Source organism: Gordonia oleivorans, from assembly GCF_040044975.1.
Lineage (GTDB): Bacteria > Actinomycetota > Actinomycetes > Mycobacteriales > Mycobacteriaceae > Gordonia > Gordonia oleivorans.
In genome coordinates this window covers 115344-173014 of the sequence record NZ_JBDZDI010000001.1, presented here as the reverse complement: position 1 = coordinate 173014, position 57671 = coordinate 115344, and the positions used below count along the sequence as shown (strand labels likewise).

Sequence of the window (57671 nt, the reverse complement as noted above, 5' to 3'; positions counted from 1 at the left end):
CGGCGACGTCGACGACTGCCTGCGGATGCTGGTGATCTCGGCGATCGATGCCGCCGATGTCAATGCCGATACCGTTGTCCGGGAGGCACTTTCGCAGTGGCGGGAGCAGGGTCGGGTGTCGCCGGCGACGCGGTCTCGGTTGACCGCGGCGCTGACCCGTCGTGAGATCGACGCGGCCGTGGCGCACCGGTCCGGTGACATCGCCACGCAGCGAGCGGCATTCGTGCGGGCCCGGGCGGTACACGCGCTGAGCATCGCCGTCGATCCCGACGTCGATGCCGCCGAGCGGCTCGCCGAAGCGGCCTACGAGGCGGCGATCGCGATGGGTGGGACCGCGGGCGTCGTCGCGGTCCTCGTCGAATTCGTGGTGTGACCGGCGGGCACTCGATCGCGCCCGATCGGCCCCGACCGACCGGTCAGGCCAACCCGAAACTGTGCTCCACGGCCCGATTCCATTCCCGGTACAGGCGGTCGCGCTCGTCGGTGTCCATCGCCGGTGTCCACCGGGTGTGTTCGGCCCAGTTCTGCCGGATCTCGTCCTCGTCGTCCCAGTAGCCGACGGCCAGTCCGGCCGCGTATGCCGCGCCGAGGGCGGTGGTCTCGTTGACCACCGGCCGCACCACCGGCACATCGAGGATGTCGGCCTGGAACTGCATCAGGAGGTTGTTGACCACCATGCCGCCGTCGACCTTGAGGGTCGACAGGGTGACACCGGAGTCGGCCTGCATCGCCTCGATCACCTCGCGGGTCTGAAAAGCGCTGGCCTCCAACGCTGCCCGGGCGATGTGTCCCTTGTTGGCGAAGCGGGTCAGGCCGGCGATGACGCCGCGGGCGTCGGGTCGCCACCGCGGTGCGAACAACCCGGAGAACGCAGGGACGAAGTACACGCCGCCGTTGTCGTCGACGCCGGCCGCGAGTTGCTCGACCTCACCGGCGGAGGAGAAGAGGCCGAGGTTGTCGCGCAGCCACTGCACCAGCGAACCGGTGACGGCGATCGAGCCCTCGAGGGCATAGTGCGGCGGTGCCTCACCGATGCGGTAACACACGGTGGTCAGCAGTCCGTGGTCGGAGAACACCGCGTCTGTTCCGGTGTTGAGCAACAAGAAGTTCCCGGTGCCGTACGTGTTCTTCGCCTCGCCGGGTGACAGGCACGCCTGGCCGAACGTCGCCGCCTGCTGATCGCCGAGGATGCCGGACAGGGGCACCCCGTGCAGGGTTCCCTGTTCGCGTAGCGTCCCGTACACCTGCGAGCTGCTGCGGATCTCGGGGAGTGCGTCGACGGGAATCCCCATCTCCGTGCAGATCTCCTCATCCCAGGACAGCGTCCGAAGATCCATCAGCATGGTGCGCGACGCGTTGGTGACGTCGGTGATGTGCAGGCCGCCGGACGCACCGCCGGTGATGTTCCAGGCGATCCAGGAATCCATTGTGCCGAAACAGAGTTCGCCGGCCTCGGCACGGTCGGCGACGGCCTCCACATTGTCGAGCAGCCAGCGCATCTTGGGCCCGGCGAAATAGGTCGACAGAGGTAGCCCGGTGCGGTCGCGGTAGCGGTCGGCACCGGCATCGCCGGCGAGTTGCTCGCACAGTTCGCCGGTGCGGGTGTCCTGCCAGACGATCGCGTTGTGCAGCGGTTCGCCGGTGGTGCGGTCCCAGGCCAGGGTCGTCTCCCGCTGATTGGTCAGCCCACACGCCACGATGTCGTCGGAGGTCAGATCGGCCGACGCGAGTGCGGATGCCACGACGCGGCGGGTGTTGCGCCAGATCTCGGCGGCATCGTGTTCGACCCATCCGGCCCGGGGGAAGATCTGTCGGTGTTCGAGTTGTTCGGCGGCGATGACCTGTCCGCGGCGGTCGAAGACCATGGCCCGCGTCGACGTCGTTCCCTGATCGATGGCCGCGACGTATCCGGAAGCGCTATCCACGGGGGTCAGTGTCGCACGGTGCGGGTCGCAGACGGTGGGTTCCGCCGAGATCAATTACGCTGGCCGGCATGGACACCGAGCCGAATGAGACCGGATTCAACCCGGACCGACCAGCGGATATGGGTCCGCTGTATCGGGCCGAGGCGTGGAAACGACTCTCGAGTGAGCAATTCGACATCGTCGTCGTCGGCGGCGGTGTGGTCGGGGTGGGGGCCGCCCTCGACGCCGCGACCCGCGGCCTGCGGGTGGCGCTGGTGGAGGCCCGCGACATCGCCTCGGGTACCTCGAGCCGATCGTCGAAGATGTTCCACGGTGGGCTGCGTTATCTCGAGCAACTCGAGTTCGGTCTGGTCCGCGAGGCCCTGCGCGAACGTGAACTGTCGCTGCGACTGCTGGCCCCGCACCTGGTCAAACCCCTCCCGTTTCTCTACCCGCTGACCCAACGCATCTGGGAACGTCCGTATGTGGCCGCCGGAATCTTCCTCTACGACCGCATGGGTGGCGCGAAATCGGTTCCCGGACAACAGCATGTGACCCGTTCCGGGGCGCTGCGGGTGGCCCCGGCGCTGAAGCGGGACTCGTTGATCGGCGGCATCCGCTACTACGACACCGTCGTCGACGACGCCCGCCACAGCCTGACGGTGGCGCGTACCGCCGCCAATTACGGTGCGGTGATCCGCACCTCGACGCAGGTGGTCGGATTCCTCCGGGAGGCCGACCGGGTGATGGGCGTCAAGGTCCGCGACACCGAGAACGGTGAGACCGCCGAGGTCCCGGCGCACTGCGTGATCAACGCCGCCGGGGTGTGGACCGACGAGGTGCAGGCGCTGTCGCATCAGCGTGGCCACTTCCGGGTACGGGCGTCCAAGGGTGTGCACATCGTGGTGCCCCGTGACCGCATCGTTAGCGAGACCGCGATCATCCTGCGCACCGAGAAGTCGGTGCTCTTCGTGATCCCGTGGGAGACGCACTGGATCATCGGCACCACCGACACCGACTGGAACCTCGACCTGGCCCATCCAGCCGCGACCAGGGCCGACATCGATTACATCCTCGAGCATGTGAACACGGTGCTGGTCACCAAGCTCACCCACGACGACATCGAGGGGGTGTACGCCGGTCTCCGGCCGCTGCTGGCCGGGGAGGACGAGGCGACCTCGAAGCTCTCCCGGGAGCATGCGGTCGCGCGGGTGGCCCCCGGACTGGTCTCGATCGCCGGCGGCAAGTACACCACCTACCGGGTGATGGCCGCCGACGCCGTCGACGCCTGCGACGACTTCATCCCGACCCGGGTGGCCCCGTCGATCACCGAGCGGGTGCCGCTGATCGGCGCCGACGGGTACTTCGCGCTGATCAATCAGTGCGAGCATCTCGGCAAGCGGTTCGGCTTGCATCCCTACCGGGTTCGACGACTGCTCAACCGCTACGGCTCGCTCATCGACGACGTGCTGTACTACGCCGACGCCGATCCGTCGTTGCTGCGCCCGCTGGCCGCCGCCCCGCAGTATCTGCGGGTGGAGATCGTCTACGCGGCGATCGACGAGGCGGCGCTGCATCTCGAGGACGTCCTGGCCCGGCGGACCCGGATCTCCATCGAGTACTCCCACCGGGGTGTCGGGTGTGCGCAGGAGGTCGCCGAGCTGCTGGCGCCGGTGCTCGGCTGGGACGACGAGCGGATCGCCTTGGAGGTGGAGACCTACAACGCCCGGGTGGCCGCCGAGGTGGCGTCGCAGCAGCAACCCGACGACTCGTCGGCCGACGCATTGCGCGCCGCCGCGCCCGAGTCGCGCGCCGAGATCCTCGAACCGGTGCCGGTCCCGGAGACATGAGGTGACATGCCGTGGACGATGCGGACACGGCTTGGAGGTTTCGGCAGGACCTTTGGCTCTGGGACCGGTAACGTCAGGGGTGCGACGATGAGGTATGGGAAAAGGACAGGTCATGGTGGACAACCCGATTCAGGAACTTCCCGCTGACGAGGCCTGGAAGTTGCTCGGCTCGAAGCAACTCGGTCGCCTCGCGGTGAGCGTTGGTGGACAACCGGACATCTTCCCGGTGAATTATTACTCCGACGAGGGCCGTATCGTCTTCCGCTCCGCGGAGGGCACCAAGCTGTCCGAACTCGTCGTCAACGAGCATGTGGCCTTCGAGGTCGACGAGTACACCGACGACGGCGGGTGGAGCGTGGTGGCCAAGGGCACCGCACGGGTGCTCTCGCGCGGCGACGAGATCGCCGAGGCCGACACCCTGCCGCTCACACCGTGGGTTCCCACCATCAAGTACAACTACGTCGAGATCAGTGTCGGCGACATCACCGCCCGCCGTTTCGAATTCGGACCGGAGCCGGAGCGCTACCCGGTGTAGGGCGTGTCCCTCACTTCTGGCACCGTGGGCACCAGTAGATGACCCGTTCCTCGGTGTCGGTCGCGAGAAATCCCCGCTCGATGGGGGTGGCGCACCGGCGGCACAGTCGTCCGCGTCGACCGTAGACCCACACACGCGCATCACCCCGGGTGTCACCGGTGGTGGTGCGCGCCGTTCTGAGCCGATTGGCCCACAGCATCCGATGCGCCAGATCGACCATCGGCGCAACGTCGACATCTCTGACCGGAGTGCCCGGTAGCACCCCACGCAGGAAGCACAATTCGCTGCGGTACTCGTTGCCGACGCCGGCCATCAACCGCTGATCGAGCAGGGCGTCGCCGATCGGACGGTCCGGCTCGCTCTCGATCCGGCGCACCGCCTCGGCGGCATCCCAGTCCTCGCCCAGCAGATCGGGCCCCAGATAGTCCAGTGCGGTGTCGGGGTCGTCGAGCAACTCCAGGATTCCCAGGGCGAATCCGACCGCCTCGTGCGCTGCGGTGCGCAGGATGATGCGCGCCTGATGCGCCGGGCGGCGCCAGCGGGTGCCGAGCGGTGCGACAATCCAGATCCCCTCCATCTTCAGGTGCGAGTGGATGCTCACCTGGTGGCCGCCCTCGGGGTCGGTGACATCGATCAGCAGGTGTTTGCCACGTGAGCGCACCGCTGTGACGGTGTAGCCGCTCAGATCGACGGTGGCCAGCGAGGGAACTCGGAAATCGCTGTGGGTCAACATTTTTCCGGCCAGTCCACGCCGCAGCCGGTCGGCGGCGCGGAAGACGGTGTCACCCTCGGGCATGGGTGTGCCGCATCCGAAGTCCGCGGGGAGTGGTGGAGAACCCGGCGTCGACGAAGACGGCGGAGAGATCCGACCGCAGGGCCTCGACACCGTCGATCTGATCGATGGACAGCCGCGCGACCCGCCCGGTGCCGACCGCGTCGGCCAGTGCGCCGGCGGCGACACGCACGGTCTGGTCGGAATCATCGAAGGTGAGCACGGTCTTGCCGCCCCGTTCGACGAAGGCCGCGAGTCGGCCGTCCACCAGCACCACCAGCGCACCCGGCTTGCGGCCCGGGCGATGGCCGGATCGATTGTCGCCGTCGGGCCGGGATGGCCACTCCAGTGCTGCGCCAAACGGATTGGCGGGATCGGTGGCGGCGATCACCACGGCGTTGCCGCGGTTACGGCGCGAGTCGTCACCGGGTTCGAGGGCATGGCGGCGGAGATCGTCGACGACGGCGGGGGCGGCGAACTGGGCACCGCCGAGTCCGTCGACGTAGTAGCCACGCCGGACCTGTCCGCTGTCCTCGAAGACGGTGAGGGCCTTGTAGATCCGGGCGAACCCGCCGATGATGCCCTCGGCGACGACCGGTCCGCGTGTCACCACGCCGTAGCGGGTAAGCAGTTGGTCGCAGGTCACCTGGGTGCGTAGCGTCGAATCCGAGATGAGGGCGGAGCGGGAGAACCACCGTCCGGCGAGCTGTGGTGGGGTGGCCGGCGTACCCACCGTGGAGATCAGGTGGCGTGTGGTCAGCCGCGACGGCCGCAGGCGGGGCGCGCGGGCCCGCGTGCGGTGGGCCGGGGTCGCGGCGGAGCGGGAACCCGACGCCCGGCGCGGCATGAGCAGTGCCCGAATCGGTGCGAAGGAATCGTTGGACACCCGACCCGACCAGACGAGGTCCCAGAGCGCGGCCTCCACCTCGGCGCCGCCGACCCCGGGACGCTCCGACCCGGCGTCGGGTGCTGCGTCGAGGATCTGTGCGTAGCGCAGGCCACCGCCGCCGGCCAGCCGGTCGATCACCAGGCGGTGTGCGTCGGTCACATCGATCTCGTCGGGTTCACCGAGGATGACCTCGGCGAGATCGGTGGGACACAGGCGAATCCAGCCGTCGGAGCCGCCGATGCGTCCGGCACCCGACCAGGTGACCTCACCGGAGGACAGCAGTTCGTCGAGCATCGCGGGGGAGTAGTCGGTGACGCGGGCCGGCAGGATCAACGATTCCCACGCGGAGGCGGGCAGTGGATAACCGGCCAACTGATCGATCACCACGGCGACGCCGTCGATGCCGGACAGTCGGTCGTCGGTGGGGGTGACGTGTTGCCAGGACAACAGGAAACGGGTGAGGGTGGCCGGATCGACCGGCGCGACCTCGGCGCGGCCGGCGGCCAGGGATCCGCGCCGGATCTGACCGAGGACCTCGCTGTGACACCACTGGGTCCCCGTTTGATCGGGAAGGAAATCGCCCTCGATGATCTTGCGGTCGCCGGCCAGGCGGATCAGGGTGTCGCGGACGACGGCCGCTCCCAGTCCCAGGGAGTCGGCGGCCTGTTCGACGGTGAAGGGACCGTGGGTGCGGGCGTAGCGGTGGACGACATCGCCCAGGGGGTCGGCGACCGCCTCCAGAAAGGCCGCGGGCACGCCCATCGGAGCAGGGACGCCCAGCGCATCACGTAGTCGAGCGGTGTCCTCGATCGCCGCCCACAGCGGTCGACCGCGGTGACTGATCGAGATGATCGCACCGTCGCGGTGGAGTGCGGCGAGAACCGTTGCTGCGGAAGTGTTCTGGTCCTCCGGATCGCCCCGGTATCGGGTGGCCACCTCGTCGGTGGTCAGTGGTCCGAGCCAGCGCAACAGGTCCACGACATCCTCGGCGTCGCGGGCGGCGCGCGCCGGCGCGGTGCGTTGCAGGCGTGCGGTGACCTCGGCGATGACCGCAGGATCGAGGAGTTCACGCAGGTCGACCCGGCCGAGGAGTTGCGCGAGCAGTGCGGTGTCGAGGGACAGGGCCGCCGCCCGGCGTTCGGCCAGCGGGGCGTCGTCGTTGTACATGAACGCCCCGACGTAGCCGAAGAGCAACGACGCCGCGAACGGTGACGGGGCCTCGGTCTCGGTCTCGACGATCCGGATGCGACGAGTGCTGATGCCGCGCAACAACTCCGTCAGCGCGGGCAGGTCGTAGACGTCCTGCAGGCATTCCCGGACCGCCTCCAGAACGATCGGGAAGTCGGGGAATTGCGAAGCGACGGCGAGCAATTGGGCACTCCGTTGGCGTTGTTGCCACAGCGGTGCGCGGCGGCCCGGATCGCGCCGGGGTAGCAGTAGGGCGCGGGCCGCACATTCGCGGAAACGGGAGGCGAACATCGACGAGTCGGCCAGTGCATCGGTGACGAGTTGCTCGATGTCATCGGGGGAGATGGTGAACACCGCGGCACCAGGTGGGGTGTCGTCGGTGTCGGGCAGGCGCACGATGATGCCGTCGTCGGAGGCGGTCACGGCGCCGTCGAGTCCGAGGGAGGTCTTGAGCTGTGCCGAGATCGCCGACGCCCACGGGGCGTGTACCCGTAACCCGTAGGGGGAGTGCAGAATCACTCGCCAATCACCGAGTTCGTCGCGGAATCTTTCGACCACCAGGGTGCGATCGCTGGGCAGGTATCCGGTGGCGTCGCGCTGTTCGGCGATGAGTGCGGCGAGGTTGTCGCGGGCAAAGGTGGTCAGGCCGAGTTCGGTTGCGCGACGATCGAGTTCGGCGTCATCGGCGATCTCGGCGGTGAACCTGCCGATGGCCGCGCCGAGTTCGGCGGGGCGGCCGACGGAGTCACCGATCCAGAACGGCAGACGTCCGGGCTGACCGAAGGCGGGGGTGACCAGCACGCGGTCGTGGGTGATGTCCTCGATGCGCCAGCTGGTGGCGCCGAGGGCGAAGACGTCGCCGACGCGCGATTCGTAGACCATCTCCTCGTCGAGCTCGCCGACGCGCGCAGCTTTCTCTGTGCCTGATGGGCCCGCTCGCTCCGCTCCCGGCGCCCCGACCATGAACACGCCGAACAGGCCGCGATCGGGGATGGTGCCGCCGGAGGTGACGGCCAGGCGCTGTGCCCCCCGCCGGCCGGTGAGCAGGTTGCGGTCCCGATCCCAGGTGACCCGAGGGCGGAGTTCGGCGAATTCGTCGGACGGGAACCGGCCGGAGATCAGGTCGAGTGTCGCCTCGTACACCGAGCGGGCGAGCTCGCGATACGGCGCGGCGCGGCGCACCACGTCGAACCAGGCATCCACGTCGAGGTCGTCGACGGCCGCGGCGGCGATGGTCTGTTGGGCGAGCACGTCGAGCGGGTTGGTGGGGATGCGCAGTTCCTCGATCTCCCCGGCGCGCATCCGGGACACCGCGACGGTGCAGTGGATGAGGTCGGTGCGGTGTTTGGGGAACAGCACACCTTGGCTGATCTCGCCGACCTGATGTCCGGCGCGCCCGATGCGTTGCAGGCCACTGGCCACCGATGGTGGGGCCTCGACCTGCACGACGAGATCGACCGATCCCATGTCGATGCCGAGTTCCAGCGAACTGGTGGCCACGACGCACCGCAGCCGGCCGGTCTTGAGGTCGTCCTCGATCTCGGCGCGCTGCTCCTTGCTGACGGAGCCGTGGTGGGCGCGTGCGAGCACCGAGGGTGCCCCGGTGGTGGCGCCGCTGCCCAGCACGAGGGCCGGCGCGCCGCCGCCGACCCGGGTGTTGCGGGGTGGTTCGCGCACCGGGCCGTCGCCGCAGGCACGGGTCTCGGCGATCTCGTTGAGCCGCGCGGTCAACCGTTCGGCGAGGCGGCGCGAGTTCGCGAAGACGATGGTGGTGCGGTTGGCCTCGATGAGGTCGACGATCGCGGACTCGACGTATGGCCACAGCGAGCCCGCGGTCGGGGAGAAGGCGTCGTCGAGGTCGGCGTCCCCGGCGTCCGGCGGCGGCGGGATGTTGGACATGTCCTCGACCGGCACGTCGACCCGCAGATCGAAGGTCTTGGCGGCGGGCGGCCGCACGATGGTGGCGCCGGCCGATCCGGTGAGGAAGTTGGCGACCACCTCCGGTGGCCGGACCGTCGCCGACAATCCGATGCGCTGGGCGGGGCGCTCGAGCAGTTCGTCGAGGCGTTCCAGCGACAGTGCGAGATGAGTGCCGCGTTTGGTTCCGGCGACGGCGTGGACCTCGTCGACGATGACGGCCTCGACGCCGGTCAGTGTCTCCCGCGCCGACGACGTCAGCATCAGATACAGCGACTCGGGGGTGGTGATGAGGATGTCCGGCGGCGTGCGGACCAGCAGGCGGCGGGTGGCCGCCGGGGTATCACCGGAACGCAGGCCGACGGTGATCGCCGGTTCGGGTTCGCCGAGTTCCTGTGCGGCGCGGGTGATGCCGGTCAGCGGCGCCCGCAGATTGCGTTCCACGTCGACGGCGAGGGCCTTCAGCGGGGAGATGTAGAGCACCCGGGTGGTGCCGCGGGACCGCTCCGGCCGGGCGGCGAGGCGATCGAGGGCCCACAGGAAGGCCGAGAGCGTCTTACCCGACCCGGTGGGCGCGATGACCAGGGTGTTGTCACCGTCGGCGATGGCCGACCACGCGCCGACCTGCGCCGGCGTGGGCTCGGCGAACGCGCCGCCGAACCACCGTCGGGTGGGAGCGGTGAAGCGGTGCAGAACCTCGGCCGGGGTGGGCATGAATCCATCATCCACGAGGGCACCGACAGTCGGCGGTGCCGACATCGCCGCAGGTGTGCTCGCAACATCAGGTCGTGACCCCGGGGCGATCCGGTATATGGTCATTTCAGACTTTGGACGGGAAACCCGGTGAAAGCCCGGGACGGTCGCGCCACTGTGAGCCGTATGCCGGGGACGCCTCCCCGGGATGGGGCGAGTCAGAACACCGCACAATGTCGAGCCCGACACCCCGTAGGGACGCGTCATCCCACGAAAGGACATCAGTTCGATGGTCGCAACAACTCATCACGGCAAGGGTCTGTCCCTTGCGGTTCCCAATCTTTCGGCTGCGTCGGCCGCACTGTGGCTGACCGCCACCGTCATCCTCGCCGCCATGGCGTACTACTTCATCGGCTACGACCAGGGCGCGTGGTCGGTGTTCGGCAGCGACACCCACATCCATGAGTTCGTCCACGACTCCCGGCACTTCCTCGGATTCCCCTGCCACTGATCCGAGATAAGGGAGACAACCGAACATGGAGAGAAAGTTCATCGGCGCGGGCGTGCTGTCAGGCCTGGTCGCCGGCATCGTCGCATATGTTTTCGCCCGGCTGTTCATTGAGCCGCAGGTCGCCAAGGCCATCGACTATGAGGACGGTCGGTCGCAGGCGCAGGAGGCACTCGAGGCCGCGCATGGTCACGCCAGCCACGAGCACGGTGCCGAGCTCTTCACCCGGTCCGTGCAGGAGAACATCGGCGCAGGCGTCGGCACCGTGATCTTCGCGGTGGCGATGGGCGCCTTTTTCGCGGTCGCGTTCACCATCCTGTGGACCTATCTGGGGCATCACTTCCCGGACACCGATCCCCGGTGGGCGTCGGCGGCCGTCGGCGTGCTGGGTTTCATCGCGTTCTTCGGAGTCCCGTTCTTCGCCTACCCGGCCAATCCGCCGGCAGTGGGTGACGACGACACCATCGGGGCACGATCGAGTGCCTACCTCACCATCACGATCGTCGCAGTGGTGGCGATGATTGCGGCCGTCGTCCTCGCATTGTGGCTGCGGCCCCGGTGGGGTGGCCTCGGCTCGGCCGTGGTTGCGGCGATCGGATTCCTGGTGGTGGTCACGATCGCGATCGCGTTGCTGCCGGAGTTCCACGAGGTTCCCGAACCGTTGATGAACGGTGATCGGATCGTGTTCCCCGGTTTCCCGAGCGCAGTCATCGGAGATTTCCGGGTGTACGCAATCGCCAATCAGGTGATCCTGTGGACCGTCCTGACCACGGCGTTCGCCGGCTTGCTGACGTGGATGAGTCGATCGTCGGCCAACCGATCGTCGGCCATGGCCGACGCGAACAGCTGATACGAAGACCGAACACAGACGACGCCGCCCGGCACCAGCGATGGTGCCGGGCGGCGTCGTTGTACCGGGGACTCGCCGGTCAGGTCAGCACGCAATCGCCGCAGACGGATCGGCGGTCACCGCTGACCTGATAGATCAGGCAACAACTGCGTCGGCGAAATGTCGGACCGGAGCGCAACGCACCGCCCTCGACCCGGCCGTCGGCGAGGAGTCGGTCGGCGGCATCCCGAGCGGCTTCCTGCAGGTCGGGCCGGGCCGCGGCGATGAGCTGCGCGGCGCTGTTCGCCGCGGAGGCGACATTGCCCCACAGGGTTCGGGCACTGACCCCGAAGGTGTCACCGACGAGGTGGGTCAGCGCCTCGACGACCGAGTCGCCGCTGTCGGTGCCCGGTTCCGCCGCGGTCACCGAGAGCGGGTAGGGACCACCCAGTTCGTCCTGCCACCAGATGTCGTCCGGGCGCAACGAGATCGGTGGATCACCCAGGGCCTCGACGGCGATGGCGGGGGCGATGATGCGCGCGACGAGACCCAGATGTGTCACCGATGCGGCGACCCTTTCCTCGACCGGGCCGCCGGCAGCGAGCGCGCCGCGGACGCGCGCGACGCGATCGGTGAGGATGCCGGGGTCGGCGAGCAGGTCCGACATCGGCGTCCACGGAGTGATGGCATGGTCGGACGCGGCGTGCCGCGCAACGCCGAAGAAGGGGCCGAGTTCGTCCAGGTGGGTCACCGTGTGACGAGCGTATCGCGCCGGTCCTCACTCGGCCGCGCGTCATCCGACGGCATCATCCGGTTCATCAACGCGCCGAACACCATTCCGATCACCAGCCAGATCAACGCCTGATTGAGCAGTGAGTACCAGCGGAACTTCCACAACACGTCCGCGTCGAAGCCGGGGTAGGCGATCTGGCCGGGTGCGTAGGTCTTCCCGTCGATGGTGAGGGGCTTGTCGAGGATGTTGGTGATCGGCTGCGGCGTTTCCGTGGACGCCCGCGCGAAGCCGAATTCGCCGGCGTGGTCGACGTTCGCCTGCAGGTCGCCGAGCGAGGGCATCGCGGCCAGTGCGATACCGAACAGGACCAGGAAGCCGGCGCCCGCGACCAACACGGCTCGGTAGGTGCCGATCCGGGAGTGCAACATGTGCGCGACGTACACCGCGAGTCCGAGGAGGATCAACGAGATCGTCACCATCGCCAGGTACAGCTGTCCGCGGGTCGCGATGGTGAAGTCGTGTCCGATGGCCGGCGGGTTGGCCGGGTACTTGACGAACGGGAGCAGGTAGATGCCGAGGAATCCGAAGCCGGCGATCAGCCAGGAAAGGTACTGCGCGCGGAGACCCGTTCGTCCCATCAGGACCAGGTAGGCGACCGCGATCAGGGCGCCCATCGCGACGGAGAAGCCGATGATCCCGGTGGCGATGCCCACCGTCGACTGGATGGATCGACTGAAGATCTCCGAGCCCTCGGCCTCGGTGGCCCGGCCCGCCGCCTGGTTGAGGGCATCGAGGACCTCGTCTCGCCCCGACTCGTAGTCGATCGCCGTGTTGATGACGGGTTCGGCAAAGATGCGGGCGAAGACGAAGCCCAGAATGCCGGCGATCAGACCGGCCAGGGCTCCGCGCCCGATGACGCGGAGTTCCAACATCGTTCAGCCGGCTCAGTGGCAGGGGAAGCCGAGGAAGTGGCGGGCGTCGTGCACCCACTCGTGGACGACCATCGTCTTGCCGAACACGGAGGTCATCCCCTCGTCGATGCCGATGAAGTAGTAGGCCAGCAAGGCCAGCAGGACGGTGATGCCGAGGATCAGGGCGACACGCCCGGCGGACAGCGCCTCGGGTGAGACCTGGACGCCGGCGCTCGGCTGTGCGACGTGTGAAGTCATCGGAACCTCCTGGGGTGATGCGCCCCGTCGATGGTGTGCAACTCGGTGACGGCGACGTGTCTGACTTGCCGGTGACGTATCGCGTGGGCGATACGTCGGGCTCACAGTGGCGCCACCGTCCCGGATTCTCACCGGGTTCCGTGCGCCGTCGCAGATGAGCACATCACCCGGAAGAGTGCAGGTCAAGACGGGTGTCCGGGATGTCTCGATAGTCCCGTGCGGAGGTGGCCGCATTGTCCGGATCGGCGCATCCCTCAGCAAAGAGATGAAATCTCCGATCTGTTCCTTGACGGTGACAGTGGCGGCTGACACAGTTGGGAGCTGAAACGTGTTCCACTGGTGCTCCCTACTTGTGAGGTGTGTCGATGTTCGAATGGTCAGAGGAAGATCTGATGGTGCGCGACGCCTTGCGCGCGTTCATCGACAAGGAGATCCGTCCGCACATCGACGAGCTCGAGACGGGGGTGCTGCCGCCCTATGACATCACTCGAAAGTTGTTGTCCACCTTCGGTGTCGACGCGATGGCCAAGGATGCGCTGGAAAAGGAGCTGGCCGCCGAGGCCGCCGGGGAGAAGCCGTCCGGCGGTGGCGGCGGAGGTGCCATGGCCGGCTCGATGTTCATGATCGTCAACATCGAACTGGCCGGTGTCTGCCTCGGGCTCGTCGGTTCCATGGGCGTCAGCATGGGGCTGACGGCCTCGACCATCCGCGGCAAGGGCACCCTCGCACAGAAGAAGCGCTGGCTGCCCGAATTGGTGACGATGGAGAAGGTGGGTGCGTGGGCGATCACCGAACCCGACTCGGGCTCGGATGCCCTCGGCGGCATGAAGACCACGGTGCGTCGCGACGGGGACGAGTACGTGCTCAACGGGCAGAAGACCTTCATCACCAACGGTCCCTACGCCGACACGATCGTCGTCTTCGCCAAACTCGACGACGGCTCGGACACCCCGATGCGGGAGCGCAAGGTGCTCTCCTTCGTCCTCGACAAGGGTATGGAGGGGCTGACCCAGGGCAAACCGTTCAAGAAGATGGGCATGGTGAGCTCGCCGACCGGTGAGTTGTTCTTCGACAATGTGCGCCTCGGTCGTGACCGGCTGCTCGGCGAGACCGAGGACACCGGCTCGGATTCGCGTGGCGCAGAAGGGGCAAAGGCCGGTTTCACCGCCGAGCGCATCGGCATCGCGGCGTTGGCGATGGGCATCATCAACGAATGTCTACGCCTGAGCATCGATTACGCGAAGACCCGCACGCTGTGGGGTCAGGAGATCGGGAGATTCCAGCTCATCCAGCTCAAGCTCGCCGAGATGGAGGTGGCCCGGATCAACGTGCAGAACATGCTCTTCAGTGCGATCGAGCGCACCAAGGCGGGCAAGCCGCCGAGCCTGGCCGAGGCGTCGGCGATGAAGCTGTATTCGTCCAAGGCCGCCACCGATGTGGCGATGGAGGCCGTGCAGCTGTTCGGCGGCAACGGCTACATGGCCGAGTATCGCGTGGAACAGCTTGCGCGCGACGCCAAGTCGCTGATGATCTACGCGGGCAGCAACGAGATCCAGGTGACCCACGTGGCCAAGGGGTTGCTGGCCTAGACGCGCCGCCGATACCGGCCTCGACGCCGGGCGTCGTCGAGGCCGGTATCTGTTGGTCTCAACCCCGAACACCCGGTCGCGCAACCACTGCGGCAAGCACCAGATTCAGTGGTCGCGGTGGCCAATGGTCGCGGGGGCCGTGCCGCCGGCGGTGGCCCCATTCCGGTCAGGTCCCGGTCAACACCAGCACGATGAGGGCGATGTTGAGGACGACGATCATCACCGACGACAGGGCCGCGACGATGCGCAGTGGCCACCCGTCGGCGAACTCGCCCATCAGTGACCGGTCGGCGGTGAGTCGTCCGAGCGGGATGATCGCGAAGGGGATGCCGAAACTCAGGACCACCTGGCTCATCACCAGTGCCCAGGTGGGATCGACGCCGAGGGCGAGCACCGCCAGGGCGGGAACCAGGGTGGCCAGCCGCCGGATCACCAGCGGGATACGTCTGTGCAACAGGCCGGCCATGATGGCCGCACCCGCCGACGATCCGACCGAGGTGGCGGCCAGTCCGCTGGCCAGCAGCCCGATCGCGAAGATGGTCGCCATGTGCGGTCCCATCGAATCGGCCACCGCGTGGTAGGCGCCCTCGATGGTGTCGGTGCCCTCCTTGCCGCGCAGATTCTGGGCCGCGAGCAGCAGCAGGGAGATGTTCACCGCGCCGGCGATGATCAGGGCGGTCACCACATCCCATCGGGTGGCACGCACCAGCAGCCGCCGTCGGGCCGGGGTCTTGGCGACGCCGTGCCGGTCGATCACCAGTGACGAGTGCACGTAGATGGCGTGCGGCATCACCGTCGCGCCGAGCATCGAGGCGGCCAGCAGCACGGTTTCGGGACCCTGCAGGCGGGGAACGAGACCGCCGACGACGTCGGACACCGGCGGCGGGTTCACCACGAGACCAGCCAGGAAGCCGACCACGATGATGGCCAGCATCGACAGGATGACGGTCTCGAAGACCCGTTGCTGGCGCGGGTTCTGCAGCAACAACACCACCGTGGAGACGACGCCGACGATGATGCCGCCGACCAGGAGGGGCAGATCGAAGAGCAACTGCAGGGCGATCGCGCCGCCGAGGACCTCGGCGAGGTCGGTGGCGATGGCGACGATCTCCGCCTGGGCCCAGTAGGCGAGGCGCCGGCGTTTGCCGAGCCGTTCGCCAAGTAGTCCGGGGAGGCTCCTGCCGGTGACGATGCCGAGCTTGGCCGACTGGTACTGGATGAGCATGGCGATGACGTTGGCGATCACCAGCACCCAGACCAGCAGGAATCCGTAGCGGGCGCCCGCGGTGATGTTGGCGGCGACGTTACCGGGGTCGACGTAGGCGACGGCGGCGACGAAGGCCGGGCCGAACAGTGCGATTTGACGGAACGACCGGAATCGACGCAGCCGGATTCGTCGTCGGGTCGCCGCGGTATCCGGTGCCTCGGAGGTGCGCGTGTCCACCTGATTCACCCGCTCAATCTGTCACAGCCGTGGCCGATCATCAAGTGAGGCGAAACCAAAAGTTCGGTACGCCGAAAAATCGTGGCGGATGGGTGAGCCGGTTTCGTCACTGCAGAAGTCGCCAGACCCGATCCCGCGACATCGGTGTCTCGTGTGGTCGCACTCCGATGGCCCGGCGGATCGCATTGGCCAGAGCCGGCGCCACCGGGTTGTACGGCGATTCGCTCATCGACTTGGCGCCGAAGGGGCCGAGGTCGTCGGAGGTGTCGGCGAAGAACACCTCGGTATCGGGGATGTCGACCATCTGCGGTACGCGGTAGGTGCGGAACACCGGCGTCAACACCGCGCCCTTGCCGTCGAGCATGATCTCCTCGTACAGGCTCGAGCCGATCGCCTGCGCGACGCCACCCTCCACCTGTCCGAGGCACTGCTCGGGGTTCATCACGGTGCCCGCGTCGGCGGCGTGGACGGACTGCAGGATGACCACCGAGCCGGAGTCGGTGTCGACGGCCACACGGAATGCCTGCACGTTGAAGGCGATGGATCGCAGTTCGCCGTGTTCGGCGCCGGTTGCCACGGCACGAGGCCCGCCGGGAAGTTCGATGCGATGATCGGCGTCGACGGCGCCGATGAGCTCGGCGAAGGTGATCATCCGCTCCCCGACGAGCGTGCCGTCGGCGGTCAGGCGGACCTCGTCGGGGGTGGCCGAGGACAACGCGGCTGCGGTGCGCAGCAACACCTCTCGCAGTTCCAGCGCGGCGCCGTACACTGCCTTGCCCGCGACGGTGGTACCCGCGGAGGCGAAGGCCCCGGTGTCGTAGCCGGCGGCGTCGGTGTCGCCGTTGCGGAGGACGACGCGATCCACCGACGTCGACATCGTTGTCGCGGTGATCTGGGCGTGCACAGTGGTGGTGCCGTTGCCGAACTCGGCCGTGCCGACCCCGACGTGATACGTCCCGCCGGCGTCGACGGCGACGCTGACATCGGAGTGATGTCCGCGTGGGGCCATGGTCGCGATCGCCGCGAGGGCCATACCCTCGCCGATCCGCCACGACTCTCCGGCCGGTGCGGTGACGCCGTTGCCCTTCGTCAATGCCGCCTGCGCCAGGTCGAGGCACTGGTCGAGTCCGTAGCTGCCGTAGACCAGGTCCTCCTCGGGTTCCGGGTGTGCGATCAACAGCGGATCACCTTGTGCCACAGCGTTGATCCGGCGCAGCTCGAACGGGTCGACACCGAGCCGCAGCGCGAGTTCGTCCATCGCACTCTCGATCGCGAAGATGACCTGGCCGAGGCCGTATCCGCGGAAGGCCCCCGACGGAGGGTTGTTGGTATAGACGACCTCCGCATCCACCCGTTTGACCGGGCAGTTGTACACCGAGACCGATTCGGCGCAGGCGTGGAACATCACCCCGATGGCGTGGTTGCCGTAGGCGCCGGTGTCGGAGAGCACGTCGACCTTCATCGCCCTCAGCCGCCCGGCGTCATCGGCGCCGAGATCCACCGACACCTCGAAGGGATGACGGTAGGTGGTACGGGTCATCTCGTCGGTGCGGGTCATCTCGTAGCCGACCGGACGGCCGGTCCGCAGTACCGCGATCGCAACGAGATCCTCGGTGAGCAACTCCTGTTTGCCGCCGAATCCGCCGCCGACGCGGGCGGCGGCGACGCGGATCCGTTCCGGCGGCAGGTCGAGGAGCAAGGCGAGTTCGTCACGCACCAGGAACGGGACCTGGGTGCTGGTCCGCAGGACGAGCCGGCCGTCGTCGTCGAGCCAACCGATGCTGCCGTGCGTTTCGAGTTGGGCGTGGCTGACCCGCGACGTCCGCCAGGTCCCGCCGACGGTGACCGGCGAATTGTGCAGTGCCACATCCACATCACCGCCGAAACCGTCATGGAATGCGGCGATCACGTTGCGGTCGGCGTGCGCCACGCGATCCGCCGGGGTGCGGTCCGGGTGGATGAGCGGGGCACCCGGCCGGCGGGCGTCGGACGGATCGAACACCGCGGGCAGTGGTTCGTAGGTCACGGTGATCCGGCGGCAGGCCTCCTCGGCGGCCGTCGCGGTGTCGGCGACGACGGCGGCGACCCGCTGGCCGACGAAGCGCACCACCGGATCGAAGACCAGGGTGTCGTCCGGATCGTCCTCGCGAAGGTCGTGCCGGGCGGTGGAAAACCGTCGGGTGGAGACGTTCTCGTGGGTCAGGATCAGGGTCACGCCCTCGACCGTGGCCGCCTCGGTGGTGTCGATCGAGGTGATCCGGGCATGCGGGTGCGGTGAGGTGAGCACCCGCAGGAACTGCATCCCCGGCACCTCGACGTCAAAGGTATACGGTTCGGTGCCGGTGACGACGCGTTCGGCGGCAAGGGGATTCACCGAGCAGCCCACACCGGTGCCGTCCGGGCGGGCGGCCACCGAGCTGGGGGTGTGCTCCCCGGTCACACCCTCGCGGATCGCCGAACGGATCGCCCGATATCCGGTGCAGCGGCACAGGTTTCCCTTCATCTTCCGTGGGAGGTCGTCGAGATCATCGGCTTTCAGCGTCGAGGCGGTGACGATCATTCCGGCGGTGCAGAATCCGCACTGGAAGCCGAAGTTGTCGACGAACGCCTCCTGCATCGGATGCAGGTCGCCGGGGGTGCCGAGGCCGGACACTGTCGTCACCGACGCGCCGTCGATCCGCTGGGCCGGATAGATACACGAATGCACCGGCGTCCCGTCGACCAGCACCGAGCAGGCCCCGCAGTCACCGGCGTCGCATCCCTTCTTCACCTCGAAGTGGGTCGCGTCGCGCAGGAACGTCCGAAGGCATTGGCCGGGCCGTGGTGTGGCGTCGGCAGATTCACCGTTGATCTCGAAGTGCATGGGATCTCACCGTCCGCCGGTCGTGGGTTGCGTGTGGTCGCTCAGTTCGACCCGGATCTGCTCGGCGAGCGTCCCGCTCACCCCGCGGCGCCAATCCGCCGAGCCGAGGGGATCGGTGTAATAGCCGTCGGCGGACTCGATGTCGGCGCGCAGAGTGGCCGCATCGGGAAATGCGGGATAGCGCAGCACCGTCGGCCACCCCGTCGCGGCGGTGATACCGAACACCGCGGAACCGTCGGCGTCGAGGCGTCCGGTGACAACGGCCGCGGAGCGACCCAGCTCGGCCAGGGCGATCTTGCGGAATCCGGTGAACCCGCGTAGCGCGTGGCCGGGAATGTCGATGGCACGCAATACTTCTCCCGGTTCGAGAGTGTTGGTGCCGTTGCCGGTGACGAGGGTGGCGACCGGCACGGTGCGCTCGGTGCCGTCTGGTCGCCAGATCAGTGACACACCGTCGAGTGCGACGCCGAGCGAGACCATCGACGCGGCGGCGAACGACCGGCAGATGTTGCCGCCGACGGTGGCAACGTTCCAGATCTTGAATGACGCGAGCAAGGCGTTCGCACACTGGGAGAAGAGCGGATGTGCATGCCACCCGGGCCGTGGCTCCAGGTGGGCGAGCGTGGCGATGGGGCAGGTCGCCGCGATCCGCAGACCGCCGTCGGGAAGGTCTTCGACGTCGGGCCAGCCGATGCGGCTGATGTCGACGACACCGGAGGCGTCGATCTGCGGTTCGGAGAAGAACCAGGTGCCCCCGGCGATGATGCGTTCGCCCGGGGCGAGGACGAGATCGCCGCGGTTGCGTGCGTAGCGGTAAGTGCTGATGGTGTTGAGATCCATGCGTGTGCGACCTATCCGGCCTTGTCCAGGAGTCGACGATGTTCGGTGGCGCAGTCCTTGGCGATGGTGGCCGTGTCGGCGGTGGTGAGTTCGCCGTCGGTGACGATGCGTCGGCCCTGGATCCAGGTGCCCACGATCGGCGGGATCGCACCGAGGACCAGGGCGGCGACCGGGTCGTCGATGTCGGCGTGGCCGAGTCCGGACAGATCCCAGAGCACCAGATCGGCGAGCTTGCCGACCTCGATCGACCCGATCTCGCTGTCACGCCCCAGGACTCGTGCGCCGCCGATGGTGGCCAGGTCGATGGCGGTGCGGGTGGTCAGCGCCGTGGGACCGCCTTTGGCGCGGGCCATCAGGACCGCCTGGTGGGCTTCTTCGAGGAGGCGCGCCGATTCGTTGGAGGCGGCGCCGTCGACGCCGAGGCCCACGGGCACGCCGGCGTCGACGAGGTCGCGAGTGCGGCAGATCCGGTTGCCCAGACGCGCGTTCGAGGTGGGGCAGTGCGCCACCCCGGTCGACGTGGCGGCGAGGCGACCGATCTCCGCATCGTCGAATTCGATGCCGTGGGCGAACCACACGTCGTCGCCCACCCAGCCGACGGATTCCATGTACTGCAGGGGTGTCGAGCCGAAGTGCTCGTCGCAGTAGGTGTTCTCGTCGAGGGATTCGGCGAGGTGGGTGTGCATCCGAACGCCGAGTTCGCGTGCCAGGGAGGCCGATTCGCGCAGCAGATCGGTGGTCACCGAGAAGGGGGAGCACGGGGCGAGCGCGATCCGCAGCATCGAGTCGGGGGACGGGTCGTGCCAGCGGCTCACGGCATCGGTGCTGGCGGTGAGGATTTCGTCGATGGTCTGCACCACGGTGTCCGGAGGCAGGCCGCCGTCCTTCTCCGACAGGTCCATCGAGCCGCGCGTCGGATGGAAGCGGATGCCGAGGGTCTGGGCGGCGGCGATCTCCGCGCCGAGCAGATCGCCACCCTCGCGTGGGAAGACGTAGTGATGGTCGGTGGTGGTGGTGCATCCCGACAAGGCGAGTTGGGCCAGCCCGCCGAGTGCCGCGACGTTCACGGCCTTCTCGTCGATTCCCGCCCAGATGGGATAGAGCGTGGTGAGCCACTGGAACAACGTGTGATCGGCGGCCAGCCCCCGCGTGATCCACTGATAGAGGTGATGGTGGGTGTTGACCAGACCCGGTGTGAGCACGCAGCCGCGGCCGTCGATGCGGACGACATCGTCGTCGACGTCGGTGATCGGCGCGGTGGACACGGCCTCGATGGTCGCACCGTCGATCAGGACCGACGCGTGGGACAACTCGCGCCGCTCGGTGTCGACGGTGATCACATGCGCGTTCTCGATGAGGGTCTGCGGGGACACGGGCTCACGCTACGACCATCGCGTTACGGTCAGATTGCGCCACGCGTGAGCGTGCCCGCTGAGCTCGCCGAGGCGTGGGCTACACGGTCTCCTCGTCGAGGCGGCGTCCCTGCGGGATGGCCAGGGCCAGTCCCGCGGCGACCGCGCAGGCGCACAGCGAGATGATCGACGCCGTCAGGTAGCCGGAGGTGTCGGGGACCGACGTGACCGTCCCGTCGGGCCCGTCGACGGTGACGATCGACCAGGTGAGGATCATCCCGACCACGGCCGCCGACGTGGAGGTGCCGACGACACGCATCAGTGCGTTGACGCCGTTGGCCTCGCCGGTCTGGGTGATCGGCACCGCCCGCATGATCAGGGCGGGCATCGCGGCGTAGGCGATCCCGAGGCCGGCGCCGATGAGGCAGGCGATCATCAGCATCAGCCACCAGGTGATGTCCCGGCCGGAGGCCAGGACGACGATGAACACGACATAGCCCACCCCGATGACCGTCGCGCCCAGCGACAGCGAGATCCGCGGGCCGACGTGTGCGGTCAGCCAGGCGCTGACATGGGAGAAGATGAACATGAGGATGCCGCTGGGCGCGAGGATCAACGACGCGGTGACCATCTGGTAGCCGAGTCCGACGGGTCCGGCGGTCGGTGCCATGAGCACCTGGATGGGCATCAGCTGCATCGAATAGAACGCGAAGCCGGTGGCCACCGACGCGATGTTGGTGAGCATCACCGGGCGTTCGACGGCGATCCGCGTGTCGATGAGGGCATTGGGCAGGCGTCGCTCCCACAGCCACCACATCGAGCCGATCACCACGAATGCCACGAAGGCGCCGATCGTCAGCGGTGAACCCCAACCCCACGACGCGCCCTTGGACAGCGGTAGCAGCAGACACGTCAGCAGCACGGCGAGGCCCAGCGCTCCCAGGATGTCGAACCGTCCGCCGCTGTGGCCACGGTCGGCGGGGATGGTCGCGATCATGCCGAGGGCGCTGAGTCCGGCGGCAACGGCACACATCCAGAACAGGGCATGCCATCCCACATGCTGGGCGAGCAACGCGGCGACCGGGAGACCGAGGGCACCGCCGATTCCGAGCGAGGCGCTCATCGTGCCCACCGATGAGCCGAGCCGCAGGGGCGGGACGATGTCGCGCATGACGCTGATGCCGAGCGCGATCGTGCCGAAGCCGAGGCCCTGCAACCCACGTCCGATGAGGAAGGGCAGCAGCGACGGCGACAGTGCGCACACGACCGAACCCGCGGCCACACAGGCCATCGACGCCAGCAGCATGCGCCGTTTGCCGTACATGTCACCGAGGCGACCGCCGATGGGCGTGATGACCGCGCCGGCGAGCAATGTGATTGTGAGGGCCCATGTCGTGTCGCCGGGTTCGGCGTGCAGGAGAGTGGGCAGCGCCGGGATCAGCGGCACGATGATCGTCTGCATCAGTGCGACGACGATGCCGGCGGTGCAGAGAACGGTGACGGCCGCGCGCGGATGAATCTGCGGGACGTGGTTGTCGTGACGGCCACCGGTGGGATTTCCCGCACCGGGAGAACTCCCCGCACCGCTCGTACTCACAGTGCGATCTGTCGCTGACACCGGCATCAACCTCCGTGGGACACGCTATCTCACCTCGTCGAACGAACGATCGGTCAGGGCGAAAGTGGGGAGGAATGCCGAAGTGTCGGGGGATGAATCGGTCGGTGGGGGAGGAATTCTCGGGCGCCCACTCATCCCCTATCCCAGGCGAGGGCGCCTCACGCCGGACGATACGGAATCGAGTCGCTGCGAGTCGGATCGATGTGGATGCCCCGGCCGAGCTGGGGGAACGCGCGTTGGGTGCATGCCGGACGCTCGCACACCTTGCATCCGGCTCCGATCGGTACGACGGTGCGCTCGTCGGCGAGGTCGACCCCGGTCGAATAGACGAGCCGGTCGGCGTGGGCGAGATCGCATCCGAGGCCCACGGCGAAACTGGTGTGCGGTGCCAGGTGGCCGCGCTGTTCGGTGGTGGTGCGGGCCAGCCAGAAATAGGACCGGCCATCGGGCATCTGGGACACCTGGGTGACGATCCGCCCGGGCGTGGCGAACGCATCGTGCACTCCCCACAGCGGGCAGCTACCGCCCACGCGTGAGAAGTGGAAGGCGGTGGCCGACTGTCGCTTCGAGATGTTTCCCGCCTTGTCGGTGCGCACGAAGATGAACGGCACACCTCGACTTCCGGGACGCTGCAAGGTCGACAACCGATGGCACACGGTCTCGAATCCGACCTCGAACGTCAGGCTCAGCAACTCGATGTCGTAGCGCGTCTTCTCCGCCGCGGCACGGAACCGCTCATACGGAAGCAGCAGAGCGCCCGCGAAGTAATTCGCCAATCCGATGCGTGCGACGGGAAGTGTTGCAGCGCTGAGATTCTGGGCCTGCGCAACCAGCGCATCGATGGTGGCTTCCTGTTCCAGCAGTACCAGCTGGGTGGCGAGCTGAAACGCGCGCTGTCCCGCGCTCAGACGACCGGCCAGGCCGATCACGCCGTTGGCCGGATCGAACGTCCGTTTTGGAACTGCCACGGCCGCAACGGGATCGGGTTCGTGGGTGATGGTCACGCGGATGTCGTGGCGACGATGCAGGAGGTCGGCCAATTGCAGATCGAGCCCGCCGATGGAGAGTTTCTCGTCGGCAAAGAGTTGCTCCGCCGCCCGGTCGAGGACGTCGATGTGATTCTTGCGGTCGTAGAAGAAGTCGCGCACCTCCTCGAAGGGGGTCGATCCCGCCGCCGCGGTCGGATCGGCGAGTTGCGCCCGGTAGGTTTCCAATTCGGCGGTCGCCGACGTGAGTTGTCGGTGCAGGGCGACGAGAGTCCGTCCCATGGCGGGCATGCGTCCGACGAGTTCGGCGATCTCGGCGCGGCTGCACTCCCCGGACTCCGCATGGGCGGTCATGACGTCGGCGAGGTCGCCGATGAGTCGCGCATCGTTGTCACCGGCGAAGTAGTCGGCGTCGAGATCGAACTCCCGGGTCAGCGCGAGCAGGACCGGGACGGTGATCGGGCGCTGATCGTTCTCGAGCTGGTTGAGATAGCTCGTCGACTTCTCGATCCGACGTGCGAGCGCGGCCTGCGACAGACCCTGCTCATCGCGCAGCCGTCGGAGTCTCGGGCCCACGAACATCCGGCCCGCCGAACTCGACGACGTCTTCACCATGGAGCCCAGCTTAGACCGCACGGCGTCCACAAAGTTTGCAAGATTGCCCGAAAACTTCCACAGAAATACGCATCTGCCAGGTCTTTTCACTGGTCGATGATGCTGCGTACGGTGCGAATATGATCATTCACGACGTACGGACACACCGCAGTTCCGATGACTTCCCGCAGTCCGAGCACCTCGCCACCAAGATCGCGAAGGTGGCCATCGACCCCGTCGAGGTGCCCGCCGACACCGCGGAGATGATCATCAACCGCGTCATCGACAACGCCGCGGTCAGCGCGGCGTCGGTGATCCGTCGTCCGGTCACCTCGGCCCGGGCTCAGGCGCTGGCACACCCGCCGGCAGCAGGTAAGCCCGGCGCCGCGGTCTTCGGTGTCGAGGGCCGCTACTCGCCCGAGTGGGCCGCGTGGGCCAACGGGGTCGCCGTGCGCGAGCTCGATTTTCACGACACCTTCCTGGCCGCCGAGTACTCCCACCCCGGTGACAACATCCCCGCACTCGTCGCCGTGGCGCAGCAGGTCGGCGCCTCGGGTGCCGACCTGATCCGCGGTCTCGCCACCGCCTACGAGATCCAGATCGACCTGGTGCGCGGAATGTGCTTGCACGAGCACAAGATCGACCACGTCGCCCACCTGGGGCCGTCGGTTGCCGCCGGGCTCGGCACGATGCTCAAGCTCGACGAGGAGACCATCTACCAGGCCATCGGGCAGGCCCTGCACCTGACCACGGCCACCCGCCAGTCGCGTAAGGGTCTGATCTCGAGCTGGAAGGCCTACGCCCCGGCCCACGCCGGCAAGATCGCCATCGAGGCCGTCGACCGTGCCATGCGCGGCGAGGGTGCGCCCGCCCCGATCTGGGAGGGTGAGGACGGCGTCATCGCCTGGATGCTGGGTGGGCCGGAGAAGACCTACCAGATCCCGCTCCCCGCACCGGGTGAGGCCAAGCGCGCCATCCTCGACAGCTACACCAAGGAACATTCCGCGGAGTACCAGAGCCAGGCGCCGATCGACCTCGCCCGCCGCATGCGGGCCCGCATCGGCAATCTCGACGACATCGAATCGATCGTGCTGCACACCAGCCACCACACCCACGTCGTCATCGGCACCGGTTCCAGCGATCCGCAGAAGTTCGATCCCAACGCCAGTCGCGAGACCCTCGATCACTCCGTGCCCTACATCTTCGCGGTCGCACTCCAGGACGGCGTCTGGCATCACGAGGCCTCCTACGCACCCGAACGCGCGAACCGGCCCGACACGATCGCGCTGTGGAACAAGATCTCCACCGTCGAAGATCCGGAGTGGACCCGTCGGTACCACTCAAGCGATCCGGCCGAGAAGGCATTCGGTGCCAAGGCCGTGATCACCCTGACGGGCGGTGAGGTGATCACCGATGAACTCGCGGTCGCCGACGCCCATCCGCTCGGCGCTCGGCCGTTCGCGCGACCTCAGTACGAGGCGAAGTTCGCGGCGATGGCCGAGGGGGTAGTCGATGCGGACGAGCAGCAGCGATTCCTGGTGGCTGCTGCCGGGCTCGGCGATCTCGGGCCGGGCGAGCTCGGCGCGCTCAATGTGTCCGTGGCGCCGTTGGTGTTGGACAAGGCGCCGACGATCGGGACGGGAATCTTCTGATGGGCTCAGCATCAGGAGTCTCCGGACTCTTTTCGTCGGCCGTCTCCGACACCGACAAGCGCCGCGCACTGCGCGCCGGGCTCGCCTCAGGTGACCTGCTGCGCTGGCCGGGAGCCTTCTCCCCGCTGGTGGCAAAGCTGATCGCGGACGTCGGATTCGAGGGTGTGTACGTCTCGGGTGCGGTGCTGTCGGCGGACCTCGGACTGCCCGACATCGGACTGACCACGTTGAGTGAGGTCACCGCCCGCGGTTCGGCGATCGCGCACGCCACCGACTTGCCGACCCTCATCGACGCCGACACCGGATTCGGGGAGCCGATGAGCGCGGCACGCACGATCGCCTCCCTCGAGGACGCCGGTCTGGCCGGATGTCACCTCGAGGATCAGGTCAATCCGAAGCGGTGCGGGCACCTCGACGGCAAGGACGTGGTCCCGACGGCCGAGATGCTCAAGCGTCTGCGCGCCGCGGTGTCGGCTCGTCGTGATGAGAACTTCGTCATCTGCGCGCGCACCGACGCGGCCGGCATCGAGGGCATCGAGTCGGCCATCGAACGGGCCAAGGCCTACGCCGACGCCGGCGCCGACCTCATCTTCACCGAAGCCCTGCGCGACATCGGTGAGTTCGAGAAGTTCCGCGCAGCCGTCGACGTCCCGCTGCTGGCGAACATGACCGAGTTCGGCAAGTCCGAGCTCGTGACCGCCGACCAGCTGCGCGACGTCGGCTACAACGCCGTCATCTACCCGGTGACGACGCTGCGCATCGCGATGGGTGCCGTCGAACGCGGACTGCGGGAAATCCATTCCACCGGAACGCAATCGGGGCTTCTCGACGGGATGCAGCACCGCAGCCGACTCTACGAACTGTTGCGGTACGCCGATTACAACGATTTCGATTCCGACCTGTTCAACTTCACCATCGGCGCCGGGAGCGGAGCGAGCGGGCCGCTTCCCACCGCGGGTGGCACCGGGTCGACCACCAATCCGAAAGGTGTACAGCAATGACCACCGCGACACCCGAGAAGAAGACGGCAGAATCGCAGGCCCCGAAGATCTACAAGGGCCTGGCCGGCGTCGTCGTCGACACCACCGCGATCTCCAAGGTGGTACCGGAGACCAACTCCCTGACCTACCGTGGCTACGCCGTGCAGGACCTCGCGGCCCACTGCTCGTTCGAGCAGGTGGCCTACCTGCTGTGGCACGGGGAGCTGCCGAACGATCGTGAACTGGCGGCGTTCACCCTCCTCGAGCGGGCCAGTCGTCGTCTGGACCGTTCGACGCAGGCGGTCCTGGCGCGGATTCCGGAGAACTGCCACCCGATGGACGTGGTGCGCACCGCGATCAGCTTCCTCGGCACCGAGGACCCGGACGAGGACAATCCGAGTGCGTCGTCGAACTACGACAAGGCACTGCGGATGTTCGCCGTCCTGCCGACGATCGTCGCCGCCGACATGCGTCGGCGACGCGGGCTGGAACCGATCGCCCCGCATCACGGGCTCGGATATTCGGAGAACTTCCTGAATATGTGTTTCGGCGAGGTGCCCGACCCGGTGATCGTCCGGGCATTCGAGAAGTCGATGGTCCTCTACGCCGAACACAGCTTCAATGCATCGACGTTCGCCGCACGCGTCGTGACCTCGACGCAGTCCGACATCTACAGCGCGGTCACCGCGGCGATCGGAGCGTTGAAGGGATCGTTGCACGGTGGGGCGAACGAGGCGGTCATGTACGACATGATCGAGATCGATCGGCCCGAGCGAGCGCGGGAATGGATGGAGGCCAAGCTGTCTCGAAAAGAGAAAGTCATGGGCTTCGGGCATCGCGTGTACAAGAATGGTGACTCGCGGGTGCCGACCATGAAGGAGGCACTCGTCGACATCTCCAACCACAAGAACGACACCCGATGGTTGGAGATCTACGGCGAACTGGAGGCGGTGATGACCGAGCGGACCCGCATCAAGCCGAACCTCGACTTCCCGACCGGGCCCGCATACCACCTGATGGGATTCGACATCGGTTCGTTCACACCGATTTTCGTGATGAGCCGGATCACCGGATGGACGGCGCACATCATCGAACAGACGGCGGCCAATGCGCTCATCCGGCCGTTGAGTTCGTATGACGGGCCGGCGCAGCGGGTCCTGACCGCCTGATGTCCGGTCATTCGACAATTCGGGGATTCCGCGTCGGAATAAGCGGTGTTCCCACCAGTCATCCCACGTCCTGAGACAGCCGGTCCGATGTCCGATGCTCCCGGGTTACGCTCACCTGGGAGCATCTGACATTTCGGGGCCTGCAGAAACGGAAAGGCAACATGTTCGACAAGGTGTTGGTGGCCAACCGCGGCGAGATCGCGATCCGTGCGTTTCGCGCCGCCTACGAACTCGGCGCCCGCACGGTCGCGATCTTTCCGTATGAGGATCGCAACTCGCTGCATCGATTGAAGGCCGACGAGTCCTATCAGATCGGGGTGCCCGGGCATCCGGTGCGCGCGTATCTGTCCGTGGAGGAGGTCGTCGCGGCGGCCCAACGATGCGGTGCCGACGCGGTCTATCCGGGCTACGGGTTCCTCTCGGAGAATCCCGGTTTGGCGCGTGCGTGCGCTGCGGCGGGGATCACCTTCGTGGGCCCGAGCGCCGACGTGCTCGATCTGACCGGCAACAAGGCGCAGGCCGTCGCCGCCGCCAAGGCTGCCGGACTGCCGGTGCTGGCGTCGTCGGAGCCGTCCGCGGATGTCGACGAGTTGGTCGCGGCATCGCAGGAGATGCAGTTCCCGGTGTTCGTCAAGGCCGTCGCCGGTGGCGGTGGCCGCGGGATGAGGCGCGTCGACGACCCGGCACAGCTGCGGGAATCGATCGAGGCCGCCTCCCGTGAGGCCGACGCCGCCTTCGGCGATGCGACGGTGTTTCTCGAGCAGGCGGTGATCAATCCGCGCCACATCGAGGTGCAGATCCTCGCCGATACCCACGGCAACGTCATCCACCTCTATGAGCGCGACTGCAGCCTGCAACGACGCCACCAGAAGGTGGTGGAGTTGGCGCCGGCACCGAATCTCGATCCGGCACTTCGGGATCGGATCTGCGCCGACGCGGTCGCCTTCGCCCGCCAGATCGGCTACTCCTGTGCCGGCACGGTCGAGTTCCTGGTCGATGAACAGGGCAGGCATGTCTTCATCGAGATGAACCCGCGAATTCAGGTGGAGCACACGGTGACCGAGGAGATCACCGATGTGGATCTCGTGGGTGCGCAGCTGCGGGTGGCCTCGGGGGAGTCGCTGGTCGACCTCGGCCTGACCCAGGAGGCGATCGCCGTCCACGGCGCGGCCATGCAGTGCCGCATCACCACCGAGGACCCGGCGGCCGGATTCCGCCCCGACGTGGGCCGGATCACCGCGTATCGCACCCCCGGTGGCGCGGGCATCCGCCTGGACGGAGGCGCCAACCTCGGCGGTGAGGTGAGTGGTCATTTCGACTCGATGCTGGTCAAACTGACTTGTCGCGGACGGGATTTCGCGACCGCGGCGCGTCGAGCCCGGCGCGCGTTGGCGGAGTTCCGGATTCGTGGCGTCGCGACCAACATTCCGTTCCTGCAGGCGGTTCTGGACGACCCGGACTTCCGGGCGGGCCGGGTGACCACCTCGTTCATCGACGAGCGGCCGTGGCTGCTGACCACCGGCGGATCCGCCGACCGCGGCACCCGCATCCTGGAGTATCTGGCGGATGTGACGGTCAACAAGCCGCACGGTGAACGACCCTCGACGGTGTATCCGCGCGACAAGCTGCCCACCGTCGACAAGGCCGTGCTGGCCCATCCGCAGGCGGGATCCAAGCAGCGGCTGGTTGAACTCGGCCCGGAGGGCTTCGCGCGGGCATTGCGTGAGCAGCCGGGAGTTGCGGTGACCGACACCACCTTCCGCGACGCGCATCAGTCGTTGTTGGCGACCCGGCTGCGTACCTCGGGACTGTTGGCGGTCGCCCCGTATGTGGCGGCGTTGACGCCGCAGTTGCTGTCGGTGGAGTGCTGGGGTGGAGCGACCTACGACGTGGCGTTGCGGTTCCTCAAGGAGGATCCGTGGGACCGCCTCGCCCAGCTGCGCGAGACGATGCCCAACATCTGTCTGCAGATGTTGCTGCGCGGCGCGAACACCGTCGGTTACACCCCGTATCCGACGAAGGTGACCACCGCCTTCGTGTCGGAGGCCACCGAGGTCGGTGTCGACATCTTCCGGATCTTCGACGCGCTCAACAACATCGAGCAGATGCGACCGGCAATCGAGGCGGTCCGCGAGACCGGTACGGCGGTCGCCGAGGTGGCGATGAGCTACACCGGCGACCTGGCGAATCCGGCTGAGGATCTCTACACCCTCGACTACTACCTGCGTCTGGCGGAGCAGATCGTCTCCGCCGGTGCCCATGTGCTGGCCATCAAGGACATGGCCGGTCTGTTGCGTGCACCGGCTGCGACGAAACTGATCACGGCCCTGCGTTCGGAATTCGATCTGCCGATCCACGTGCACACCCACGACACCCCGGGCGGTCAACTCGCGACCTACCTGGCGGCGGTGCAGGCCGGTGCGGATGCGGTCGACGGTGCGTCGGCGGCGTTGGCCGGTACGACGAGTCAGCCGCCGCTGTCGGCGATCGTGGCGGCGTTCGCGCACACCGAACGCGACACCGGCCTGGATCTGGCTGCCGTGTGCGACCTCGAACCGTACTGGGAAGCGATCCGAAAGGTGTACGCGCCGTTCGAATCCGGCATCCCCGGACCGACCGGCCGTGTGTACGCCCACGAGATCCCGGGCGGCCAACTGTCGAACCTGCGCCAGCAAGCCATCGCCCTCGGCCTGGGCAATCGGTTCGAGGCCGTCGAAGACGCGTACGCCTGTGCCGATGCGATGCTCGGTCGGCTGGTCAAGGTCACGCCGTCGTCGAAGGTCGTCGGTGACCTCGCGTTGTCGATGGTGGGCCAGGGCATCGATCCGCAGGACTTCGCCGACGATCCCGCGGGCCACGACATCCCGGATTCGGTGATCGGGTTCCTGCGTGGCGAGCTCGGCGATCCGCCCGGCGGCTGGCCGGAACCGTTGCGCAGCAGGGCGCTCGAAGGCCGGCCTCCGGCACCCGAGGTGGTCGAGCTGTCGACGGAGGATTCGGCCGCACTCGACGAGCCGGGACGTGGCCGCCAGGTCACGTTGAATCGCTTGCTGTTCCCCGGTCCGACCCGCGAGTTCACCGAGCACACCGAGGCCTACGGCGACACCTCGCGCCTGTCGGCGAATCAGTTCTTCTACGGTCTGCGCTACGGCGAAGAACATCGCGTCGAACTCGAACCGGGTGTGGAACTGCTGATCGGTCTCGAGGCGATCAGTGATCCCGACGAGCGGGGTATGCGCACCGTGATGTGCGTCCTCAACGGGCAATTGCGCCCTGTCGCAGTTCGGGACCGCGCGGTGGATTCCGCCGTCGAGGCCGCCGAGAAGGCCGATCGGTCCAATCCCGGATCGGTGGGCGCACCGTTTGCCGGAGTGGTGTCGGTGTCGGTCTCGGTGGGCGACGAGGTGAAACCCGGTGCGGCGATCGGCACCATCGAGGCGATGAAGATGGAGGCCACCATCACCGCGCCCGTCGGCGGCAAGGTCACCCGCGTCGCCATCGGACCGGTCACCAGCGTCGCACCCGGAGATCTGCTGATCGAGATCGGGTAGAACGTCCTTGTGCCGTATCCAGGTGTCAACAGTTGGCACCTGGATACGGCACTGTCGGAATCGGCAGAGGTGTTACTTCGCCGCCAGACGCTCTGCCCGTCGTCGGGCCTGTTCGGGCGGATCGGGTACCGGGACGGCGGCGATGAGACGCGCGGTGTAGTCCTCGCTGGGATGTGTGAGAACGTCTGCGGGCGTACCGGTTTCGACGAGTCGGCCGGACCGCAGAACCGCGATCCGATCGGCGAGCTCCTCGACCACGGCGAGGTCGTGGCTGATGAACAGGCAGGCGAAGCCGTGCTCGGTCTGCAACTCCCGCATCAGTTCGAGGACCCGTGCCTGGACCGACACGTCGAGAGCCGAGGTGGGTTCGTCGGCGATGAGCAGAGCGGGTTCGAGGGCGAGTGCGCGGGCGATCCCGACCCGCTGGCGCTGGCCCCCGGAGAGCTGATGCGGATAGCGGTTACGCAGCGCACGTGGCAACTGCACCTGATCCAGCAGTTCGTCGACCTTGCTCGAGCGTTGTGTCCGCGACAGATCGGTGTGCAGCACCAGAGGTTCGGCGATGGACTCGCCGATCGGCCAGCGCGGGTTCAACGACGATCCGGGGTCCTGGAACACGACACCGATACGTTTGCGGTAGGGCGCGAGACGGCGCTGGGAGAGGGTCGTGATGTCGGTGCCGCCGAGGGACACCGTGCCCGAGGTGAGCCGGACCAGACCGATCGCCGCCTTGCCGAGAGTGGACTTGCCCGAACCGGATTCGCCGACGAGCCCGAGCACCTCGCCGGGTGCGACATCGAAACTGACATCGTCCACGGCGCGGAAGACGTTGCGGCGCGGACCGAACTCGATGCTGGCGTTGCGGAACGACAGCGTCGGGGCCGGGGTCTCCGGTGCGGGCGCAGCGGCCCCGGCGCCCTGTGCCGCCTCATCACCGACGTCGATCGCGCCGGCACCCAGATGCGGCACCGACGCCAGCAGCGAACGGGTGTACGGATGTTCCGGGTGGGCGAACAATTGTGTGGCCGAACCGGATTCGACGACCCGCCCGTCCTTCATCACCATCACCCGGTCGGCGAGATCGGCGACGACGCCCATGTCATGGGTGATCAGCAGGATCGCGGCGTCGACGCGGTGCCGCAGATCGCGGATGAGATCGAGGATCTCGGCCTGCACTGTCACATCGAGTGCGGTGGTCGGTTCGTCGGCGATGAGCAGCGCCGGATCACACGCCAGCGCCTGGGCGATCATCGCCCGCTGACGCTGACCACCGGAGAGCTGATGCGGGTAGTAACGCACCCGCTTGGCCGGCTCCGGCATGTCGACGAGCTCGAGGAGTTCGGTGGCCCGCGCCATCGCCTGCTTCTTGCCGACGTCGCGATGCGCCCGGATGGCCTCGGCGATCTGCCAGCCCACGGTGTACACCGGATTCAGGGCGGTCATCGGCTCCTGGAAGATGACCCCGACCTTCTCGCCCCGGACCGCGCGCATGGCCTTCTCGTCGGCCCCGGCGAGTTCGGTCCCGCCGAGCGTGATGCTTCCCGAGACCACGGCGTTGTCGTCGAGGAGACCCGGAATCGCCATCGCCGTCGTCGACTTCCCGGAACCCGATTCGCCGACCAGGGCGAGGGCCTCACCGGCGTCGAGGGTCAGATCGACGCCGTCGACGGCACGGACGAGTCGCTTGTCGACGCGGAAGTCCACCGCCAGATCACGAACCCGCAGCAGCGGAGTGCTCGTGGTGTTCTCAGTGCTCGTGGTGTTTTCAGTGCTCGTGGTGTTCTCAGTGCTCGTCGTGTTCTCATCGGTCATCGCCGATCACCGTCGCTTCGGGTCGAGGGCGTCGCGCAACGCATCACCCATCAGGATGAAGGCGAGCACGGTGATGGACAGGAACACCGCCGGGAAGAACAGCAGATACGGTGAGCTGCCGATCAGCGACTGCGCCTGGTTGATCTGCAGACCCCACGAGATGTCCGGCGCCTGCAGCCCGATTCCCAGATACGTCAGGGCGGCCTCGGCGGCGATGAACGTGCCGACCGAGATGGTCGCGTAGATGATCACCGGGGCAACGGCATTGGGCAGGACGTGCCGGATCAGCACCCGCAGCGGCGAGGCGCCGAGTGCCTGCGCGGCCTGAACGTACTCGCTGCCACGGATCGAAACGACCGATGAGCGCACCAGTCGCATCGCGGTCATCCAGCCGAACACGATGAGCGCCAACGACACCGTAGCGACCGAGCGTTGCGCGGACACGGTGAGCAGGATCAGCGCGCCCAGCATCAGCGGGATACCGAAGAAGATGTCGGTGACGCGGGCCAGGACGGTGTCGGCGATCCCGCCGAAATAACCTGCGAGGGAACCGATCACCACCCCGATGATCAGGACCCCGAGCATCGTGAGCAGGCCGATGGTCACCGACGAGCGAGCGCCGTACACCACGTTGGCGTAGTAGTCACAGCCCTGGATATCGGTGCCGAACCAGTGTGCGGCACTCGGGGATTGACGCGACAGCGACAGATCGCAGTCGTAGGGGTCGATACCCCAGGTGAAGAGCCGGGGGAACGCGGCCATCACCACCATGATGACCGTCAGTGCCGCACCGAGCAGGAACAACGGATTGGTGCGCAGGTACCGCCAGGCGTTGCCCCACAGGCTTTCCTGGCCGATGACGGGCGCGGCCTCGGCGGCGCCGGCCGCGTCGAGTTCGTGGCCCTCGACGGCTTCCTCGAGGCGGTCATTCGGGTCACTCATAGCGGATCCTCGGATCGATGACGGCGTAGAGCAGGTCCACGATCAGGTTGAAGAAGATGTAGAAGAACACCATCAAGGTGACGATGCCCACCACGACGGGACCTTCCTGGGCCCGCACCGAATCGAAGATGGCGCGTCCGAGACCGGGTAGGTTGAACACCGATTCGGTGACGATCGCGCCGCCGAGCAGCGCTCCGATGTCGGCGCCGATGAAGGTGACCACCGGGATCAGGCTGGTACGCAACGCATGCCGGATGACGATTCGGCGCCGACCGATGCCCTTGGCCTTGGCGGTACGGATGTAGTCGGCGGCGAACGCGTCGAGCATCGCACTGCGCGTCAGCCGCGCGACGTAGGCCATCGACAGTGCGGCGAGGACCAGGCCGGGCAGGATGTAGCTCCACCAGCCGTCGGTGACGCCGGCGATCGGGAACCATCCGAGCTTGAACCCGAAGATGTACTGCGCGACGAAACCGAGGACGAAGACGGGAATGGACACCAGGACGGTCGTGGACACCAGGATCAGGTAGTCGAGGAACGATCCGCGTCGCAGGGCGGCGAGGACGCCCGCGATGATGCCGAAGACGGTCTCGAAGATCGCCGCGACCAGCGTGAGCTTCAGGGTCACCGGGAGGCGCAGGGAGATGGTGTCGAGGACCGGACGGCCGGCGAAGTCACTGCCCAGGTCGCCGTGCAGCAGCGCCCAGACGTACTTTCCGTACTGCACCAGGAACGGGTCGTCGAGGTGGAACTGGTCGCGGATCTGGGCCTGGACCGCCGGGGAGAGCGGGCGGTCCCCGGCGAGTGCCCGGATCGGGTCACCGGGCAGCAGGTAGACCATCGCGAAGATCAGGAACGATGCCCCGATGAGCACCGGGATGGTCAGGAGCAGGCGGCGGATGACGTAGTGGGTCATGGGATCACACCGCCTGTCCGTTGACGATGACATCGGCGAGGACGATGTCGCCGAGGATGTCGTAGTGCACGTTCGACACCTTCTTGGTCCATACCGTCTGGTCGAGGCCGTAGAACAACGGCGCTTCCGGCAGCGACTCGAGCAGGATGTCCTCGGCACGTTGATATTGCGTGTTCGCCGCGTCGATCGTCGCCGACCGGTTGCCCGCCGCGAGCGCGGCGTCGAAGGCGGGATTGCTGTAGAAGGTGGTGTTCGATCCGACGGGGGCGAGCGCGGCGGTGGAGTACAGCGGTGCGAGGAAGTTGTAGATCGACGGGTAGTCCATGATCCAGCCGTCCCGGAAGGGCCCGGTCATTCCCTTCTCATCGCGCAACGGTAGGTACTCGCTGAACTGCAGATTGCCGCGCAGCCGGTAGGACAGCCCGATCTTGCGGAACATGTTGCCGATGGCCGTCATCCACACGTCGTGCCCGGCGCCGGCGTTGAACCAGAGGTCGACCGGCTGGGAGAAGTCGAAGTCCGCCTCGCGCAGCAGGCGCTTGGCCTCATCGGGATCGTAGGTGCATGACGCACCGCACGCGCCCTTGCGATACCCGACGACCACCGGTGAGGCGTACGAATCGGCCGGTATGCGTGTGTCGAAGAAGATCGCCCTGGTGATCGCCGCGCGATCGATGGCCATCGACAAGCCCTTGCGCACACGGGGATCGGCGTAGCGGGGATCGTAGGTCGGGAACGCCAGCGAGGTGATGTCGGGGCGTGCCTGCTCGAGGTACCGACCGTCGAAGATGTCCTTGGCGCTCGCGTAGGCATCGGGTGGCAGATCCTTCTCGATGTCCAGATTGCCGGCGAGAACGTCGGTGTAGGCGGTGGTGATCTCGGTGTAGACACGGAACACCACACCCTGCGACTTCGCCTTCGCGCCTGCGTAGTTCGCGTATCTCTTCACCGTCATCCCGCGGCCGGGCACCCAAGCGGTGTCGGCCATGAAGGGGCCGTTGCCGATGGGCTTGGCGCCGAATGCCTTCGGATCGCGGTAGAACGCATCGGGTAGGGGATCGAAGGCCGAATAGCCCAGGGTCAGCGGGAAGATCGCGAACGGTTCGGTCAGGGTGACATCGATGGTGGTGGGATCGGCGGCACGCAGTCCCCGCATCTCCTGTGCCGCGGGGGTTCCGCCCTCGTCGGGCGCCTGCAGATCGTCGTAGCCGTCGATGTTGGAGAAGAAGTACGACGCGCCTTGGGCATTGGTGCTCAGGGCGGTGTAATTCCATGCCCGGACATAGGTTTGGGCCGTCACCGGCGTTCCGTCGTGAAAGGTCCAGCCCGGTTTGAGCTTGATGGTCCAGTGCACGTTGTCCGGCGACGTCACCGACTCGGCGACGCCGTCGTAGGTGACCGCCTTTGTCCGGTCGTCGAAGGTGACCAGCGGTGTCCAGAGCGCCGTGATGACCTTGTTGCCTTCGGATTCGGTGGTGTTGCCGGGGACCAGGGGATTCTCCGGTTCGGTGAGATACATGCTGAACATCCCGGGTGGCGTCGACGGCGCGGGCGAACAGGCACTCACCATTCCGGCCAGCAGTGTGATCGCCACAACCGCGGTCATGAGTGTCACCGACCGCGATCGTCGCCGGGTTCTGCCCTGCGGCACAGCATCTCCTCCCCGACACGCGCACCGGGGTGGACGGATGCGCGCACATTCCTACCGTGAAATTCGCGAGAAGACCGTGGGTCTCGCGATGTGTACCTCGTGGGGTACTGCCTCATGGGGTACCGGCACCAACGTAGGCGTTCTCGGAGATGCCCGCAGGCCGAACCGACCGATCATCGGGCGGTGCCGAAGAAGAGCACTGCCGATCACCTGCGCGAACGCTGGGAAGATTCTGTGTGATGATCTGCCGGCCGAATCCATTTGGAAACAGTCATATCGGGCATCCGGGGGATCGCACCTGTGCCGGTTTCAGTTGCCCCCGAGCTCATCGTCGCACCGTGCTCGGGTGGCTCGGATCAGCGTGGCGTTCGGGTCGTCGACGGAGCCGATCCAGGCGCGCGCCTCGGCGTCGGTCTTGCCGGCGGCGAGGTGGCGGCGCAGTAGCCGTTCGTGGCGGACGTCGTCGGGGGCGTCGACGAACCATAGACGATCGAAATGGGTCCGCACCGAAGCCCATTCGCCGTCGAGGGCGAGATAGTTGCCCTCCACCACCACGATTCGTGCGGCCGCATCGATGATCAGTGACGCGGCAATGGGTTCGGCGGTGGTGTGGTCGAAATCCGGTGCGTAGACATCATGCTCGGCGTGGCGGATACGGTCGAGTATCGAGAGGAAGCCGTCGACGTCGAAGGTGTCGGGGGCGCCTCGCCGGCCGGCTCGGCCCAGGGCGCTCAGCACGGGTGTCGCGAGGTGGAAGCCGTCCATCGGCAGATAGCCCACCGCGTCGTCGCCGAGGGTGGTGGCGATCTCGGTGACGACGCGACGGGCGATGGTGGTCTTGCCGGCTCCCGGTGGCCCGGTGAAGCCGACCACGACACGTCGTGACCCGGCGGCCGCCGCGATGATCTCCGCAGTGAGGGGCATACGCCGGACTCTACGGATCTGCGACGACCGCCGGGGGATTGCGGGCGGGTCGACCGGGTGAGTCAGTTGCCGAAGAAGCTGACGTCGTCGTTGCCGATGAGGTCCGGGACGGTCCAGCCGTCCAGATCGTATTCGGACAGGCAGGCCTCGGCGAGCCCCTTCATCTGGTCGACGCCACCGCGGTTCTGGGCGGCGAAGAGCAGTTCGGCGTGCACGTTCTCGTGATTGCCGGAGTAGTTGCGCTCGTAGAGTTCGTGGCGGCCACCGAATTCGGAGCCGATCGAATCCCACAGGGCCTTCATGACTTTCACCCGATCGACGGCGGTGATGCCGTTGGAACCGCGGACGTACTTGTCGAGGTAGGGGCGCACGGTGGCGCTCTTGAAGTCCGCGGCGCTCGAGGGCAGGTAGATCAGGCCCGACGCCACGTCCTGCTCGATGATCTCCTTGATGCGGGGGTAGCCGCGCATCATGAACATGCGGTAGATCAGCCCGTATTCCAGGCGCGGGATGACGGTGTCACCGATCCACGGTTCCGGATTGTGGGCCATCGCGTCGGTGATGGTCCAAAACAGATTGCGCCAGCCGATGACCTCACCGACGCGGGTCTGCACGCCGCGGAATCCGCCGGAACCGGTGCAGTCGAGGGCCTTCATCAGCAGACCGGCGATGAAGTCGAGCTTCACCGCGAGGCGGGTGCAGCCCTGGAAGGTGAAGCGCGGCAGGAAGCCCGATTGTGGGAAGAACGCGTTGATGCGTTCGACGTCGCCGTACATGAAGACGTTCTCCCACGGGACGAGGACCTTGTCGAAGACGAAGATGGTGTCGTTCTCGTCCATCCGGCTCGACAACGGGTAGTCGAACGGGCTGCCCATCACCGCGGCCTGCTGGGTGTAGGAACTGCGGCAGATCAGCTTGATGCCGGGAGCGTCCATCGGCACCGTGCAGATGAGGGCGAACTCCTTCTTCTTGATCGGCAGGCCGTAGTGGGCGATGAAGTTGTAATTGGTGATCGCCGAACCGGTGGCCACCACCTTGGCACCGGAGACGACGAGGCCGGCGTCGGTCTCCTTCTCCACCTTCATGAACACGTCGCCGACCTCGTCGGGCGGCAGTTGGCGATCGACCGGTGGGTTGATGATGGCGTGATTCCAGTAGAGGACCTTCTCCTGCGATTCGCGGTACCAGCGTTCGGCGTTGGCCTCGAACGGTGCGTAGAGATCCTTGTTGGCGTGCAGGGTGCCCAGGAAGCTGGCCTTGTAGTCGGGGGAGCGGCCCATCCAGCCGTAGGTCATCCGGGCCCACTCCGCGATGGCGTCGCGTTCCTTGATGAGATCCTCGCTGCTCGTCGGCGCCTTGAAGAAGGGCATGGTGACACCACCGTTGCCGGTGTCGGTGGGCGTGGTGACCTTGTCCCGGGTCTGCGGGTCGTGCATCGAGTCGTAGAGGCGGGCGGTCATCCGGATCGGATTGCGGAAGGCCGGGTGGGTGGTCACGTCCTCGACGCGTTCACCGTGCAGCCAGATCTCACGACCGTCCCGGAGTGATTCGATGTATTCATCGCCGGTCATCGGCCGGGATGCGAAGTTCTTCTTCTGATTGTCGGGCGAATCGGCGGCCGGATTGACGGTGGGGGCTCCGGTGTCGGCAGGATTGCCGGTGGAAGTGCTATTGGGGCGTTCGATGGTCGTCATGATTCATACCTTTTTCTGATGAATGGAACGAATGTCGTTATGGATCAGGCTGATACGGGAGTCGTGCTGGACGTCGGGGTTTCTGCGTTCCCTCCTCGGGTGAGATGGAAGGGGGTGAATGTGGTGGTGGCGTCGAACCATCCGGAATGCGGATCGTCGGCGCACAGCGTCCACAGCGAGTTGACGCTGGGCTCGCCCAGATCGTGGAAGGTGCTGCGGTAGTAGAGGAGTGGGGGATTCCCCGAGGCCTCGGCGTCGACGATCTCGCCGATGAAGATCAGGTGATCGCCGCCGTCGTAGGACCGCCACGGCGTGCAACTGAGAACCGCCGCGCTGCCCTTCAATACCGGTGCGGTGGGTCCGTCGACCCAGGTCGGGCCGGGTTCGCTCGGCCGGCCGGCGAAGTGCATCGCGGTGTCGAGTTGATCGGCCGCGAGGATGTTGACCGCGAAGGGAGCATCGGTCAAGTAATTGCACGCCTTGGACTTTCGCGTGAGGGTGACCTGACACAACCGCGGTTCAAGGGAGACCGCGGTGAACGCGGTGACCGTCGCGCCGTGCGGCTCGCCGTCGGCGTTGGCGCAGGTGATGACGGTGACGCCGCTCGCGAACTGGCCGAAAACGTTCTGCAGGGCTTTCTTCTCCATGTGCCTCGCCTTTCCTCTCGGGCCGAATGTGATGTAGAACATAAGGCGACCGAGAAGACGTTGGCGATCCGATCTGCGCGGTGTCCATCCGAAAAGCGCGTCGGGTTCTATCAGCCCGCGAAACCGCGTCCCTCGGTCCGAGGAGGTGTCAGAGCATGGGTTCGGTGGACCATATCCGGGTGCCGGGTACACCCGAGTGGGATGCGGCCCGCAAGGCCGTGTCGGATGCGTACTTCCCGCACGAGCTGAAGCCTCTCGACGCGGGGAGTGCGGCCACCGAGGCCGACGTGAACGTGACGGTGGTCGGTCCGTTGCGGATCGCGCGGATCGGTTGGGGAGCCGAGGTGGCCATCCACAGTGACCATCCCGGGGCGTACGGGATCAATGTGCCGCTCGGTGGGGTGCTCGAGACGGCGGTGCACGGCCGGACGGTGGTGTCGACGAGCGGCCATGCGACCGTGAACCCGCCGGATACGCCGGTCGACATCACCCGCTGGTCGGGGGACTGCACGATCGTGGGAGTCAAGATCGATCGGGACTTCGCGCACCGCGAGGCGATCCGCGTGGCCGGTGACACCGACGTGGTGATCCCGGATCAGCTGGATCTGGGTGTGCCCGAGATGGCGAGCTGGTTCCGCCTGGTGCGGTCGGTGGCCGGTCAGCCCGGCGACGACCCGTTGCTGTCCAATCCGCTGATCGCCGAGCAGCTGGCCACGTCGCTCACCGACGCGTTTCTCGTTGCGGCACTTCCCGAATCGCCGTCGGACCGGCAGGCAGTGCGGCCCCGGATCGTCACCCGGGTACTGGATGCGATCCGTGCCGATCCGGCGCGGGCGTGGTCGGCGGCCGACATGGCCGAGGTCGCCGGGGTGAGCGTACGACGACTGCAGGAGGGCTTCAAGGAGTACATCGGCAAGACACCCCGAGAGTGCTTGACCGACATCCGGTTACGTGGCGTTCACGACGAATTGGCCGGTGAAACAGCCGATTCCGTCACCGAGGTCGCACTGCGGTGGGGATTCACGCATTCGGGCCGGTTTGCGGCAGCGTTCCGCAACCGCTACGGAGTGTGCCCCTCGGATGTGGTGGGCGGCAGAGGGATATAGGCATCGGTGAGAAGAAGGTCCGACGCCGATCCACCCCCGCGACGGGCGGGTGATGGATCGGCGTCGGAGCTGTGCGGGTCGACTCAGGCGTCGGCGCCCGCCCGGACGGCGGCGGCCGCCGCGACCAGGTTGGTCAGCGACGCGATGACCTCCTCATTGCCGCGGGTCTTGAGCCCGCAGTCGGGGTTGACCCAGAGGCGTTCCGGGCCAACGGCCTTGAGGGCCGCACGCAGCGACGTCTCGATCTCGCCGGTGTCCGGGACACGCGGGGAGTGGATGTCGTAGACGCCCGGACCGACACCATTGGAGAAGCCGACGGAGTTGAGATCGTCGAGCACCTCCATGCTCGACCGGGCCGCCTCGATGGAGGTGACGTCGGCGTCGAGGTCGGCGATCGCACCGATCACCTCACCGAACTCCGAGTAGCACAGATGGGTGTGCACCTGCGTGGTGTCGGCGACGCCCGACGTCGACAGACGGAACGCACGGACAGCCCAATCCAGATACGCCTGCTTGTCGGCGTTGCGCAACGGGAGCAGTTCGCGCAGGGCCGGCTCGTCGACCTGGATGATGCCCACGCCGGCGCGTTCGAGATCAACGGTCTCGTCGCGGATCGCCAGGGCGATCTGATCGGCGGAGACCGACAGCGGCTGATCGTTGCGCACGAACGACCACGCCAGGATGGTGACCGGGCCGGTGAGCATGCCCTTCACCGGCTTACCGGTCAGCGACTGGGCGTAGGTGATCCAGTCGACGGTCATCGGCGTGGGACGCGACACGTCGCCGAAAAGGATCGGCGGGCGCACGCACCGGGTGCCGTAGGACTGGACCCACCCATTGGCGGTGGCGAAGAATCCGTCGAGTTGCTCGGCGAAGTACTGCACCATGTCGTTGCGCTCCGGCTCGCCGTGGACGAGCACGTCGAGCCCGATCTTTTCCTGCAGTGCGATCGCGTCGGCGATCTCGGCGCGCATCTGTCGCTCGTACTCGGCGTTGTCGATCTCGCCGGCGGTGCCACGGGCGGCGGCGAAGTAGCGGTCCAGCGCATCGTCGATCGCGGCGAAACACTCGGGCAGTGCGCCGAGCATGATCGCGGTGTCGAGAACCTGGTCGTAGTACGAGAACGAGTTGACGGGAATCGAGTCGAGGCCCGCCGAGGCGAGTTGCGCCCAGGTGTCGCGGCGTAGTTCGGCGCCGACGGCGGCCAGTTCGTCTGCGTCGACGCGCCCGGCCCAGTAACCCTCGATGGCGCGCTTGAGTTCGCGGCGCGGGCCGATGCGAGGCGTACCGAGGACGGTGGCGGTGAAGGGTGCAGCTTTCGGAGTAGAACTGCTGGTGGTACTCACGGACATGAGTGTGACGCTCCTGCAATGGTTTCCGACGGTCCGTCGCCCTTGCAGAGTGGGTCGATCAAGCCCCGTGGCGAACTACCGCAAGAAGTCGGTTCGCCTGTTGCTGCCTGTCCGACCAACGCCCATTCCACGAGGCGACGATCCACCGATCGCGGCGCGACCGGTACAGCAGGCAGGTCTTCGGACTCGTCGGCGGGCAGATCATCGCTGACCCGGTTCCTACTGGCCGTCGCTTCCCGGGCGTGTGTGCCCAGTGCATGTGACGGCGGTCGTTCCGACATACCGCTGCGGGACAGTTCCGGATTCACACCGGATTCCCTCTTTCGACGCCTGGCCCGGGTGTAGGGGCTCCATGACTTCCCGGGTGGCGAACCAACTGCGCAGGCCAGGATACACACACTCCGCCGCCGCCCCGGTCGGCGGTCCATGCGATGACCGTTATCGATCCGTCGTTACGGCAGGTCGGGGCGCTGTCAGTGGGGTGGCGGGCGCTGACAGTGGGGTGGCGGGCGCCGTCAGTGGTGTGCGATGTGAGCGGTTGAGCTCGCTCAGCTACCGCGGTACGTCGAGTACGCGAAGGGGCTCAGCAGCACCGGAACGTGGTAGTGGCGGTCCGGGTCGTCGACGGTGAAACAGATGTCGATCTCGGGATAGAAGCCGTCGATGTTGTTGTCGGCGAACCAGTTTCCGGTGTCGAAGACGAGATGATAGATGCCCGGGATCAGCGGCTCGGTGTTCACCTGGCCGATCCGGCCGTCGGAATCGGTGACGCCCGCGGCCACCTCGCCGCCGGCGGCGTCCTGCAGGGACACCGCCACACCGACGGCCGGCGATCCCGAGACCGCGTCGAGGACGTGGGTGGACAGACCGGTCATCGGTGTTCGCTCCCTTGCGATGTCGGACCGCCGGATGCGGTGCGGTGATCAGTCGTCAACATACTCGATGGCCGGGGTGAGCATGCGCTGCAGCCGGGCGCGATTGATCTTCGCCAGCTCCATGCGCATCACCCGTCGTTCGGTCGCGGCGTCGTTGCGGATGCGCTCCTTGAGGATGGCCAGCAGTTCCGCGGCCGGGCGGCCGTTGGCGAACACCAGGTAGACGTGCCCGAACTTTTCGTCGTAGGCCCTGTTGAGGTCCTTGAGTTCGGCCAGGACGGCCGGGTCCGCACCGGCGACCCCCGACTGCTCCCGCTGCGAGGAGGCGTTGTCGGGGCGGTCACCGATGCGCGGATGGCCGGCCAGGGCCTCGTCGAGATCGGCCTCGGTGAGTTCGGCGAGGATCAGGTCGGCGTACTCGAGCAAGGCCTCATCGTCGACGAAGGGTCGGGCCCTGGCCACCCGCAGCGCCCAGATCGATGAGCTGCAGCAGTCGTAAAGGGTGCCGATGGCCTGTCTCTCGGACAGTTCATTGAAGCTGGCCAGTCCACGCCAATCCACTCGTCGCACTGCCCCAGCCTAGGAGAGCTCGGGCTGGCGGCCGAATCGCACCGACGTCAACGGATTGGCGTCGGCCACGAGATCGTCGAACCGGTAGTTGACGATCTTGGCGATCTCGATGAGCGCGAAGGACTTCTCGGAGGTTTCGGAGTTGTCCATGCGGGCCCAGCCGTTGCGCAGCACCCGGTCGTACCGTTCGGTTTCACGGGCGCAGATCACCAGCGGGAACCCGAAGTGCTCGCGATAGGCGCTCGCGAGATTGACGACGTTCTCGTGCTCGGTCTCCTCCAGATGTGAGAGCCCCTTGTGATCGACCGCGGTCAGTTCGCCGTACTCGTTCTCGGCACCGAGGTCGGGGAACGCCTGGATCAGGTCCATCTGCTGGGTGTCGCTGCCGGTGAGCATCGCCTCCTGGAACGCGATACGCAGATCGTGCACGTCCTCGAACGGACGCTGCTCCCAGGCGCGGTCGAGCACCCAGTCGACGCCCTGGACGACCTCGCCGAAGGTCTCCCGGAACTCCTCACGCGACATGGTGTTGACCTCGTCGAGGGTGATCGAGCCCTTGCCGGCGACCGCGGGTCCCTTGCCGCCGACGTGGAAGAACAAGAGATTCAACAGGATTGCGCAGATCGCGCCCATCGTGATGCCGGTGGAGAACGGGATCTGCAACACCATGTTGGGCATCGCCTGATCGACACCGGGCAGTTCCGGGACGTCGGTGATGCTGCCGCTCTTCTCGATCACCTGGGAGGGGACCGACGACTGCGAGAACTGCACGTACAGGGCCACGGCAAGGGACGTGGCGGCGATGATGAGGTTGCGGTGGTCGGTGAAGTCCACCGACGTCAGGGTCTGGATTCCGACGATCGCCACGGTTGCGAACATGATCAGGGCGGCGCCGCCGAGCACCGGGGCCGGAATCGACTCGACGACCTTGGCCAGCTTGGGCAGCAGACCGAGGATGATCATGATGACACCGGCGCAGGCCACCACCCACCGGCTCTTCACCCCGGTCAGGCGCACCAGACCGACGTTCTCCGAGAAGGCGGTGTACGGAAACGAGTTGAACGACCCGCCGATGACGGTGGCGACACCGTCGGCGCGGACCGCCGCGGCGACGTCGTCGGCCTTGATGCGTTTGCCGACGATCTCGCCGGTGGCAAAGATCGAGCCGGTCGACTCCACCGCGACCACCAGCAACACCACGATCATCGAGACGATGGCGACGATATCCCAACGCGGCCAACCGAATGCGAAGGGCGGGGTGAAGCCCAGCCAGTTGGCCTCGCCCACCGAGGAGAAGCTCGCGTCACCGCACAGCCAGGCGATGAAGGTGCCGATCACCAGGCCCAGGAGGACGGCGATGGTGGCCATGAAACCGCGGAAGAACCGTTGCATCAACACGATCAGCAAGATGGTGCCCAGGGCGTAACAGACCCACCGCCAGTTGGCGGCGTCCTTCAGATGCTCGTTCGGGTTGGTGACCGCGTCACCGGCGCCCACCGGGATCAGGCAGATGCCGATGATCGTGATCAGGGTGCCGGTCACGACGGGCGGGAGGAAACGGATGAGTTTGGCGAAGAACGGTGCGATGAGGAAGGTGAAGACACCCGCCGCGATCACCGCCCCGTACACCGTCTGCAGGCCGACACGTCCGCCGCCGTTCTGGTTGGCGATCTGGATCACCGGGGCCAGCGTGGCAAACGTGATGCCCTGCAGCAGGGGCAGTCGGACACCGATCTTCCAGATACCCACCGACTGCAGCAACGACGCGATACCGCAGGTGAACAGGTCGGCGGTGATCAGCATGGTCAGCGCCTCGGAGTCGAGGCCGATCGCGCGGGCGATCAGCAGCGGTACCAATACCGCCCCGGCATAGAACGCAACAACGTGCTGGGCGCCCAGTGCGACGAGTTTGCCGGGTGGTGGCACCTCGTCGACGGGGTGGACGCGCTTCTTCTTTTTCGGTGCCGCGGCCGGGGCCGAATCGGTGGACATCGCCTGACTCCCTGCGAATATGAACTTCTGACGTCGGTGGACCGGGGATGTCCGGTGCACAGCAGGTCAATAGTGGACCCACGCAACCCTTTTCGCGACCGTCGGATCGTATATTGCGATCAGGTAAAAGGGATATACCGGGCGTGGAGCCGGATCGCCCGGCGGGCAGTTCGCGGGCGCTCGGGCGGGCCCGGGCGCACAATGGGAACCATGCCGGAGGTGGTGGTCGGAGCCGTGCTCGCCGCGGGTGCGGGACGCCGCTACGGGATGCCCAAAATTCTTGCGCAGCAAGGTGAATGGCTTCAGTCGGCGGTTCGTGCACTCGGTGATGGGGGCTGTGACGAGGTGGTCGTCGCGATGGGTGCGGCCACGGTCGAACCCCCGTTGGGGGCTCGAGGGCTGATGGTTCCGCGGTGGTCTGACGGGCTGTCGGAAACGGTGAGGGCGGTGCTCGCCGACGTGGCTGCGAGACCGGAGGTCGCGGCGGTGGTTTTACATGTTGTTGACGTGGCCGACGTCGACGGTCAGGTGGTGGCCCGGATTCTCGACGTGGCCGACGGCCGCCGGGACCGGTTGGTGCGGGCGAGGTTCCGGGGGGTGCCCGGTCATCCGGTCTTCATCGGTGCCGCACACCATGCGGGCGTGCGAGACGCCGTTCGGGGAGACGTCGGCGCTGCGGTCTATCTGCGCGCCCACGCCGATCGCGTGATCGAGGTGGAGTGCGGTGACCTGGCCCGCGGAACAGACCAGGATCACCGCCGGGGCTGATGTGCTCAGTCGGGTTGCGGATAGGAGTAGAAGCCCTGACCGCTGGCCACACCCAACTTGCCCTTGTCGATGTAGTTCGCCTTGAGCCAGGCGCCGAGGTGACGGTTGCCCTGATCGCCGTTCATCAGGATGTTGTACGGGGTGTTGAGTCCGATGATGTCGAAGATCTGCAGCGGTCCCATGGGGGCGCCGGTGGCGATTCGCCAGGTGCGGTCGACATCGCGCGGGTCGGCGTAGCCGCCGGCGACGAGTTCCAGCCCGGCATTGAGGAACGGGATCAACAGCGAGTTCAGGACGTAGCCCGGCTTCTCCTTGTGGATGCGGATGGGCACCATACCGATCTGCTCGGCGAACTCGGCCACCGCCTCGTACACCTTCGGGTCGGTCTGGGCGGTGCCCATGACCTCGGCGGTATTGAACTGCCAGACACGGTTGGCGAAGTGCAGGGCCAGGAATCGGTCCGGGCGTCCCGTGGCGGCGGCGAGGTCGCTGGGCAGCAGGGACGATGAATTGGTCGCGAAGATGGTCTTCTCCGGAGCCAGGCTCGCCAGTTCCCGGTAGATCTTCTCCTTCAACTCCAGGACCTCGGGCACGGCTTCGATGACGAGGTCGGCATCGGTCACCGCCTGCGCCAGGTCGGTGGTCAGTGTGATGCGGGCGCGTCCCGCCTTCGCCGCCCCGTCGCCGGCTCCGGCCACCTCGGCCTCGTAGGTGGACACGAGCGAATCGAGACGGGTGGCCGCCGCGGCCAGGGCATCGTCGGAGACGTCATAGGACGTCACCTCGAAGCCTCGGAACGCTGTCTGGAACGCGATCTGTGAACCGAGGACCCCGGCCCCGAGCACCGTGATCTTGTGGAATTTCGTCATCGTTGACCTCCGTCGGTGTCATGTGTGTGCGGGGTGTCGAACACCGACACCCTCATCATCTACAACATGCCCGCGACGCCGGATCATGGCGTACGGACCGATCCGGTCGGTCACACCGGCCTGTCGGTGTCTGCCACGAGACACCGCGGCTCGTCAAGGCCGGCGCGGGCGGTCGACGCTCGTGTGGGTCGTCGACGACCTGCCCGAGCCGAGTGGACCTGCGCGAGCCGAGTCAACCCGCCTGAGCCGGGTGGGAAACGGACGAGCAGGTCAGCGGTGTGACGGGAGCCGCGGCGAGATCGACGTCGAGGGGCGTAGGTCCAGCGCGCCGTCGGCGAAGCGGGAGACCGGTGCCACGGCGGCGGACAGCGCCTCGTCATGGCCGGTACGGGCCCGGCCCCACACGGTGCCGGCGTCACCGTCGGCGGTGACACCGATCAGCGCGATGAGCTCACCGGTGGTGGGAATGCAGACGGCCCAGGCGAATTCGGTTTCGTCGGCCCACCGGGCGTCGGATGCGGCGACGAATCCGACGGGGTCGTCGACCCCGAGATCGGACAACGCCGGGACGTCGGTGATCCGGTCGTCGGCGCGAAGCCCACGCAGATACCACGTCCCGGCGTTGATCTCGACGGGTTGCAGCGGAATGTCCTACTTCAGTTCGAGCAGGGCGGTGCCCTGGGTGACCGCGGCGCCGGGTTCCACGGCCAGGCCGGTGACCACACCGTCCTTGTGGGCGGTCACCGGGTTCTCCATCTTCATGGCCTCGAGCACGACGACGAGGTCGCCGGCGGCGACGGTCTGTCCCTCCTCGACGGCCACCTTGACCACGGTGCCCTGCATCGGTGCGGTGACGGCGTCACCGGAGGCGGCGGCACCGCCACCCTTCTTGCGGGTACGGGCCTTGGGCTTCTTGCGGATCACGCCGTTCGCGGCGCCACCGCCGCCGCCGAGGGCGAGATCGCCGGGCAGGGTGACCTCGACGCGGCGGCCGCCGACCTCGACGACCACCTTCTGGCGCGGGGCCTCGTCGTCGTCCTCGATGGCCTCGCCACCGGTGTACGGCTCGATCGGGTTGTCCCAGTCGGTCTCGATCCACTTGGTGTAGACGTCGAAGGTCTCCACGCCGTCGGAGTCCTTGTGGCCGATGAACGCCGGGTTGCTCACGATGTGGCGGTGGAACGGCAGCACCGTCGCCAGGCCCTCGATGTGGTACTCGTCGAGGGCGCGTCGCGCACGCTCGAGCGCCTGCTCGCGGTTCTCGCCGGTGACGATCAGCTTGGCCAGCATCGAATCGAACTGACCGCCGATCACGTCGCCCTCCACGACACCGGAGTCGACGCGCACACCGGGGCCGGCCGGCTCGCGGTAGACGGTGATGGGGCCAGGGGCCGGGAGGAAGCCGCGGCCGGCGTCCTCACCGTTGATCCGGAACTCGAAGGAGTGTCCACGCGGGGTCGGGTCCTCGGAGATCTCGAGCTTCTCACCCTGGGCGATGCGGAACTGCTGGCGCACCAGGTCCAGACCCGAGGTCTCCTCGGTGACCGGATGCTCGACCTGCAGTCGGGTGTTGACCTCGAGGAAGGAGATCAGGCCGTCGTCGCTGACCATGAACTCCACGGTGCCGGCGCCGTAGTAGCCCGCCTCGCGGCAGATGGCCTTGGCCGACTCATGGATGCGGGTGCGCTGCTCGTCGGTCAGGAACGGTGCCGGCGCCTCCTCGACGAGCTTCTGGAAACGACGCTGCAGCGAGCAGTCACGGGTGCCGGCGACCACGACGTTGCCGTGCTGGTCGGCGATCACCTGCGCCTCGACGTGGCGGGCCTTGTCGAGGTAGCGCTCCACGAAGCACTCACCACGCCCGAAGGCGGAGATGGCCTCACGGTTGGCCGATTCGTAGAGTTCGGGGATCTCGGCGATGGTGTGGGCGACCTTCATGCCGCGCCCACCGCCGCCGAAGGCGGCCTTGATGGCGACCGGGACGCCGTACTCCTCGGCGAAGGCGACGACCTCGGCCGCGCCGGAGACCGGGTCCTTGGTGCCCGGGGCCATCGGGGCATCGGCCTTGAGGGCGATGTGGCGGGCGGTGACCTTGTCACCGAGGTCGCGGATCGACTGCGGGGACGGACCGATCCAGATCAGTCCGGCGTCGATGACGGCCTGGGCGAAGTCGGCGTTCTCCGACAGGAAGCCGTAGCCGGGGTGGATGGCGTCGGCACCGGACTTCGCGGCCGCGTCGAGAATCTTGTCGAACACCAGGTACGACTCGGCGGAGGTCTGACCACCCAGGGCGAAGGCCTCGTCGGCGAGCTTCACGAAGAGCGCGTTGGCGTCCGGCTCGGCATACACGGCGACGCTGGCGATCCCGGCGTCCCGCGCGGCACGGATGACGCGAACGGCGATCTCGCCGCGATTGGCGATGAGGACCTTGCTGATAGTGGGCACTTGTTGTTCTCCTGGGCCGGACATCGGGATCAGGTGTGACGGGGGTACATCACACACGTGGTCGTCCGGCGCCCGGATGGGGCGCCGGGGGGCTCGTACCGCTCACGAACGCGTCGTACGCGGCGTCGCGCACCGCCGGGATGACCCATGGCGGATCTCTCGGCAGTGCGCGCTCCGGGCTTCACCCTAACGCACCGAGCAATCGTTCGGTGGAGGCGTGGGTCACTTGCGGGAGTTGAATGTGCTGTCATCGCCCAGCGTGCGCACGAGATCGGCGAAACCGCCCAGCAGACGTGCGAGTGGGCTGTCCTCGGGCGCGGCGGACCCGCCGGATCCCGACGTGTCGGCGACGACAGGTGAGCGCGCCGAGAACCGCAGGCCCGACGGTGTCCGATTGATCCAGATGAGGACCTCGTCGGGGGAGTAGGAATGACTGCGCAGTACGGTGGCGCGACCGGCGTCGGCCTCCGCGGCGCCCGGGGCGTAGCGGGTGTCGATGAACGAGATCACGAAGCGCGGCGACCCCTGATACCCGATCAGGTCGGCCACGCGCAGGAACGGCAGCGCCGCACCCTGCCGTGAGCGTTTGAGCTCGGCGGTCGACCGGGCGACCGCCTGGTCGAACGTCGGTGAGTCCGACATGTCGAGGCAGAACGGTGCCAGCGCGACGAACCAGCCGAGGGCGGTGAGCCAGCGCGCGTCGTCACGGGTGTGACGCGGCAGGACGCACCGGAACTCCGGGTCGCCGGTGAGGTCGTGGTGGACCATCGCGAACGCCGCCAGGACGCCCGCCGTCAGCGATCCGCCGGCCTCCGAGCACACCGCGGTGAACCGATTCGCGGTCGCGTCGTCGGCGATCATCCCGGACAACGATGGTTGCGCCACCGCGTTCTCGGTGTCGGTGTTGTGGCCGGGTGGGGGTGTCCCGGCCGGTGGGGTACGAAACATCGGCGGCATGTCGCCGTCGCCGGAACGCAGGAATCCCAGCCAGGTGGACACCGCCGGGTGATCGGCACCGGACTGATCGGCCTCCCGCCGTTCGGCGGCACTGAAGTCCACATAACTGCCCACCGGCGGCAGTTCGGGCTCGTGATGGTCGCGCGCGGCGCGGTACAGCGCGGTCAACTCGAACTGCGACATGATCAGCGAGTAGCCGTCCACCAGCGAGTGATCGGCGGCGAACAACAACGTGAACGACGACTCGCGCCCGACGGTGGCGAACATGTACGCGGGCCACTGCAGCGGGGCGGTGGTGCGGTCGAACGCCCCGGCGATCTGCTCGACGAGCGGTCCCGATTCGTTGTACCAACCGATCCGGCCCATCTTCAGCTGCACCGTACCCGGATCGGTGCTCAGCCGGGCCAGCCCGTCGTGGCGGATGATGACGTGACTGCGCAGCACCTCGTGACGGTCGATCCAGCGCCGCAGCGCGGCGCGCAACGCCGGGATGGACAACGGCTCGTCGAACTCGATTGCCACCCCGAGCCACGATTCCCGCCCACCCTCGCGACGGGTGCGCAGACGGTACTCGAACGCCCCGCGCAGATGCTGCTCGTGGTTGTGCGACGTCAGTCGCGGGTCGCGGTGCCAGGCGCCCAGACCGCCGGGCACGAATGGTGTCCACTCGACGAGTCCGCCGGGTTCGATGGGCTCCTCGAGGATCTGGATGAACTTCATCCCGGCTGGGCGGAGCCTGTTTGGGTCCGCACCGCCGCCTTGATCCGGCCGAGCATCCCGGCCATACCGCGCAACCGCAACGGACTCACCGCCGACGCGAGACCGAGATCGTGATAGAAGTCGCCGGGCACCTCCAGGATGGCCGCGGCGGACGCACCGTCGAGACCCTGGCTCAAGATGGAGGCGAACCCGCGGGTCGTCGGGGCCTCGGGCGGCGCGCTGAAATAGAGGCGCACCGCGGCGGCATCTGCGGCATCGACGGACAAGAACACCGGTGACTGACACTCCGGTACCGGCTCCATCGCCTCGACCGCCAACGAGGCAGGCAGTTCCGGCAGCTCGCCGGCGAACTCCAGGAGCAGGGTGACCTTGTCCGAATCGCCCAGTGCCGCAAAGTCATCGACGATCTCGGCGAGGGCTGGGGGAAGACTCATGACGCTTCTGGCCTCAGGAATCGGTGGGCGGATCGCCGGGCTCGTCGCCGACGGAGATCGGTACTCGCACCGCGTTGCCCCACTCGGTCCAGGAGCCGTCGTAGTTGCGGACCGAGGTGAAACCGAGCAGATGGGTCAGGACGAACCAGGTGTGACTCGACCGTTCCCCAATGCGGCAGTAGGCGATCGTCGGGGTGGCGGGATCGAGGCCGGCGTAGACCTCATCGAGTTCGGCACGCGACCGGAACCGGCCGTCGAGGGCGGCGGCCTTGGCCCAGGGGATCGAGACCGCAGTCGGGATGTGGCCGCCGCGCAGCGCTCCCTCTTCGGGATAGTCGGGCATGTGGGTCCGTTCGCCGGTGTACTCCTGCGGCGACCGCACGTCGATCAGCGGTTCGGTGCCCAGCAACTCGCGAACCTCGTGGGCGAAGACCCGGATGTCGGCGTCGTCGCGCTCGACGACGGGGTAATCCGAACGCGGGTACTCCGGAACGTCGAAGGAGGTGTCCCGATCCTCCGACATCCAGGCGTCGCGGCCACCGTCGAGCAGGCGGACGTCGGAGTGACCGAACAGGGTGAACACCCACAGTGCGTAGGCGGCCCACCAGTTGGACTTGTCGCCGTAGATGACGACGGTGTCGTCGCGTTCGATTCCCTTGTCGCGCATGAGCTCCGCGAACTGCTCGCCGTTGATGTAGTCGCGTTCGACCGGATCGTTGAGGTGCAGGTGCCAGTCGATCTTCTGGGCGGTCGGGATGTGGCCGATGTCGTAGAGCAGCACGTCCTCGTCGCTCTCGATGATCTTGAGGCCCTTGGACCCCAGATGCGCCGACAGCCACTGGGTGGTGACGAGCCGCTCGGGGTGCGCATAGGCGGCGAAGGCCGGATTCGGATCGGTCTCAACGCTCAACTGAAGAACCCCTCCCGGGTGATCGTGGATCGGCGGGCACCCACAGTGCCCCGCGCAAAGCCTACCCAGTCGTCTCGGCGCGTGGGTGGCGGCGGCCCGATCGTCGCGTAACCGGCGCCGCATCGGTGCCGGCGACCGGCCCGTGCATCATTCGAACGATGTCGAGATGGTCCGGATCCGGCGCCGGAATTGCTAGATTCATGAGCCATGAAAGCACTGGTCACCGGTCATGTACGACTTCGTGTGCTGGTCGCCCTCGCCGTGACGGTGGTAGGGCTCGCGGCGTGTTCGGGCAACGACGGCCCCACCGCCTCCGATGCGACCTCGTCGGGCACCGGCGGGTCGTCGTCGCGGTCATCGGCGCCGTCGTCGACCCTCGACGGCGACGTGCCCGGCGACTGCACCGAATCGGCGTGTCCGGAGTTGCCGGTGCCGGGTGCCGACCTGATGAGCGGCACCATCACCCGCGCCAACGCCGAGGAGGAGGTGCCCGGCTATCTGACGTCGGTGCTCGACGATCTGGATGCGACGTGGGGTCCGTGGTTCGACGAACTCGGTTGGGGGCAGCCGTATCCGGGCCGGGTGCTCGTCGAATCGGGGCGCTACACCTCCGACTGCGAAGATGAAGACGGCGTGATCGTCGTCGAGCCCGACACCCCGAACGCCTTCTTCTGCCCGCTCGACACCGCCGAGGACGGTGAGGGGCAACGAGTCGAGGGGTCGATCATCCTCCCGGTGGAGACCTTCGTCGGGATCTGGACGGGCGTGTTCCTGGTGGAGGGGCCGCTGGACTCGATCAGCGGTTTCCAGGGGGAGTTCACCGCGGCCACCGTCGTCGCCCACGAGTACGGTCACGCCGTCGTCGATCGCATCCTGACCGCCGGAAACCTCGACCCCGATCAGGAGCCGCGCGGTGAGAACAGCGAACTGATCGCCGACTGCCTGGCCGGGAACTGGGCGGCCACCGTGCTGCGGCGGGATCAACTGTCGGTGGCCGACATCGTGCAGGCCGCCGCACTGCTCCAGAAGATCGGCGACCCGGCACCCGGTGAGGGCCACGGCACCGCGACGCAGCGGATCGCGGCGATCTCGCGTGGTTTCTTCGGGCCGTCGCTGAGTGAGGCACTCGGTCAGGGCGAGCAGGGACAACCCATCGACTGCCTGGGGAAGTACTGGCCGGAACTCTTCGGATAGGGCCTGGGCGAACCGGGGCGCGGTGCGGCGCGATCAGGCGGGGGCGGCCCACAGATCGGTGACGGAGAGGCCGACCCGGCGCAGCAGGTCGCGCACCGTCGGCAGGCCGATGCCGAGCACCGAGGACGGATCGCCGTCGACGCTGTCGACGAACCAGCCGCCGAGCCCGTCGAGGGTGAATCCGCCCGCCACCTCCAGGGGTTCACCCGTCGCGACGTACGCCTCGATCTCGGCGTCGGTGACGGGCGCGAACGAGACGGTGGTCGAGCGGGTGGCGGTGGCCGATGCAGTGACCTCCAGGCCGCGCAGCACGGCCAGGTGATGGCCGGTCAGCAACTGAGCCGAATGCCCGCGGACCTTGTGCCACTGGGCGATCGCCGCCTCCGGCGTGTGCGGTTTGCCGGTCAGGCGGCCCCGGAAGAGCAGCATCGAATCGCACGTCAGGACCACCGTGTCGGGGCGGGCGGCAGCGTCGGCCGTGCGCTCGGTGAGCAGGGCGGCGACGACGGAGTCCGCCTTGGCCATCGCCAGACGCGACACCACATCGTCCGGCGGCGCGCCGACGAGGCTCTCGAGGACGGCATCCTCGTCGATGTCGGACACCAGGACCCGCGGATCGACCCCGGCCTGCCGCAACACCGACAGTCGCGCCGGCGACGCCGATCCGAGGACCACCTGATACCGCGGGGTGCCGATGCCGATGCCGATGCCGGTGCCGGTGTCGCTGTCGGTATGGCCGGCCGGTTCGCTCACCGGGTCAGTATCGCAAATTGGTGAAGCTGGTCGACGCGCCCCACTGCGGACGCAGACGATCGATCGGGCTACCCCAGTCGTCACGGATGGCGGAAGTGCCGGAGCCGGCGTCGCCGCCACCCACCGAGGCGAGGACGGCCACCAGCGCGGCCACGTCCTCGTCGGTGGGATTGCCGGACACGACCGTCAAAAACGGTGCGCGAGTATCCTTTTCGCCGTCATTATGAGGCCCGGCGTTGGCGCCCTCGGCGGTCACAGCGGGATGTTCCCGTGCTTCTTGGGCGGCAGGGTGACGAACTTGCGCTCGAGCAGGCGCAGAGCGGTGGCCACCTGACCGCGGGTGTGGCTCGGCGGGATGACGGCGTCGACGTAGCCCCGCTCGGCGGCGATGTACGGGTTGACGAGGGTGTCCTCGTACTCCTGCTGCAGTTCCAGACGCAGCGCGTCGACGTCCTCGCCGTTGGCCGCGGCCTCCTTGAGACGACCTCGATAGACGAAGCCGACCGCACCGGAGGCACCCATCACCGCGATCTGGGCGGTTGGCCAGGCCAGGTTGACGTCGGCGCCCATGTGCTTGGACCCCATCACGTCGTACGCACCGCCGTAGGCCTTGCGGGTGATGATGGTGACCTTGCCGACGGTGGCCTCGCCGTAGGCGTAGAGAAGCTTGGCGCCGCGTCGGATGATGCCGTTGTACTCCTGGTCGGTACCCGGCAGGAAGCCGGGGACGTCGACGAGGGTGACGATCGGGATGTTGAACGCATCGCAGGTGCGGACGAACCGTGCGGCCTTCTCCGAGGCGTTGATGTCGAGGCATCCCGCGAACTGGGTGGGCTGGTTGGCGACGATGCCGACGCTGCGGCCGTCGACCCGGCCGAAGCCCACGAGGATGTTGGTGGCGTACTCGGCCTGGATCTCCAGGAATTCGCCGTCGTCGAGGATTCGCTCGATCACCTGGTGCATGTCGTACGGCTGATTCGGCGAATCCGGGATCAGCGTGTCGAGTTCGAGGTCCTCGTCGGTCAGGGTGTCCTCGATCGACCCGGCGGCCGGGGCCGCGACCGGCAACCGGGGAGCGTCGGCCCGGTTATTGCTCGGCAGGTAACTCAGCAGGTCCTTGACGTAGTCGAGGGCGTCCTCCTCGTCGGAGGCGACGTAGTGGGCGGTACCCGACTTGGCCATGTGGGTGTTGGCCCCGCCGAGGGCCTCCATCGTGACGTCCTCGCCGGTGACGGTCTTGATGACGTCCGGGCCGGTGATGAACATCTGGCTGCTCTGATCGACCATCACGACGAAGTCGGTGAGTGCGGGGGAGTAGACATGCCCGCCCGCGGCCGCCCCGAGGATCAGCGAGATCTGCGGGATGACGCCGGAGGCGCGCACGTTGCGGTGGAAGATCTCGCCGTACAGGCCGAGCGAGACCACGCCTTCCTGGATGCGGGCACCGGCGCCGTCGTTGATGCCGATCAGCGGACGGCCCGTCTTGATCGCGAGATCCATCACCTTGACGATCTTCTCGCCGTAGACCTCGCCGAGGCTGCCGCCGAACACGGTGGAGTCCTGGGAGAAGACGCAGACCTCGCGGCCGTCGATGGTCCCGTACCCGGTGACGACGCCGTCACCGAGGGGGCGACGCTCGGCGAGTCCGAAGTTGGTGCTGCGGTGGCGGGCCAGTGCATCGAGTTCGACGAAGGAGCCGTCGTCGAGGAGATGGAGGATGCGCTCACGCGCGGTCAGCTTGCCGCGCGAGTGGATCTTCTCCACGGCTGCCTCACCCACGGGGTGGGCGGTCTCCTCGAGGCGTTGGCGCAGATCGACGAGTTTCCCGGCCGTCGTGTGGATGTCTGGCGCGGCGCCGGAGTCTGACGAAGCTGTGGTCATGGGAGTCGATGCTAGCGACATATATGTGAGCCACGTCAACCACCCCAATATGAGCAAAGCCTCATGTTTCCGAGCGATCGGTCGGTGACCTGCCACATCGCCCGCGATGCACCCCGTAGGCTCATGTCACATGAGCGACGATGTGTCCGATCCCACTGTGTCTGATCCCACTGGCGCCGATCCCACTGGGTCCGATCCCGCTGGCGCCGATTCCACCGCCACCACCGATCTCCGCACCGCGATCGAGGCCGCGGACCTGTCCGGCAGCGGATGGCACCGCATCGAGGTGGTCGAGTCGACGGGGTCGACCAACGCCGATCTGGCCGCGCGGGCCACCGACGACGACATCGTCGGAACCGTGCGGATCACCACCGATCAGACCGCCGGACGAGGGCGGCGCACCCGCGTGTGGTCGGCACCCGCGGGCGCTCAGATCGCGATCTCGGCGGTGGTGGCCGTCGGGGACAACGCCGACCGGCTGGGCTGGCTGTCGTTGGCCACCGGTATCGCGGCCGCCACCGGCATCGAGAAGGCCACCGGTCTCCGCCCGGTGCTCAAATGGCCCAACGACGTCCTGATCGGGGAGCGGAAAACCGCGGGCATCCTCGCGGAATACGTGAACGGACACGCTGTC

General features: G+C 67.2%; 46 protein-coding genes and 3 riboswitches (2 of these 49 cut by a window edge). Of the genes, 14 read left to right on the top strand and 32 right to left on the bottom strand.

Annotated elements, in window-relative coordinates; all coding sequences use genetic code 11:
* Positions 1-373 carry the 3' portion of a hypothetical protein gene (locus tag ABLE92_RS00715; RefSeq protein ID WP_348802582.1) on the top strand. Its footprint begins 80 nt before the window's first position, so the window shows 373 of its 453 coding nt (coding positions 81-453); the start codon falls outside the window, past its left edge; its stop codon occupies positions 371-373.
* Positions 374-416: 43 nt separating this feature from the next.
* On the opposite strand, the gene glpK is transcribed toward ABLE92_RS00715, so the two are convergent.
* Positions 417-1925: a glycerol kinase GlpK gene (gene glpK / locus ABLE92_RS00710; protein ID WP_348802581.1), complete on the bottom strand. Its 1509-nt coding sequence runs from the start codon at positions 1923-1925 to the stop codon at positions 417-419.
* A 68-nt stretch (positions 1926-1993) separates the two neighbouring features.
* Between glpK and glpD the strand changes: the two genes are divergently transcribed.
* Together glpD and ABLE92_RS00700 are read left to right on the top strand one after the other, a co-directional pair.
* Positions 1994-3754, top strand: coding sequence for a glycerol-3-phosphate dehydrogenase (gene glpD / locus ABLE92_RS00705; RefSeq protein WP_348802579.1), 1761 nt, complete (start codon positions 1994-1996; stop codon positions 3752-3754).
* A 112-nt stretch (positions 3755-3866) separates the two neighbouring features.
* On the top strand, positions 3867-4289 hold the full coding sequence (locus tag ABLE92_RS00700) for a pyridoxamine 5'-phosphate oxidase family protein (protein ID WP_348802578.1): 423 nt from the start codon (positions 3867-3869) through the stop codon (positions 4287-4289).
* Positions 4290-4299: 10 nt separating this feature from the next.
* Here the strand turns inward: ABLE92_RS00700 and ABLE92_RS00695 are convergent, their stop codons facing one another.
* Both ABLE92_RS00695 and ABLE92_RS00690 read right to left on the bottom strand, forming a co-directional pair.
* Complete coding sequence (locus ABLE92_RS00695) at positions 4300-5085, bottom strand: DNA-formamidopyrimidine glycosylase family protein (RefSeq protein WP_348802577.1); 786 nt, start codon at positions 5083-5085, stop codon at positions 4300-4302.
* A complete protein-coding gene (locus tag ABLE92_RS00690; RefSeq protein ID WP_348802576.1) occupies positions 5072-9769 on the bottom strand; it encodes an ATP-dependent helicase in 4698 nt (1565 codons plus the stop codon). Before ABLE92_RS00690 ends, ABLE92_RS00695 begins: the two co-directional genes overlap by 14 nt.
* Before the next feature lie 120 nt (positions 9770-9889).
* A riboswitch (cobalamin riboswitch) is annotated at positions 9890-9976 on the top strand.
* A gap of 61 nt (positions 9977-10037) precedes the next feature.
* Here ABLE92_RS00690 and ABLE92_RS00685 point away from each other — a divergent pair.
* Positions 10038-10259: a CbtB domain-containing protein gene (locus ABLE92_RS00685; RefSeq protein ID WP_348802574.1), complete on the top strand. Its 222-nt coding sequence runs from the start codon at positions 10038-10040 to the stop codon at positions 10257-10259.
* A 25-nt stretch (positions 10260-10284) separates the two neighbouring features.
* Positions 10285-11106, top strand: coding sequence for a CbtA family protein (locus ABLE92_RS00680; RefSeq protein ID WP_348802573.1), 822 nt, complete (start codon positions 10285-10287; stop codon positions 11104-11106).
* A 79-nt stretch (positions 11107-11185) separates the two neighbouring features.
* Here the strand turns inward: ABLE92_RS00680 and ABLE92_RS00675 are convergent, their stop codons facing one another.
* Genes ABLE92_RS00675 through ABLE92_RS00665 form a run of 3 tightly spaced genes read right to left on the bottom strand, consistent with a single transcriptional unit; the run spans position 11186 to position 12987 of the window.
* Positions 11186-11836, bottom strand: coding sequence for a (2Fe-2S)-binding protein (locus ABLE92_RS00675; protein WP_348802572.1), 651 nt, complete (start codon positions 11834-11836; stop codon positions 11186-11188).
* Positions 11833-12750, bottom strand: a complete 918-nt coding sequence (locus ABLE92_RS00670) for a CbtA family protein (protein WP_348802571.1) — start codon at positions 12748-12750, stop codon at positions 11833-11835. Before ABLE92_RS00670 ends, ABLE92_RS00675 begins: the two co-directional genes overlap by 4 nt.
* 12 nt (positions 12751-12762) lie before the next feature.
* Entirely contained in the window at positions 12763-12987 is a 225-nt protein-coding gene (locus ABLE92_RS00665) for a CbtB-domain containing protein (protein WP_348802570.1), read from the bottom strand.
* 33 nt (positions 12988-13020) lie between these two features.
* Positions 13021-13152, bottom strand: a riboswitch (cobalamin riboswitch).
* A 200-nt stretch (positions 13153-13352) separates the two neighbouring features.
* Here ABLE92_RS00665 and ABLE92_RS00660 point away from each other — a divergent pair.
* Positions 13353-14576: an acyl-CoA dehydrogenase family protein gene (locus tag ABLE92_RS00660; RefSeq protein WP_348802569.1), complete on the top strand. Its 1224-nt coding sequence runs from the start codon at positions 13353-13355 to the stop codon at positions 14574-14576.
* A gap of 166 nt (positions 14577-14742) precedes the next feature.
* Here the strand turns inward: ABLE92_RS00660 and ABLE92_RS00655 are convergent, their stop codons facing one another.
* The 6 genes from ABLE92_RS00655 to ABLE92_RS00630 all read right to left on the bottom strand — a co-directional run bounded on the left by ABLE92_RS00655 (position 14743) and on the right by ABLE92_RS00630 (position 24294).
* Positions 14743-16029 carry an Nramp family divalent metal transporter gene (locus ABLE92_RS00655; protein ID WP_348802568.1) on the bottom strand — a complete coding sequence of 429 codons (1287 nt, stop codon included), beginning with the start codon at positions 16027-16029 and terminating at the stop codon, positions 14743-14745.
* Positions 16030-16126: 97 nt separating this feature from the next.
* Complete coding sequence (locus ABLE92_RS00650) at positions 16127-18883, bottom strand: molybdopterin-dependent oxidoreductase (protein WP_348802567.1); 2757 nt, start codon at positions 18881-18883, stop codon at positions 16127-16129.
* Positions 18884-18889: 6 nt separating this feature from the next.
* Positions 18890-19723 carry an FAD binding domain-containing protein gene (locus tag ABLE92_RS00645; protein ID WP_348802565.1) on the bottom strand — a complete coding sequence of 278 codons (834 nt, stop codon included), beginning with the start codon at positions 19721-19723 and terminating at the stop codon, positions 18890-18892.
* Between the two features lie 11 nt (positions 19724-19734).
* A complete protein-coding gene (locus tag ABLE92_RS00640) occupies positions 19735-21096 on the bottom strand; it encodes an 8-oxoguanine deaminase (RefSeq protein ID WP_348802564.1) in 1362 nt (453 codons plus the stop codon).
* A gap of 79 nt (positions 21097-21175) precedes the next feature.
* Positions 21176-22699, bottom strand: coding sequence for an MFS transporter (locus tag ABLE92_RS00635; protein WP_496560748.1), 1524 nt, complete (start codon positions 22697-22699; stop codon positions 21176-21178).
* A gap of 152 nt (positions 22700-22851) precedes the next feature.
* A complete protein-coding gene (locus ABLE92_RS00630; protein ID WP_348802563.1) occupies positions 22852-24294 on the bottom strand; it encodes a short-chain fatty acyl-CoA regulator family protein in 1443 nt (480 codons plus the stop codon).
* A gap of 119 nt (positions 24295-24413) precedes the next feature.
* On the opposite strand from ABLE92_RS00630, the gene prpD reads away from it, so the two are divergent.
* From prpD to ABLE92_RS00610, 4 genes are all read left to right on the top strand, one after another.
* Complete coding sequence (gene prpD / locus ABLE92_RS00625; protein ID WP_348802562.1) at positions 24414-25925, top strand: 2-methylcitrate dehydratase PrpD; 1512 nt, start codon at positions 24414-24416, stop codon at positions 25923-25925.
* Positions 25925-26926, top strand: a complete 1002-nt coding sequence (prpB, locus tag ABLE92_RS00620) for a methylisocitrate lyase (protein ID WP_348802561.1) — start codon at positions 25925-25927, stop codon at positions 26924-26926. Before prpD ends, prpB begins: the two co-directional genes overlap by 1 nt.
* Positions 26923-28074, top strand: coding sequence for a bifunctional 2-methylcitrate synthase/citrate synthase (locus ABLE92_RS00615; RefSeq protein ID WP_348802560.1), 1152 nt, complete (start codon positions 26923-26925; stop codon positions 28072-28074). The genes prpB and ABLE92_RS00615 overlap by 4 nt, the downstream gene beginning before the upstream one ends.
* Before the next feature lie 161 nt (positions 28075-28235).
* The gene (locus ABLE92_RS00610) at positions 28236-31625 is read left to right on the top strand and encodes a pyruvate carboxylase (protein WP_348802559.1); all 3390 of its coding nucleotides are present in this window, start codon (positions 28236-28238) and stop codon (positions 31623-31625) included.
* Positions 31626-31697: 72 nt separating this feature from the next.
* Here ABLE92_RS00610 and ABLE92_RS00605 read toward each other — a convergent pair whose 3' ends face one another.
* The 7 genes from ABLE92_RS00605 to ABLE92_RS00575 form a co-directional block, all read right to left on the bottom strand.
* Positions 31698-33437, bottom strand: coding sequence for an ABC transporter ATP-binding protein (locus ABLE92_RS00605; protein WP_348802558.1), 1740 nt, complete (start codon positions 33435-33437; stop codon positions 31698-31700).
* 6 nt (positions 33438-33443) lie between these two features.
* Positions 33444-34379, bottom strand: coding sequence for an ABC transporter permease (locus tag ABLE92_RS00600; protein ID WP_348802557.1), 936 nt, complete (start codon positions 34377-34379; stop codon positions 33444-33446).
* Entirely contained in the window at positions 34372-35295 is a 924-nt protein-coding gene (locus tag ABLE92_RS00595) for an ABC transporter permease (RefSeq protein WP_348802555.1), read from the bottom strand. Before ABLE92_RS00595 ends, ABLE92_RS00600 begins: the two co-directional genes overlap by 8 nt.
* A gap of 4 nt (positions 35296-35299) precedes the next feature.
* Positions 35300-36901 carry a peptide ABC transporter substrate-binding protein gene (locus tag ABLE92_RS00590; protein ID WP_348802554.1) on the bottom strand — a complete coding sequence of 534 codons (1602 nt, stop codon included), beginning with the start codon at positions 36899-36901 and terminating at the stop codon, positions 35300-35302.
* Between the two features lie 354 nt (positions 36902-37255).
* Complete coding sequence (locus ABLE92_RS00585) at positions 37256-37870, bottom strand: nucleoside/nucleotide kinase family protein (protein WP_348802553.1); 615 nt, start codon at positions 37868-37870, stop codon at positions 37256-37258.
* Between the two features lie 62 nt (positions 37871-37932).
* Positions 37933-39564 carry a 4-hydroxyphenylacetate 3-hydroxylase family protein gene (locus tag ABLE92_RS00580; RefSeq protein WP_348802552.1) on the bottom strand — a complete coding sequence of 544 codons (1632 nt, stop codon included), beginning with the start codon at positions 39562-39564 and terminating at the stop codon, positions 37933-37935.
* Between the two features lie 44 nt (positions 39565-39608).
* A complete protein-coding gene (locus ABLE92_RS00575; RefSeq protein WP_348802551.1) occupies positions 39609-40211 on the bottom strand; it encodes a flavin reductase family protein in 603 nt (200 codons plus the stop codon).
* 155 nt (positions 40212-40366) lie between these two features.
* On the opposite strand from ABLE92_RS00575, the gene ABLE92_RS00570 reads away from it, so the two are divergent.
* Positions 40367-41317: an AraC family transcriptional regulator gene (locus ABLE92_RS00570; protein ID WP_348802550.1), complete on the top strand. Its 951-nt coding sequence runs from the start codon at positions 40367-40369 to the stop codon at positions 41315-41317.
* Between the two features lie 83 nt (positions 41318-41400).
* Here ABLE92_RS00570 and metE read toward each other — a convergent pair whose 3' ends face one another.
* The 4 genes from metE to ABLE92_RS00550 all read right to left on the bottom strand — a co-directional run bounded on the left by metE (position 41401) and on the right by ABLE92_RS00550 (position 46106).
* Positions 41401-42669, bottom strand: a complete 1269-nt coding sequence (metE, locus tag ABLE92_RS00565) for a 5-methyltetrahydropteroyltriglutamate--homocysteine S-methyltransferase (protein WP_348802549.1) — start codon at positions 42667-42669, stop codon at positions 41401-41403.
* Positions 42670-42823: 154 nt separating this feature from the next.
* A riboswitch (cobalamin riboswitch) is annotated at positions 42824-43061 on the bottom strand.
* 156 nt (positions 43062-43217) lie between these two features.
* A complete protein-coding gene (gene uraH, locus ABLE92_RS00560; protein WP_348802548.1) occupies positions 43218-43544 on the bottom strand; it encodes a hydroxyisourate hydrolase in 327 nt (108 codons plus the stop codon).
* A 48-nt stretch (positions 43545-43592) separates the two neighbouring features.
* Complete coding sequence (gene uraD / locus ABLE92_RS00555; protein ID WP_348802547.1) at positions 43593-44114, bottom strand: 2-oxo-4-hydroxy-4-carboxy-5-ureidoimidazoline decarboxylase; 522 nt, start codon at positions 44112-44114, stop codon at positions 43593-43595.
* Between the two features lie 9 nt (positions 44115-44123).
* Positions 44124-46106, bottom strand: a complete 1983-nt coding sequence (locus tag ABLE92_RS00550) for a solute carrier family 23 protein (protein WP_348802546.1) — start codon at positions 46104-46106, stop codon at positions 44124-44126.
* Positions 46107-46307: 201 nt separating this feature from the next.
* Here ABLE92_RS00550 and ABLE92_RS00545 point away from each other — a divergent pair, with 201 nt between their 5' ends.
* Entirely contained in the window at positions 46308-46874 is a 567-nt protein-coding gene (locus ABLE92_RS00545; RefSeq protein ID WP_425476163.1) for a nucleotidyltransferase family protein, read from the top strand.
* 5 nt (positions 46875-46879) lie between these two features.
* Here ABLE92_RS00545 and ABLE92_RS00540 read toward each other — a convergent pair whose 3' ends face one another.
* The 6 genes from ABLE92_RS00540 to ABLE92_RS00515 all read right to left on the bottom strand — a co-directional run bounded on the left by ABLE92_RS00540 (position 46880) and on the right by ABLE92_RS00515 (position 53209).
* Positions 46880-47743: a 3-hydroxyacyl-CoA dehydrogenase gene (locus ABLE92_RS00540; protein WP_348802544.1), complete on the bottom strand. Its 864-nt coding sequence runs from the start codon at positions 47741-47743 to the stop codon at positions 46880-46882.
* 270 nt (positions 47744-48013) lie between these two features.
* On the bottom strand, positions 48014-48385 hold the full coding sequence (locus ABLE92_RS00535) for a hypothetical protein (RefSeq protein WP_348803186.1): 372 nt from the start codon (positions 48383-48385) through the stop codon (positions 48014-48016).
* 9 nt (positions 48386-48394) lie between these two features.
* Positions 48395-50212: an acetyl/propionyl/methylcrotonyl-CoA carboxylase subunit alpha gene (locus ABLE92_RS00530; RefSeq protein WP_348802543.1), complete on the bottom strand. Its 1818-nt coding sequence runs from the start codon at positions 50210-50212 to the stop codon at positions 48395-48397.
* Positions 50213-50410: 198 nt separating this feature from the next.
* A complete protein-coding gene (locus tag ABLE92_RS00525; RefSeq protein WP_348802542.1) occupies positions 50411-51865 on the bottom strand; it encodes a condensation domain-containing protein in 1455 nt (484 codons plus the stop codon).
* On the bottom strand, positions 51862-52299 hold the full coding sequence (locus ABLE92_RS00520) for a SufE family protein (RefSeq protein ID WP_348802541.1): 438 nt from the start codon (positions 52297-52299) through the stop codon (positions 51862-51864). Before ABLE92_RS00520 ends, ABLE92_RS00525 begins: the two co-directional genes overlap by 4 nt.
* Before the next feature lie 13 nt (positions 52300-52312).
* Entirely contained in the window at positions 52313-53209 is an 897-nt protein-coding gene (locus tag ABLE92_RS00515; protein ID WP_348802540.1) for a sulfurtransferase, read from the bottom strand.
* Between the two features lie 207 nt (positions 53210-53416).
* Here ABLE92_RS00515 and ABLE92_RS00510 point away from each other — a divergent pair, with 207 nt between their 5' ends.
* Positions 53417-54403 (top strand): neutral zinc metallopeptidase, encoded by a 987-nt coding sequence (locus ABLE92_RS00510; RefSeq protein WP_348802539.1) that lies wholly within the window; start codon positions 53417-53419, stop codon positions 54401-54403.
* A gap of 33 nt (positions 54404-54436) precedes the next feature.
* On the opposite strand, the gene ABLE92_RS00505 is transcribed toward ABLE92_RS00510, so the two are convergent.
* Genes ABLE92_RS00505 through ABLE92_RS00495 form a run of 3 tightly spaced genes read right to left on the bottom strand, consistent with a single transcriptional unit; the run spans position 54437 to position 57037 of the window.
* A complete protein-coding gene (locus ABLE92_RS00505) occupies positions 54437-55111 on the bottom strand; it encodes a Maf family protein (protein ID WP_348803185.1) in 675 nt (224 codons plus the stop codon).
* Between the two features lie 49 nt (positions 55112-55160).
* A complete protein-coding gene (locus ABLE92_RS00500) occupies positions 55161-55412 on the bottom strand; it encodes an acyl-CoA carboxylase subunit epsilon (RefSeq protein ID WP_348802538.1) in 252 nt (83 codons plus the stop codon).
* Positions 55409-57037 (bottom strand): acyl-CoA carboxylase subunit beta, encoded by a 1629-nt coding sequence (locus ABLE92_RS00495; protein ID WP_348802537.1) that lies wholly within the window; start codon positions 57035-57037, stop codon positions 55409-55411. The genes ABLE92_RS00500 and ABLE92_RS00495 overlap by 4 nt, the downstream gene beginning before the upstream one ends.
* A gap of 130 nt (positions 57038-57167) precedes the next feature.
* On the opposite strand from ABLE92_RS00495, the gene ABLE92_RS00490 reads away from it, so the two are divergent.
* Positions 57168-57671 carry the 5' portion of a biotin--[acetyl-CoA-carboxylase] ligase gene (locus tag ABLE92_RS00490; RefSeq protein WP_348802536.1) on the top strand. The gene runs 348 nt beyond the window's last position, so only the first 504 of its 852 coding nucleotides appear in the window; it begins with the start codon at positions 57168-57170; its stop codon lies beyond the right edge, outside the window.

Coding starts and splice junctions, on each gene's coding strand:
- glpD (WP_348802579.1), top strand. CDS start 1,994: ATGGACACCGAGCCGAATGAGACCGGATTCAACCCGGACCGACCAGCG.
- ABLE92_RS00700 (WP_348802578.1), top strand. CDS start 3,867: ATGGTGGACAACCCGATTCAGGAACTTCCCGCTGACGAGGCCTGGAAG.
- ABLE92_RS00695 (WP_348802577.1), bottom strand. CDS start 5,085: ATGCCCGAGGGTGACACCGTCTTCCGCGCCGCCGACCGGCTGCGGCGT.
- ABLE92_RS00690 (WP_348802576.1), bottom strand. CDS start 9,769: ATGCCCACCCCGGCCGAGGTTCTGCACCGCTTCACCGCTCCCACCCGA.
- ABLE92_RS00685 (WP_348802574.1), top strand. CDS start 10,038: ATGGTCGCAACAACTCATCACGGCAAGGGTCTGTCCCTTGCGGTTCCC.
- ABLE92_RS00680 (WP_348802573.1), top strand. CDS start 10,285: ATGGAGAGAAAGTTCATCGGCGCGGGCGTGCTGTCAGGCCTGGTCGCC.
- ABLE92_RS00670 (WP_348802571.1), bottom strand. CDS start 12,750: ATGTTGGAACTCCGCGTCATCGGGCGCGGAGCCCTGGCCGGTCTGATC.
- ABLE92_RS00665 (WP_348802570.1), bottom strand. CDS start 12,987: ATGACTTCACACGTCGCACAGCCGAGCGCCGGCGTCCAGGTCTCACCC.
- ABLE92_RS00660 (WP_348802569.1), top strand. CDS start 13,353: ATGTTCGAATGGTCAGAGGAAGATCTGATGGTGCGCGACGCCTTGCGC.
- ABLE92_RS00650 (WP_348802567.1), bottom strand. CDS start 18,883: ATGCACTTCGAGATCAACGGTGAATCTGCCGACGCCACACCACGGCCC.
- ABLE92_RS00645 (WP_348802565.1), bottom strand. CDS start 19,723: ATGGATCTCAACACCATCAGCACTTACCGCTACGCACGCAACCGCGGC.
- ABLE92_RS00635 (WP_496560748.1), bottom strand. CDS start 22,699: ATGCCGGTGTCAGCGACAGATCGCACTGTGAGTACGAGCGGTGCGGGG.
- ABLE92_RS00630 (WP_348802563.1), bottom strand. CDS start 24,294: ATGGTGAAGACGTCGTCGAGTTCGGCGGGCCGGATGTTCGTGGGCCCG.
- prpD (WP_348802562.1), top strand. CDS start 24,414: ATGATCATTCACGACGTACGGACACACCGCAGTTCCGATGACTTCCCG.
- prpB (WP_348802561.1), top strand. CDS start 25,925: ATGGGCTCAGCATCAGGAGTCTCCGGACTCTTTTCGTCGGCCGTCTCC.
- ABLE92_RS00615 (WP_348802560.1), top strand. CDS start 26,923: ATGACCACCGCGACACCCGAGAAGAAGACGGCAGAATCGCAGGCCCCG.
- ABLE92_RS00610 (WP_348802559.1), top strand. CDS start 28,236: ATGTTCGACAAGGTGTTGGTGGCCAACCGCGGCGAGATCGCGATCCGT.
- ABLE92_RS00605 (WP_348802558.1), bottom strand. CDS start 33,437: ATGACCGATGAGAACACGACGAGCACTGAGAACACCACGAGCACTGAA.
- ABLE92_RS00600 (WP_348802557.1), bottom strand. CDS start 34,379: ATGAGTGACCCGAATGACCGCCTCGAGGAAGCCGTCGAGGGCCACGAA.
- ABLE92_RS00595 (WP_348802555.1), bottom strand. CDS start 35,295: ATGACCCACTACGTCATCCGCCGCCTGCTCCTGACCATCCCGGTGCTC.
- ABLE92_RS00590 (WP_348802554.1), bottom strand. CDS start 36,901: ATGACCGCGGTTGTGGCGATCACACTGCTGGCCGGAATGGTGAGTGCC.
- ABLE92_RS00585 (WP_348802553.1), bottom strand. CDS start 37,870: ATGCCCCTCACTGCGGAGATCATCGCGGCGGCCGCCGGGTCACGACGT.
- ABLE92_RS00580 (WP_348802552.1), bottom strand. CDS start 39,564: ATGACGACCATCGAACGCCCCAATAGCACTTCCACCGGCAATCCTGCC.
- ABLE92_RS00575 (WP_348802551.1), bottom strand. CDS start 40,211: ATGGAGAAGAAAGCCCTGCAGAACGTTTTCGGCCAGTTCGCGAGCGGC.
- ABLE92_RS00570 (WP_348802550.1), top strand. CDS start 40,367: ATGGGTTCGGTGGACCATATCCGGGTGCCGGGTACACCCGAGTGGGAT.
- metE (WP_348802549.1), bottom strand. CDS start 42,669: ATGTCCGTGAGTACCACCAGCAGTTCTACTCCGAAAGCTGCACCCTTC.
- uraH (WP_348802548.1), bottom strand. CDS start 43,544: ATGACCGGTCTGTCCACCCACGTCCTCGACGCGGTCTCGGGATCGCCG.
- ABLE92_RS00550 (WP_348802546.1), bottom strand. CDS start 46,106: ATGTCCACCGATTCGGCCCCGGCCGCGGCACCGAAAAAGAAGAAGCGC.
- ABLE92_RS00545 (WP_425476163.1), top strand. CDS start 46,308: ATGGGAACCATGCCGGAGGTGGTGGTCGGAGCCGTGCTCGCCGCGGGT.
- ABLE92_RS00540 (WP_348802544.1), bottom strand. CDS start 47,743: ATGACGAAATTCCACAAGATCACGGTGCTCGGGGCCGGGGTCCTCGGT.
- ABLE92_RS00530 (WP_348802543.1), bottom strand. CDS start 50,212: ATGTCCGGCCCAGGAGAACAACAAGTGCCCACTATCAGCAAGGTCCTC.
- ABLE92_RS00525 (WP_348802542.1), bottom strand. CDS start 51,865: ATGAAGTTCATCCAGATCCTCGAGGAGCCCATCGAACCCGGCGGACTC.
- ABLE92_RS00520 (WP_348802541.1), bottom strand. CDS start 52,299: ATGAGTCTTCCCCCAGCCCTCGCCGAGATCGTCGATGACTTTGCGGCA.
- ABLE92_RS00510 (WP_348802539.1), top strand. CDS start 53,417: ATGAAAGCACTGGTCACCGGTCATGTACGACTTCGTGTGCTGGTCGCC.
- ABLE92_RS00495 (WP_348802537.1), bottom strand. CDS start 57,037: ATGACCACAGCTTCGTCAGACTCCGGCGCCGCGCCAGACATCCACACG.